Origin of the sequence: Cellulosimicrobium sp. E-16 (assembly GCF_049913115.1) — a bacterium.
Classification (GTDB): domain Bacteria; phylum Actinomycetota; class Actinomycetes; order Actinomycetales; family Cellulomonadaceae; genus Cellulosimicrobium.
Genome location: NZ_CP183974.1, coordinates 4167648 through 4224371 on the forward strand (window position 1 = coordinate 4167648; position 56724 = coordinate 4224371).

General features: G+C 74.5%; 48 protein-coding genes and 1 pseudogene (2 of these 49 running past the window's edge). 22 read left to right on the plus strand and 27 right to left on the minus strand.

Annotated elements, in window-relative coordinates:
* From ACN9MS_RS18350 to ACN9MS_RS18385, 8 genes and pseudogenes are all read left to right on the plus strand, one after another.
* Nucleotides 1-521: the 3' portion of a hypothetical protein gene (locus ACN9MS_RS18350; RefSeq protein WP_426309826.1), read on the plus strand. Its footprint begins 25 nt before the window's first position; 521 of the gene's 546 nt are visible here — the last part of the coding sequence; the start codon falls outside the window, past its left edge; its stop codon occupies nucleotides 519-521.
* A 3-nt stretch (nucleotides 522-524) separates the two neighbouring features.
* Nucleotides 525-812: a hypothetical protein gene (locus tag ACN9MS_RS18355; RefSeq protein WP_378229508.1), complete on the plus strand. Its 288-nt coding sequence runs from the start codon at nucleotides 525-527 to the stop codon at nucleotides 810-812.
* Nucleotides 813-915: 103 nt separating this feature from the next.
* Entirely contained in the window at nucleotides 916-2412 is a 1497-nt protein-coding gene (locus ACN9MS_RS18360; protein ID WP_426309827.1) for an amino acid permease, read from the plus strand.
* Between the two features lie 146 nt (nucleotides 2413-2558).
* A pseudogene (locus ACN9MS_RS18365) lies at nucleotides 2559-3331 on the plus strand (phosphotransferase).
* A 48-nt stretch (nucleotides 3332-3379) separates the two neighbouring features.
* A complete protein-coding gene (locus ACN9MS_RS18370) occupies nucleotides 3380-5176 on the plus strand; it encodes an AMP-binding protein (RefSeq protein ID WP_426309828.1) in 1797 nt (598 codons plus the stop codon).
* 118 nt (nucleotides 5177-5294) lie between these two features.
* Nucleotides 5295-6614: an NAD(P)/FAD-dependent oxidoreductase gene (locus ACN9MS_RS18375; RefSeq protein ID WP_426309829.1), complete on the plus strand. Its 1320-nt coding sequence runs from the start codon at nucleotides 5295-5297 to the stop codon at nucleotides 6612-6614.
* A gap of 113 nt (nucleotides 6615-6727) precedes the next feature.
* The gene (locus ACN9MS_RS18380) at nucleotides 6728-7312 is read left to right on the plus strand and encodes a PASTA domain-containing protein (protein ID WP_426309830.1); all 585 of its coding nucleotides are present in this window, start codon (nucleotides 6728-6730) and stop codon (nucleotides 7310-7312) included.
* A 147-nt stretch (nucleotides 7313-7459) separates the two neighbouring features.
* A complete protein-coding gene (locus tag ACN9MS_RS18385; protein WP_426309831.1) occupies nucleotides 7460-8143 on the plus strand; it encodes an SDR family oxidoreductase in 684 nt (227 codons plus the stop codon).
* A gap of 3 nt (nucleotides 8144-8146) precedes the next feature.
* On the opposite strand, the gene ACN9MS_RS18390 is transcribed toward ACN9MS_RS18385, so the two are convergent.
* The gene (locus tag ACN9MS_RS18390; RefSeq protein ID WP_426309832.1) at nucleotides 8147-9283 is read right to left on the minus strand and encodes a hypothetical protein; all 1137 of its coding nucleotides are present in this window, start codon (nucleotides 9281-9283) and stop codon (nucleotides 8147-8149) included.
* A 181-nt stretch (nucleotides 9284-9464) separates the two neighbouring features.
* Nucleotides 9465-11231, minus strand: coding sequence for a M28 family peptidase (locus ACN9MS_RS18395; RefSeq protein ID WP_426309833.1), 1767 nt, complete (start codon nucleotides 11229-11231; stop codon nucleotides 9465-9467).
* A gap of 209 nt (nucleotides 11232-11440) precedes the next feature.
* On the opposite strand from ACN9MS_RS18395, the gene ACN9MS_RS18400 reads away from it, so the two are divergent.
* Complete coding sequence (locus ACN9MS_RS18400) at nucleotides 11441-12778, plus strand: exonuclease domain-containing protein (protein WP_426309834.1); 1338 nt, start codon at nucleotides 11441-11443, stop codon at nucleotides 12776-12778.
* Nucleotides 12775-13776, plus strand: a complete 1002-nt coding sequence (locus tag ACN9MS_RS18405; RefSeq protein WP_426309835.1) for a hypothetical protein — start codon at nucleotides 12775-12777, stop codon at nucleotides 13774-13776. The genes ACN9MS_RS18400 and ACN9MS_RS18405 overlap by 4 nt, the downstream gene beginning before the upstream one ends.
* 18 nt (nucleotides 13777-13794) lie before the next feature.
* On the opposite strand, the gene ACN9MS_RS18410 is transcribed toward ACN9MS_RS18405, so the two are convergent.
* On the minus strand, nucleotides 13795-14529 hold the full coding sequence (locus tag ACN9MS_RS18410; protein WP_426309836.1) for a helix-turn-helix domain-containing protein: 735 nt from the start codon (nucleotides 14527-14529) through the stop codon (nucleotides 13795-13797).
* A 194-nt stretch (nucleotides 14530-14723) separates the two neighbouring features.
* Between ACN9MS_RS18410 and ACN9MS_RS18415 the strand changes: the two genes are divergently transcribed.
* Together ACN9MS_RS18415 and ACN9MS_RS18420 are read left to right on the plus strand one after the other, a co-directional pair.
* The gene (locus ACN9MS_RS18415; protein ID WP_426309837.1) at nucleotides 14724-15425 is read left to right on the plus strand and encodes a DUF4097 family beta strand repeat-containing protein; all 702 of its coding nucleotides are present in this window, start codon (nucleotides 14724-14726) and stop codon (nucleotides 15423-15425) included.
* Nucleotides 15426-15568: 143 nt separating this feature from the next.
* Nucleotides 15569-16096 carry an Hsp20/alpha crystallin family protein gene (locus ACN9MS_RS18420; protein WP_426309838.1) on the plus strand — a complete coding sequence of 176 codons (528 nt, stop codon included), beginning with the start codon at nucleotides 15569-15571 and terminating at the stop codon, nucleotides 16094-16096.
* Nucleotides 16097-16223: 127 nt separating this feature from the next.
* Here the strand turns inward: ACN9MS_RS18420 and ACN9MS_RS18425 are convergent, their stop codons facing one another.
* Entirely contained in the window at nucleotides 16224-16703 is a 480-nt protein-coding gene (locus ACN9MS_RS18425) for a heme-degrading domain-containing protein (RefSeq protein WP_426309839.1), read from the minus strand.
* A gap of 26 nt (nucleotides 16704-16729) precedes the next feature.
* Between ACN9MS_RS18425 and ACN9MS_RS18430 the strand changes: the two genes are divergently transcribed.
* Nucleotides 16730-18103, plus strand: a complete 1374-nt coding sequence (locus ACN9MS_RS18430; RefSeq protein WP_426309840.1) for an ADP-ribosylglycohydrolase family protein — start codon at nucleotides 16730-16732, stop codon at nucleotides 18101-18103.
* 69 nt (nucleotides 18104-18172) lie between these two features.
* Here the strand turns inward: ACN9MS_RS18430 and ACN9MS_RS18435 are convergent, their stop codons facing one another.
* The 7 genes from ACN9MS_RS18435 to ACN9MS_RS18465 all read right to left on the minus strand — a co-directional run bounded on the left by ACN9MS_RS18435 (nucleotide 18173) and on the right by ACN9MS_RS18465 (nucleotide 27240).
* Entirely contained in the window at nucleotides 18173-20323 is a 2151-nt protein-coding gene (locus tag ACN9MS_RS18435) for a fibronectin type III domain-containing protein (protein WP_426309841.1), read from the minus strand.
* Between the two features lie 230 nt (nucleotides 20324-20553).
* Complete coding sequence (locus tag ACN9MS_RS18440; protein WP_426309842.1) at nucleotides 20554-22239, minus strand: collagen-binding domain-containing protein; 1686 nt, start codon at nucleotides 22237-22239, stop codon at nucleotides 20554-20556.
* 217 nt (nucleotides 22240-22456) lie between these two features.
* The gene (locus tag ACN9MS_RS18445; protein WP_426309843.1) at nucleotides 22457-23317 is read right to left on the minus strand and encodes a PaaX family transcriptional regulator C-terminal domain-containing protein; all 861 of its coding nucleotides are present in this window, start codon (nucleotides 23315-23317) and stop codon (nucleotides 22457-22459) included.
* Nucleotides 23314-24591 carry a kynureninase gene (locus ACN9MS_RS18450; RefSeq protein ID WP_426309844.1) on the minus strand — a complete coding sequence of 426 codons (1278 nt, stop codon included), beginning with the start codon at nucleotides 24589-24591 and terminating at the stop codon, nucleotides 23314-23316. Before ACN9MS_RS18450 ends, ACN9MS_RS18445 begins: the two co-directional genes overlap by 4 nt.
* Nucleotides 24588-25616 carry an amidohydrolase family protein gene (locus ACN9MS_RS18455; RefSeq protein ID WP_426309845.1) on the minus strand — a complete coding sequence of 343 codons (1029 nt, stop codon included), beginning with the start codon at nucleotides 25614-25616 and terminating at the stop codon, nucleotides 24588-24590. The genes ACN9MS_RS18450 and ACN9MS_RS18455 overlap by 4 nt, the downstream gene beginning before the upstream one ends.
* Nucleotides 25613-26485, minus strand: coding sequence for a tryptophan 2,3-dioxygenase (locus tag ACN9MS_RS18460; RefSeq protein WP_426309846.1), 873 nt, complete (start codon nucleotides 26483-26485; stop codon nucleotides 25613-25615). The genes ACN9MS_RS18455 and ACN9MS_RS18460 overlap by 4 nt, the downstream gene beginning before the upstream one ends.
* A gap of 65 nt (nucleotides 26486-26550) precedes the next feature.
* Nucleotides 26551-27240 (minus strand): histidine phosphatase family protein, encoded by a 690-nt coding sequence (locus ACN9MS_RS18465; RefSeq protein WP_426309847.1) that lies wholly within the window; start codon nucleotides 27238-27240, stop codon nucleotides 26551-26553.
* 89 nt (nucleotides 27241-27329) lie between these two features.
* Here ACN9MS_RS18465 and ACN9MS_RS18470 point away from each other — a divergent pair, with 89 nt between their 5' ends.
* Complete coding sequence (locus ACN9MS_RS18470; protein ID WP_426309848.1) at nucleotides 27330-28271, plus strand: ribonuclease Z; 942 nt, start codon at nucleotides 27330-27332, stop codon at nucleotides 28269-28271.
* A gap of 61 nt (nucleotides 28272-28332) precedes the next feature.
* Here the strand turns inward: ACN9MS_RS18470 and ACN9MS_RS18475 are convergent, their stop codons facing one another.
* Nucleotides 28333-28758 (minus strand): ChaB family protein, encoded by a 426-nt coding sequence (locus tag ACN9MS_RS18475; RefSeq protein ID WP_426309849.1) that lies wholly within the window; start codon nucleotides 28756-28758, stop codon nucleotides 28333-28335.
* Between the two features lie 188 nt (nucleotides 28759-28946).
* Here ACN9MS_RS18475 and ACN9MS_RS18480 point away from each other — a divergent pair, with 188 nt between their 5' ends.
* A complete protein-coding gene (locus ACN9MS_RS18480) occupies nucleotides 28947-29546 on the plus strand; it encodes a hypothetical protein (RefSeq protein ID WP_426309850.1) in 600 nt (199 codons plus the stop codon).
* A gap of 92 nt (nucleotides 29547-29638) precedes the next feature.
* On the opposite strand, the gene ACN9MS_RS18485 is transcribed toward ACN9MS_RS18480, so the two are convergent.
* From ACN9MS_RS18485 to mug, 6 genes are all read right to left on the minus strand, one after another.
* Nucleotides 29639-30424, minus strand: a complete 786-nt coding sequence (locus ACN9MS_RS18485; RefSeq protein WP_426309851.1) for a glycerophosphodiester phosphodiesterase — start codon at nucleotides 30422-30424, stop codon at nucleotides 29639-29641.
* A complete protein-coding gene (locus ACN9MS_RS18490) occupies nucleotides 30421-31809 on the minus strand; it encodes an ABC transporter substrate-binding protein (RefSeq protein ID WP_426309852.1) in 1389 nt (462 codons plus the stop codon). Before ACN9MS_RS18490 ends, ACN9MS_RS18485 begins: the two co-directional genes overlap by 4 nt.
* A gap of 155 nt (nucleotides 31810-31964) precedes the next feature.
* The gene (locus ACN9MS_RS18495; protein ID WP_426309853.1) at nucleotides 31965-32873 is read right to left on the minus strand and encodes a carbohydrate ABC transporter permease; all 909 of its coding nucleotides are present in this window, start codon (nucleotides 32871-32873) and stop codon (nucleotides 31965-31967) included.
* Complete coding sequence (locus ACN9MS_RS18500; protein WP_426311933.1) at nucleotides 32870-33754, minus strand: carbohydrate ABC transporter permease; 885 nt, start codon at nucleotides 33752-33754, stop codon at nucleotides 32870-32872. The genes ACN9MS_RS18495 and ACN9MS_RS18500 overlap by 4 nt, the downstream gene beginning before the upstream one ends.
* A gap of 462 nt (nucleotides 33755-34216) precedes the next feature.
* Nucleotides 34217-36394: a family 43 glycosylhydrolase gene (locus ACN9MS_RS18505; protein WP_426309854.1), complete on the minus strand. Its 2178-nt coding sequence runs from the start codon at nucleotides 36392-36394 to the stop codon at nucleotides 34217-34219.
* 177 nt (nucleotides 36395-36571) lie between these two features.
* Complete coding sequence (gene mug / locus ACN9MS_RS18510) at nucleotides 36572-37177, minus strand: G/U mismatch-specific DNA glycosylase (protein ID WP_426309855.1); 606 nt, start codon at nucleotides 37175-37177, stop codon at nucleotides 36572-36574.
* A gap of 179 nt (nucleotides 37178-37356) precedes the next feature.
* Between mug and ACN9MS_RS18515 the strand changes: the two genes are divergently transcribed.
* Both ACN9MS_RS18515 and ACN9MS_RS18520 read left to right on the plus strand, forming a co-directional pair.
* Nucleotides 37357-38727, plus strand: coding sequence for an FAD-dependent monooxygenase (locus ACN9MS_RS18515; RefSeq protein WP_426309856.1), 1371 nt, complete (start codon nucleotides 37357-37359; stop codon nucleotides 38725-38727).
* Nucleotides 38728-38758: 31 nt separating this feature from the next.
* Nucleotides 38759-39646, plus strand: a complete 888-nt coding sequence (locus ACN9MS_RS18520; RefSeq protein ID WP_426309857.1) for an HNH endonuclease — start codon at nucleotides 38759-38761, stop codon at nucleotides 39644-39646.
* A gap of 31 nt (nucleotides 39647-39677) precedes the next feature.
* Here ACN9MS_RS18520 and ACN9MS_RS18525 read toward each other — a convergent pair whose 3' ends face one another.
* From ACN9MS_RS18525 to ACN9MS_RS18535, 3 genes are all read right to left on the minus strand, one after another.
* Entirely contained in the window at nucleotides 39678-40421 is a 744-nt protein-coding gene (locus ACN9MS_RS18525) for a VWA domain-containing protein (protein WP_426309858.1), read from the minus strand.
* Nucleotides 40422-40467: 46 nt separating this feature from the next.
* Entirely contained in the window at nucleotides 40468-40854 is a 387-nt protein-coding gene (locus ACN9MS_RS18530; RefSeq protein WP_426309859.1) for a hypothetical protein, read from the minus strand.
* Between the two features lie 79 nt (nucleotides 40855-40933).
* A complete protein-coding gene (locus ACN9MS_RS18535) occupies nucleotides 40934-41161 on the minus strand; it encodes a hypothetical protein (RefSeq protein WP_426309860.1) in 228 nt (75 codons plus the stop codon).
* A gap of 126 nt (nucleotides 41162-41287) precedes the next feature.
* Between ACN9MS_RS18535 and ACN9MS_RS18540 the strand changes: the two genes are divergently transcribed.
* Nucleotides 41288-42508 carry a saccharopine dehydrogenase family protein gene (locus ACN9MS_RS18540; RefSeq protein WP_426309861.1) on the plus strand — a complete coding sequence of 407 codons (1221 nt, stop codon included), beginning with the start codon at nucleotides 41288-41290 and terminating at the stop codon, nucleotides 42506-42508.
* A 59-nt stretch (nucleotides 42509-42567) separates the two neighbouring features.
* Here the strand turns inward: ACN9MS_RS18540 and ACN9MS_RS18545 are convergent, their stop codons facing one another.
* Entirely contained in the window at nucleotides 42568-43089 is a 522-nt protein-coding gene (locus ACN9MS_RS18545; protein ID WP_426309862.1) for an MmcQ/YjbR family DNA-binding protein, read from the minus strand.
* Between the two features lie 185 nt (nucleotides 43090-43274).
* Between ACN9MS_RS18545 and ACN9MS_RS18550 the strand changes: the two genes are divergently transcribed.
* Nucleotides 43275-43907: a glycosyltransferase gene (locus tag ACN9MS_RS18550; RefSeq protein ID WP_426309863.1), complete on the plus strand. Its 633-nt coding sequence runs from the start codon at nucleotides 43275-43277 to the stop codon at nucleotides 43905-43907.
* Nucleotides 43908-44015: 108 nt separating this feature from the next.
* Here the strand turns inward: ACN9MS_RS18550 and ACN9MS_RS18555 are convergent, their stop codons facing one another.
* The 4 genes from ACN9MS_RS18555 to ACN9MS_RS18570 form a co-directional block, all read right to left on the minus strand.
* Nucleotides 44016-46487: an OmpL47-type beta-barrel domain-containing protein gene (locus tag ACN9MS_RS18555; RefSeq protein WP_426309864.1), complete on the minus strand. Its 2472-nt coding sequence runs from the start codon at nucleotides 46485-46487 to the stop codon at nucleotides 44016-44018.
* Nucleotides 46488-46651: 164 nt separating this feature from the next.
* Complete coding sequence (locus tag ACN9MS_RS18560) at nucleotides 46652-50584, minus strand: ThuA domain-containing protein (RefSeq protein ID WP_426309865.1); 3933 nt, start codon at nucleotides 50582-50584, stop codon at nucleotides 46652-46654.
* Nucleotides 50585-50741: 157 nt separating this feature from the next.
* Nucleotides 50742-51899, minus strand: a complete 1158-nt coding sequence (locus ACN9MS_RS18565) for a multicopper oxidase domain-containing protein (protein WP_426309866.1) — start codon at nucleotides 51897-51899, stop codon at nucleotides 50742-50744.
* A 575-nt stretch (nucleotides 51900-52474) separates the two neighbouring features.
* The gene (locus ACN9MS_RS18570) at nucleotides 52475-53341 is read right to left on the minus strand and encodes an alpha/beta fold hydrolase (protein WP_426309867.1); all 867 of its coding nucleotides are present in this window, start codon (nucleotides 53339-53341) and stop codon (nucleotides 52475-52477) included.
* Nucleotides 53342-53466: 125 nt separating this feature from the next.
* Here ACN9MS_RS18570 and ACN9MS_RS18575 point away from each other — a divergent pair, with 125 nt between their 5' ends.
* Both ACN9MS_RS18575 and ACN9MS_RS18580 read left to right on the plus strand, forming a co-directional pair.
* Nucleotides 53467-54660 carry a hypothetical protein gene (locus ACN9MS_RS18575; RefSeq protein ID WP_426309868.1) on the plus strand — a complete coding sequence of 398 codons (1194 nt, stop codon included), beginning with the start codon at nucleotides 53467-53469 and terminating at the stop codon, nucleotides 54658-54660.
* Between the two features lie 142 nt (nucleotides 54661-54802).
* Nucleotides 54803-55489, plus strand: coding sequence for a histidine phosphatase family protein (locus ACN9MS_RS18580; RefSeq protein WP_426309869.1), 687 nt, complete (start codon nucleotides 54803-54805; stop codon nucleotides 55487-55489).
* A 14-nt stretch (nucleotides 55490-55503) separates the two neighbouring features.
* On the opposite strand, the gene ACN9MS_RS18585 is transcribed toward ACN9MS_RS18580, so the two are convergent.
* Nucleotides 55504-55962 carry a DUF6194 family protein gene (locus tag ACN9MS_RS18585; RefSeq protein WP_426309870.1) on the minus strand — a complete coding sequence of 153 codons (459 nt, stop codon included), beginning with the start codon at nucleotides 55960-55962 and terminating at the stop codon, nucleotides 55504-55506.
* Between the two features lie 39 nt (nucleotides 55963-56001).
* Here ACN9MS_RS18585 and ACN9MS_RS18590 point away from each other — a divergent pair, with 39 nt between their 5' ends.
* On the plus strand, nucleotides 56002-56724 hold the 5' portion of the coding sequence (locus ACN9MS_RS18590; protein WP_426309871.1) for a MerR family transcriptional regulator. The gene runs 87 nt beyond the window's last position; the window shows 723 of its 810 coding nt (coding positions 1-723); its start codon is at nucleotides 56002-56004; its stop codon lies off the right edge, out of view.

Genomic DNA, 56724 nt, shown 5'->3' on the forward strand with positions numbered 1-56724 from the left:
GCGAGGGCGCGACCACGCGGGCCGCGGGGGTGGCGCTCGCGCTGGCTGCCCTCGCCACGCTGGCCGCCTGCGGCGCCGACGAGCCGACGGAGCCGGCGCCCGCCGCGGACGCCGTCACGGAGTACGAGCAGACCCGGCAGGACGCCCTCGCGGCCGTCCAGGACGTCTATGGCTCCGACGGCTGGGCCGACGACGAGAGAGGCGCCAGGGCGACGGCGCAGGACGACGGTCGCTGCGTCGTCTTCCTTCCCGACGCCAGTGCCACGCCAGGGGGCGCGGACGCGTACGCCCTGCTCGCGGAGGTGCCCGCCGCGCTCGCCCCGGTGCTCGACGAGCACGGGTTCGGCGAGCCCTCCGACGTCATCGAGGCCGAGCACGGCGGGTCCGCCTCGGTCGAGGCCGAGGACCCGGCGGGGTGGTCGGTGCGCGTGACCGCCGACGGCGACCTGGTCCGCCTCGACGTGTCCGGCCCGGTCGACCTCGACCCGTGCGACGAGGCCGGCCTGCCGGAGCTCGGCTGAGCCGTGCCGTCGTACCGCGTGACCCTCGCCGTGGGCCTGCTGCGCCCGGGCGCCGACCCCGAGGCCGTGCTGCCCGCCGCCGCGGCGGCGGCGCGCGCCCTGACGACGGTCGAGGCGTACGACGTCGGCGTCGTGCGCGGCGAGGCCCGCGTCACCGTCCGCTTCCTCGCCGACACGGACGCGGCCGCGCACGGCGTGGCCGACGCGGTGGAGGCCGGAGTGCGCGCCCACGCCGCGACGTCGGGCGGTCGCCTGACCCGCCGCTGGGGAGCGCGCTGGCACCCGGCGTGACGCTCGCGGGCTAGGGACGGGAGGACGGGCCGCCCGCCGCGCGGGGTGCACGCGGGACCGGTTCAATGGACGGACCTGTCACCGACGCCGGGGAGGCGCACCCGTGGCCACGAGGACCGGCCTGTTCCGTCGCAAGTCCGTCGAGGACTCGCTCGCGGCGATCGACGACCCGGAACGTTCGCTCAAGCGCAGCCTGACGACCTGGGACCTCGCGGTCCTGGGGGTCGCGGTCGCGGTCGGAGCGGGGATCTTCTCCGTCGGCGCGACGGCCGCCGCGAACTACGCCGGGCCCAGCGTCATCGTCTCGTTCATCATCGCGTCGATCGTGTGCGCCCTGGCCGTCATGTGCTACGCCGAGTTCGCGTCCGCGATCCCCGTCGCCGGGTCGGCGTACACGTTCTCCTACGCGACCATGGGCGAGCTCGTCGCCTGGATCATCGGGTGGGACCTCATCCTCGAGATGCTGCTCGCGTCGGCGGTCATCGCGAAGTTCTGGGGCGTGTACCTGGGGGACGCGTTCGGGCTGTTCGGCATCGACCTGCCGCTGACGATCCCGATCGGTCCGGTCGACCTCGAATGGGGCCCGGTGTTCATCGTCGCGGTGTTCACCACGCTGCTCGCGATCGGCACCAAGCTCAGCACGCGCGTCAACAGCGTGTTCACGGTCATCAAGGTCGGCATCACGCTGTTCGTCATCGTCGTCGGGTTCTTCTTCGTCGACGCGTCGAACTACTCGCCGTTCGTGCCGCCCGCCCAGCCCGCGCCGGAGCAGTCGGCGCTCGAGCAGCCGCTCGTCGGCTTCCTCACGGGGCTCGAGCCCACGACGTACGGCGTCATGGGCCTGCTCGCGGGCGCCGCGCTCGTGTTCTTCGCGTTCATCGGGTTCGACGTCGTCGCGACCACGGCCGAGGAGGCCAAGGACCCGCAGCGCACGCTCCCGCGCGGCATCCTCGGCGGCCTCGCGATCGTCACGGTCCTGTACATCCTCGTCACGCTCGTCGTGACGGGCATGGTGTCGTACACCGAGCTCGCGGAGTCCGACGCGCCGTCGCTCACGACGGCGTTCATCCTCGTGGGCGCGGACTGGGCCGGGCGGGTGATCTCCGTGGGCATCCTCATCGGGCTGACGACGGTGATCATGGTGCTGCTCCTCGGCCTGACCCGCATCGTGTTCGCGATGAGCCGCGACGGCCTGCTCCCCCGCGGCATCTCCCGCACCTCGCACCGGTACCACACGCCGATCCGCCTCCAGGTGGGGGTGGGGATCGTCGTCGCGCTCATCGCCGGGCTGTCCCAGGTGGAGCTGCTCGAGGAGATGATCAACATCGGGACGCTCTCCGCGTTCGTCCTCGTGAGCTTCGGCATCCCGATCCTGCGCCGCTCGCGGCCCGACCTGCAGCGCTCGTTCAAGGTGCCGTGGTCGCCCGTGCTGCCGATCGTGTCCGGCGTCGCGTGCCTGTGGCTCATGGCCAACCTCACGACGCTCACGTGGCTCCGGTTCCTCGGGTGGGTCGCCGTGGGCCTGCTGATCTACGCGTTCTACGGCTACCGGCACTCGGTCGCAGGCCGCGACGCCCTGAAGGGTGACGTCGCCGCGTAGGCGCCGCCGCGTCGGTACCGTGGGCGCGCATGAGCGCCACGGAGACCGCGACCACCGCCGACCTCGTCCGCGAGGCTCTGGCGGAGCAACACCCCGACCTCGCCGGGCTGCCGCTCCGCGAGGTCGCGGGCGGGTGGGGCAACCAGATGTGGCGGCTCGGGGACGACCTGGCCGTGCGCGTGCAGCGCATGGACCCGACGCCAGAGCCTCAGCTCAAGGAGCGGCGGTGGCTGCCCGTGCTCGCGCCGCGCCTGCCGCTCCCGTGCCCACGCCCGTGCGGCACGGCGAGCCGTCCCCGCGCCTCCCGCGGCACTGGACGGTCATGACGTGGGTGCCCGGCGAGCCGCTGGACCGCGGCGCGATCACCCGGGGCGAGCACGCCGCCGACGCGCTGGCGGGCTTCCTCCGGGCCCTGCACGTCGCAGCGCCCGCCGACGCGCCGACGTCCACGGACCGGGGCGCCCACCCCCGCGACGCCACGGCCGGCTTCGAGGGGTTCCTGCACGCGGTCGCCCCGGACGACGCCGACGCCGTCCGGGCCGTCTGGGACGACGCCGTCGCGGCCCCCGCGTGGGAGGGGCCGCCCGTGTGGGTGCACGGGGACCTGCACCCCGCGAACGTCGTCGTCGCGGACGGGACGCTCGCGGGCGTCGTCGACTTCGGCGACCTGTTCGCGGGCGACCCGGCGTGGGACCTCGCCGCGGCGTGGGTGCTCCTGCCCGCGGACACCGCCGCGCGGTTCTTCGACGTCTACGCGCGCGCCGACGACGCGACGGTCCGGCGAGCGCGCGGGCTGGCGGCGCTCAAGGCCCTCTTCCTCCTGCTCATGGGGCAGAACGGGGACGAGGGCCTGCCCGGCGGCAAGCCCCACTGGGGACCCGCGGGCCGGGCGGCGCTCGATCGCGTCCTGGCGGGCTGAGCACGGCGGACGCACACAACCTACGCAACCGTAGGTTACGGTGGCGTAGTGAACACTCTGGCGACGAGGCCGTGGACCGACCGCTACGCACCCGGCGTCCCGACGGACGTCGAGGTCCCCGACGAGCCGGTCACGGCCGCCCTCTACCGCGCTGCCGAGCGCTGGCCCGACCGCGTCGCGGTCGACTTCTTCGGCGCGACCACGACCTACGCCCGGCTCGTCGCGCAGGTCGAGCGCGCCGCGAGCGCCCTGCACGACCTCGGCGTGCGCCACGGCGACCGCGTCGCGCTCGTGCTGCCGAACGGCACGTCGCACGTCGTCGCGTTCTACGCCGTCCAGCGCCTCGGTGCGGTCGTCGTCGAGCACAACCCGACGTACACCGCCGACGAGCTCGCCCACCAGCTCGCCGACTCCGGCGCGAGCGTCGCCGTCGTGTGGACCAAGACCGTCCCCGCCGTGCTCGAGGCCCGCGCGCACGCGCCCGGGCTGCGCACCGTCGTCGGCCTCGACATCGCGCGCGACCTGCCGCGCGGGAGCCGCCTCGCGCTCCGCCTGCCCGTCGCTCGCGCGCGGGCCCAGCGCGACGCGCTGCGCGGCCCCGTGCCCGCGGGCGTCCCCGACTGGCACGACCTCGTCCGGCGCGCGCGGGCGCTCCCGCCGGCGCTCCCCCACCCTGGCGCCGACGACGTCGCACTCCTCCAGTACACCGGCGGCACCACGGGCACGCCCAAGGGCGCGGTGCTGACGCACCGCAACCTCGTCGCGAACGTCGTGCAGGGTCAGGCGTGGGCGACGTTCGAGGAGGGCGCCGAGACCGTCTACGGCGTGCTGCCCTTCTTCCACGCGTTCGGGCTGACGTTCTGCCTCACCCTGCCCGCTCGCATCGGCGCGACGCTCGTCGCGTTCCCCAAGTTCGACCCGCAGGCGTTCGTCGCCGCGCAGGCGCGCCGCCCCGCGACGTTCCTACCCGGCGTCGCTCCCATGTTCGACCGCATCGTCACGGCGGCCGCCGACGCGACCGGGGCAGGCTCCGACCTCACCTCGATCCGCCTCGCGTTCGCGGGCGCGATGCCCATCACCGCCGAGACCGCACGGCGCTGGGAGGACGCGACGGGCGGGCTGCTCATCGAGGGCTACGGCATGACCGAGACGTCGCCGATCTCGCTCGGCAACCCGTGCTCGGACGACCGCCGCCCCGGCACGCTCGGCCTCCCCTTCCCCAGCACCGAGATCCGCGTCGTCGACGCCGACGCGCTCGACGCGGGCGACCTGCGCGACGCCGACCCCGAGCCCACGGACGACCCCGCCGCGCCCCGCACCGTGCGCGGCGAGCTCCTCGTGCGCGGCCCGCAGGTGTTCCAGGGGTACTGGAACCGCCCCGAGGAGACCGCGCACCAGCTCCTCGACGACGGCTGGCTGCGCACCGGCGACGTCGTCCGGGTCGCGCTCGACGGGCCCGACGCCGGCCTCGTCACGCTCGTCGACCGCATCAAGGAGATGATCGTCACCGGCGGGTTCAAGGTCTACCCCTCCCAGGTGGAGGAGCACCTGCGCGGGATGCCGGGCGTCCGCGACGTCGCCGTCGTCGGCGTGCCGGGCAGCGGCTCGGACGAGCACGTCGCCGCCGTCGTCGTGCTCGACGACGCCGACGACGCCGCCTCGCCCCCGCGCGTCGACCTCGCCGCCGTGCGCGAGTGGGGCGAGAAGCGCCTCGCCCGCTACGCCCTTCCCCGCACGCTCGCCGTCGTGCCGGAGCTGCCGCGCTCCCAGATCGGCAAGGTCCTGCGCCGCGTCGTCCGCGAGGACCTCCTGGGCCGCGACGACGTCGAGCACCACCGCGCCTGACCGCCTGTTCGGCGCGGGGGCGGGGTTCGCCGTAACCTGGCTGACGTCGTCGGCGACGTCCGCGACGCAGGCGGGCGGGCACCGGCGCTCTCCCACCCCGTCGCCCCGAGGAGGCCCCGTGCCCGAGCCCGTCACCGCTGCGCCTGGTGCGGCAGCAGCCCCCGACTCCCTGCCGCACGTCGTGGTGGTCGGCGCGGGGTTCGCCGGCCTCGCCGTCGTCAAGGGGCTCGCGGAGGCGCCCGTGCGCGTGACGCTCGTGGACCGCCGCGTCTACAACACGTTCCAGCCGCTGCTCTACCAGGTCGCGACGGGCGGGCTGAACCCGGGCGACGTCACGTACTTCCTGCGCGGGCTGCGGCTCAAGCAGAAGAACGTGCGGGTCGTGCACGAGCACCTCGTCGGCATCGACCACGAGGCGCGGCGCATCCGTCTCCTCAACGACGAGTGGGTCGACTACGACTACCTCGTCGTCGCGAACGGCGTCACGGCCAACTTCTTCGGCACCCCGGGCGCCAAGGAGAACTCGTTCCCCATGTACTCGCGGTCGCAGGCGATGAAGATCCGCGACACCCTGTTCATCCGGCTCGAGAAGGCGGCGGCGAACCCCGGGACCGACGAGGGGCTGCGCGTCGTGGTCGTGGGCGGCGGCGCGACGGGCGTCGAGGTCGCGGGGGCGCTCGCCGAGCTGCGTACCGCGGGGCTGCGCCCGGCCTACCCCGAGATCCACGGCGACGCGTTCGAGGTGAAGATCGTCCAGCGCGGCGGCGAGGTCCTCAAGTCGTTCCACCCCAGGCTGCGCCGGTACGCGGCCGAGGAGCTGCGCCGACGCGGCGTCGGCCTGCACCTGGGGGCCGGGGTCGCCGAGGTGCTGCCGGACGCCGTCGTGCTCACGGACGGCACGCGCATCCGCTCCGACCTCACGGTGTGGTCGGCAGGTGTGCACCCGCACGAGGAGGTCGACGACTGGGGTCTGCCGCGCGGCGACGGCGGGCGCGTCGTCGTGGGCGACGACCTCCAGGTCGAGGGCCTGCCCGGCGTCTTCGCGGCGGGCGACATCGCGATCTCCCCCGCCGGGCTGCCGCAGCTCGCGCAGCCGGCGATCCAGTCGGGCGAGCAGGTCGCGCGCAACGTCGAGGCGCTGCTCGCCGGGCGCCCGACGACGTCCCTGCGGTACTTCGACAAGGGCACCATGGCGGTCATCGGGCGGCGGGCGGCCATCGCGGAGGTCGTCGGCCGGCTCCGGCTGACGCGCGGCGTCGCGTGGCTCGCGTGGTTGTTCGTCCACATCATGGGGCTCATCGGGCCGCGCAACCGGCTCACGACGCTCGCCGGCCTGGTCACGCGCTACGGGTTCCCGTTCCACCGTCGCCCGATCCCCATCGTCGGCGACGTGCCGACCGTCCGGCCGCCCAAGCGCACCGCTCCGGGTCGCAGCTGAAGCCCGCTCCAGGATCACCCGCCCTCGTCGCCTCCCCCGGCCGCGGCCGGCGCGACCGTCACGTACCCTCGAAGGCGCAGGAAAGTTCGCAGGGGCAACCGGGGGCACGTGTGGTGGCAGGACGAACGACGGCACCGTCGACGACGACGGGCCGCACGAAGAAGGACATCTCGCAGCAGCACGGAGCGCATCGCGAGGCTCGCTCGGGCCCGACGACGGTGCCGCGGCGCGCGCGCGTCGTCGTGCTCGCCGCCGTGGCCGTGGCGGCGCTGGCCGGGTGCCGCGCCGAGGCCCTGCCCGGCGGTCCCGGGACGCCGACGCCGGCGCCCACCGCCGAGCCGACCGCGGTCCCCACCGCTGAACCCACCGACGACCCCACCGGCTCCCCGACCACCGGGCCAGGTGCCCCGGTCCCGCCCGGCGGGTCCGACGGCGTCGAGGTCTCGGTCGAGATCGAGCCCGCGTTCCCGATGCCGAACCTCGTGGAGACCAAGCTCAAGCAGGCGCGCGCCGAGCTGGAGAAGCGCGGCGCCGCGAGCGTCGTCGTGGTCGACGCGCGCGACCCGGGCGCGGGCACCCTGCCGGGCGCGTCGAACGGCTGGACGGTGTGCGCCCAGGACCCTGCGGGCGGCGACCTCCTCCGCGCGTCGGCGACCGTGACGCTCGCCGCGGCCCCGAACGCGCGACACTGCCCCTGACGCCGTCCCGGGTGGCGGCGGCGTCCGCGGGAGAGCACGGTGGGATCCTCACCGCGAGATCGGCCTGACCGTCTCGAGATCGGCCTCCTGAGGGTCGATCTCGCCCGCTCGGGTCGACCTCGACGTCAGCAGACAGGAGTCCGCCGCATGAAGATCGCCCTCGTCGGTGCCCACGGCAAGGTGGGCCGGCTGCTCGTCCCGATCCTCGTCGACCACGACGCCACCGTGACCGGGATCGTGCGCGCCGAGGAGCAGCTCCCGCTCGTCCGCCGCCTCGGGGGCGAGCCGCTCCTGCTCGACGTCGAGTCCTCCTCGACCGACGAGCTCGCCGCCGCGCTCGGCGGGTTCGACGCCGTCGTCTGGTCCGCCGGAGCGGGCGGCGGGAACCCGGATCGCACCTACGCCGTGGACCGCGACGCCGCGAGCCGCACGATGGACGCGGCCGCCGCTGCGGGCGTGGACCGCTACGTCATGGTGTCGTGGATCGGTTCTGTGCCCGACCACGGCGTCGACCCGGACTCGAGCTTCTTCGCCTACGCGGACGCCAAGCTCGCGGCCGACGACCACCTGCGCGGCACCGACCTCGACTGGACCATCCTCGGGCCGGGCACGCTGACCGACGACGACCCGACCGGTGCGATCCGCGTCGTCGGCGACGGCGCCGACGGGCTCGACGGCGCCGACGACGTCCCGGGCGGCGCGGCTTCGCAGGTCTCGCGCGCGGACGTCGCGATGGTCGTGGCGCAGGCCGTGCGCACCCCCGCGACGGTCGGCCGCTTCGTCCGGTTCACCGCCGGCGACACCCCCATCCTCGAGGCGCTCGACCGGTAGCCGTCAGCGCCCGAGGCGCCGGTCCACGCGCTCGCGGAGGTCGAGCGCCGTACGGCGCCACGTCGCCGCGCGCGCCACGACCGACCCGACGCTCGTGTCCTCCGCCCGCACGTGCACGACCTCGACCCCGCGCTCCGCGGCCGTGCGGACGATCGTGTCCGTCGCACCGCGCAGCGCGAGCTGGAGCAGGACGGACGTCGTGCTCGCCTGCGCCTCGCCCGTCCCGAACCGCCGCCGGTAGACGACCTGCGTGACCACCCGGTCGAACATCGGGTCCGGTCGCGCGTCTGCGTCGCCCGCGTCCGCGCCGACGTCGGGCTGGTCCGCCGCCCCGCCCTCGACGCCGGTCGCGCCGAGGAGCGCGTGCGCGTCGGCGACGACGTCGTCGCCGTCCGCGTCCGGCGGCAGCACGGCGAGGTAGAGCGAGAGCAGGAGCTCGCTGATCTTGCGCAGCACCCACGCGCGGCCGGGCAGCGGCGGCAGCGCCACGACGTACTGCGCGAGGTTCACCTCCAGCGCCTCAGCCGACAGGCACGTCCACGCGGGCGCCGTGCGGACCTCGACCACGCGGTCCCAGTCCACGTCCTTGCCGTCGAGGCCCACGCGTTCGGGGCCGATCGTCACGGCACCGAACCGGTCGAGCAGCGCGAGCGGCGCCGTCGCGAACCGCGGCACGTACGGGACGAGCCGCACGACCCCCTGGACCGACACGTCCCACTCCCGCTCGAGCGGGTACGCCGGCCGCGGGTAGGCGGCGATCGCGCGCCGCACCCACTCCGCGACGACCTCGTCGAACGCGCCGTCGTCCGCGGCGCCGTCGTCCGCGGCGCCGTCCTCCGCGAGAGCCTCGACGAGCGCGTCCTCCAGCGCGGTGTCGAGGGCAGGTTCGGGGTTCGCCCCGGGCGCCGGGTCGACGTCGTCGCGCGGCGCACGACGGCCGGGGAGCGCGACGGGCAGCGAGAACGAGGGCCGCGGGAGGGTGGGTCGCGGCAGCGCCGGGAGGGCGGGGACGCGCAAGAGGCGCTTCTCGCCGAGCAGCCGCGCGAGGGTGCTGCGCTCGTCGCCGGACGTCGTGCCGGGCAGGTCGGGGCCCTCGCCCGGCTCGTCGCCCGTCGTCGTGAGGAACGGTTCCTTCGCCATGTGACCCCCTGTCCGCCGCGCCACCCGACGGCGCACCGCGGGCCAGCGTAGACCCGGCCGGCCCCACCCCGCGGACCGGTCGTGACGCGCGGCGTCCTACCCACGACGCACCTCCTCGGACGCAGGCGGGGCCGCCCTCCCCGTGGAGGACGGCCCCGCCCGTCGTGCGACTCGCGTGGCGTCAGCCGCAGGCGATCGCGTCGTACGCGACGTCGTACGTCTGGGTGTGGTTCTCCCCGCCGCCCGCGAGGCGCGCGACGACGCTCACGGTGCCGGCGTCGACCGACGCCGACCGGGCGGAGAACGACTGGTACGCGTTCGCGTCCGGAGCCACCTGGCCGAACGCCCTCTGCCCGAACGGCGTCACGAGGCGCAGCGAGACGGGCTCGTCCTCACCGTTGGTCGCGCGGACGGCGACGTAGGCCTTGCCGTTGAGGCACCGTGCCTCCGCCTCGATCGCGTCGACGCGCGGGTTGCCCACGCCGTTGATCGCGAACGTGTCCTCGGACAGCGACGCGACCGCGTGGCCGATCGCGCGCGACATGATGTCGAGCGCGGTCGCGTCGACGTTGTCGATCGTGTCGCCCGGCGAGTGGTAGTTCGGGTCGTAGAAGATGCCCTCGGTGCCGCCGAACAGCGCGACCTCCTCGGCCGTCTTCGAGCCGTCCGCGCCGGTGAACAGGCCGGACGCCGGGACGCCGTTCTCGATGAACGCCTGGTAGTCGGAGCGCCCGGAGAACTCGGTGTCGACCCAAGGCTGGTCGATGCCGTCGAAATAGTCGGTGAACACCGCCTCGGTCTCGGCCGAGCCCGGCGGCACCTCGACGGGTGCGGGGTAGGTCGACTCGTTCGCGTCGTACACGCCGATGATGTAGTTCGGCGAGCCGACCATGTCGAAGTTGAGGTAGGTCGCGATGTCGTCGAGCGCCGCGGGGTCGTTCGCGGCGAGGTCGCTCACGTAGTGGGTCGAGCCGCGCAGCCCGACCTCCTCCGCGCCCCACCACGCGAACCGGACGGCGTTCTCGACGTCCTGGCCGCCGTCGGTCGCGGCGGCGAGCTGGACCGCGACCTCGAGGATCGCCGCGGACCCGGACCCGTTGTCGTTGATGCCCGGCCCGTCCTCGACGCCGTCGAGGTGGGCGCCGACCATGACGACGTTGTGGTCACGGCCGCCCGGAGTCTGGGCGAGCACGTTGAACGTCTCGAACTCCTCGACGTGCGTCTGGAGGTCGTAGGTCGCGACCGCCTCGGCGCCGCCAGCGATCGCGGCGAGGATCGCCTGGCCGTCCGCCTGCGTGATGCCCACGGTCGGGACCCAGACGTCGCTCGCCTCGCCGAGGGTCGGGTTCAGCGCGCCGTCGGTGTTGTTGTAGAGGATCACGGCGGCGGCGCCGGCCTCCGCGGCGAACCGGGCCTTGTCCGCGAACGGGCACGCGCCGCGGCTGACCAGCGCGACGGCCCCCTCCACGGCGACCCCGTCCCAGGTGTCGGCGGTGCAGCCCTGGACGAGCGCGTCGGCGGGCTGGACGATCGGGCCCGTGACGCCGTCGTCCGGGGTGTCGGGCGCGAACTCGGCCGGGTAGACGTCCGACGTCACCTCGACGCCGGCCGCGGTGAGGGACAGGTCGTCGATGACCAGGTCCTCGAACGTGAAGTACTGGCGCTCGGGCTCGTAGCCCGCGGCCCGCAGGGTGTCCTCGACGTAGACGGCGCTCGCCTCGTAGCCGGGCGTCTCCATCGCGCGGTTGCCGCCGTTGGCGTCCGCGATGTCCTGGAAGTCCTGGAGCCGCTGCATGACCGCGTCGCCGGTGACGAGGTCCTCGAGCGGGGGCGGCCCGTCGGCGGCTCGGAGGCCGCCTCCGGGGGCAGCGCCGACGGGCGCTGCGGTCAGAGCCGCGAGCACGAGGCTCGCGGCGGCGGCAGACGGGACGATCGTTCGTGGTCTCACGCATCCTCCTCGACAGTGGCCCCCGCCGACCGACCCCGGTCGTGTCGGGGTCCGGCCGAGTCGCACACGAGACGCGACGCTGCGGAGGCTCGTGTGCTCGCGAGCGTAGGCCCACGGGGCCCGGCGCGAAAGCCCTGCGCGTGCACGGGTCGCCGCGCGCACCGCCCGGGTGGTGACGAGGCGTGGGCGGCGTCGGGCAGACTGTGCCCGTGCCCGGATTCGCCGTCGTCGACCTCGAGACCACGGGGTTCTCCCCTCGCCTCGGCGACCGGGTCGCCGAGGTCGCGGTGGTCCTGGTCGACGCCGCGGGCCGCGTCGAGGACGAGTGGTCCACCCTCGTCAACCCCGGGCGCGACCTGGGTCCCCAGCACGTGCACGGCATCGCGGCGGCCGACGTCGCGCTCGCCCCGACGTTCGACCGCGTGGCCCCCGCGCTCCTGCGCCTGCTCTCCGGCCGCGTCCTCGTGGCGCACAACGCGGCGTTCGACACGCGGTTCCTGCGCGCGGAGATCGGGCGTGCGGGCATCGCGGCCGCGATCGACCCCGTCGCGTGCCTGTGCACGCAGCAGCTCGCGAGCCGCTACCTCACGGGCTCGCGCGCGCTGGCCGCGTGCTGCGCGGCGGTGGGCGTCGTGCACGACGGCGTCCACTCGGCCCTGGGCGACGCGCGCGCCACCGCGGGGCTGCTCGGGTACTACCTCGACGTGGCTGCCGACGACGAGTGCTGGGACGTGGCGCGCGCCGCGGCCGACGGGGTGCGGTGGTCGCTGCCCGCAGCGCTGCCCGGCGTGGAGCCGGTCCTGCGGGGGGCGAGCCGCGCTCACGGGCACTGGCTCGCCGGGCTCGACGAGGCGCCGGGCGCCCGCACGGGCGCCGCGCCCGCGCCGACCGAGCGCCCGGACGTCGACACCGGGACCTACCTGCGCCTGCTCGACTCCGCGCTCCTCGACCGCTACGTCTCGCACTCCGAGCGTGCGGCGCTCCTCGCCGAGGCGCGGCGGGCCGGGCTGGACCGGGCCGCGGTCGAGGGCGTGCACCGCGACTACCTCATCGCCCTCGCCCGGGCGGAGCTCGACGCCCTCGACGGCGCGACCGCCGCGGGCGACCGCGACGGCGGCGGCTCTGTCCGTGACGACCCCGCCCTGCACGAGGTCGCGGGCCAGCTCGGACTCGACGCCGACGACGTCGCGGGAGCCGTCGAGGCGGCGCTCGGAGCCCGGCTCGCCGCGGAGACGGCCGTCGCACCGCGTCCGGCGTTCGTGCTCGCGGACGGCGACGAGGTCGTGCTCACCGGGTCGATGTCGCGCACGCGCGAGGCCTGGGAGCGCGACGTGCGCGCCGCCGGCCTCTCCCCCTGGCCCTACGTGACGCGCCGGGCCCGCCTCCTCGTCGCCGCCGACCCGGACTCGCTCTCGACGAAGGCCCGTACGGCCCGCCGCTACGGCATCCCCGTCGTCACCGAGGCCGCCTTCGCGGCGCTGCTCGCCGCCCGGGACGGGGCGAGCGGGCGCACGTCCGGCACCGGGGTGCGACGCTGGGCGTCATGAGCCCGAAGGCCCCGCGCGGCTCCGACGCCCCGGTCGGGGACGGAACCGATGTCGACGCTCTCGTCGACGGGCTCTTCGCGCTGCCGCTCGAGCAGTTCGTCGTCGCCCGTACCGCGGCGGCGAAGGAGATCAAGGCGTCGGGGGACGCGGTCGGCGCGGAGCGCGTGGCGCGGCTCGCCAAGCCGACCGTGGCGGCGTGGGTCGTCAACCAGGTCGCGCGCGAGCGGCCCGACGACGTCGCCGCGCTCGTCGCCCTCGGGGACGAGCTGCGCGACGCGACGGCGGACCGCGACCGCACGCGGATCAGGACGCTCGACCGGCTGCGGCGCGAGCGCGTGGAGCGCGTCGTGGCCGAGCTGCGCGACGCGGGAGAGGTCGCCGGCCGGGCCGTGTCCACGACGGCGCTCGACCGGCTCGCCGAGACCCTCACCGCCGCCGTCATGGACCCGGACGCGGGGGCGCTCGTCCGTGCCGGTCGGCTGTCGCAGGCTCTCCAGCACGTCGGTTTCGGCATCGTCGACGAGGGCGGCGAGCCCGCCGACGTCGTCGAGCTCCGGGCGCGGACCGGCGGCACCGGGGGCGGGTCTGGTGACGCGGACCCGGGGACGAGCACGACGCGCGGCGCCCGGTCCGCGCGGGTCTCCGACCCGGCCGACGGCGAGCCTCCCGAGGAGGATGCCGTGGCGGCCGCCGAGCGCGAGGTCGAGGAGACGGCGGCCGAGGTCGACCGCCTCGAGGCCGAGCGGGACGAGGCGGACACGCGAGCGCGCGCGGCGAGCGACGCCGTCGGGCAGGTGGAGGACGAGCTCGGGCGCGTCGAGGACGAGCTGGCCCGGCTCGCCGACGAGCGCGAGGACCTGCGCGCGCGGCTCGCCGACGCCCGCGCGGCCGAGTCCGCGGCGCAGGAGGCGCTCACCGCCGCGGACGAGCTCCTCGACGCCGCCGAGGAGCGCGCCGCGGCCGCCCGCAAGGCCCGGCGCACCGCACGCCGCGGGTGAGCGCGGCGCGCAGACGGTTCAGTCCTTCGCGGTGGCGCGACCTTCCCCGGCGGCGTCGCCCGGCGTGGTGAGGAGGTCGCGCGCCTGCTCGGCCGCCCGGGCGATGCTCTCCCCCACGAAGTCGAGGAAGCGCGCCATGTTCTCGAGCCGCACCCCGGCAGGGCTGCTCCGACCGAGGACCGCGACCCCCTGACGAGCAGTCTCCGCGAGCTGCGCGTTGTTCCGTGCCGCGGCGATCATGGACTGGAACCAGACGTCGCCGTCGGCGACGTAGCGCTCGCGGCGGCCCTCGCCCCGCTCGCGCACGACGAGGCCGTGGCTCTCCAGGACGGGGATCGCCTTGGAGATCGACGCCGGGCTCACGCGCAGTCGCTCGACGAGCTCGGCGGCCGTGAGGCTGCCCGTGTCGGCGGTGTAGAGGCAGGTCAGCACGCCCGCCGCGATCCGCGGCAGGCCCTGCTGCATGAACAGGGTCGTGAACGTCTCCTCGTACGCGCGGACCGCGTCCGTGCCGCCGGGTGCCGACGACCCGGTGGCCGGACCCGGCTCCCGGCGGCGGCGCGCGCGGCGCTCGGTGGCGTGCTGCGCGAGGTCGGGCCGGTAGGCGCCGGGTCCGCCGTTGCGCATCACCTCGCGGGTGACGGTCGACGTCGGTCGGTCCAGCCGACGGGCGATCTCCGCGTACGCGAGGTCGTCGGCCAGCCCCAGGGCGATCTGCTGGCGCTCCTGCCTGGTGAGCCTTCCTCCGGGCATGGTGGTCCTCCTCCGCTCGTCCCGACCGCCCGAGGCTAGCGTTCACCTGTCGTCGATGCAACGCGGGAGATCGCCTCATGTTGCATTACGCGCACACTCATTGCACCAGTTTATGCACTACGGCCTGCGACGATGCACACTCACAGCAACATTGCTCTTGCTGTCTTAGTGAACGCTACGTAGCGTTCACGGTGTTGGAAATCACCAGGACCGCCTTCCAGGAGCTGATCACGATGCACACCTTCGACACCCCCGCCCCGATCACCACCGTCATCGACGCCCCCGCCGCCCGGGTCCAGCTCATCGCCTCGGGCCGGGCCGACACCGTCGTCGAGGTCCTCCCGCTCGACGCGTCCAAGAACCGCGACGTGACGGCGGCCGAGCGCACCACGGTCGAGCACCGCGACGGCGTCCTCCGCATCGCGACCGCGCCCGCGAAGCACGAGGCCTTCGGCCCGTCCGGCACCGTCGAGGTGACCGTCCAGCTCCCCGCCGGGTCGCGCGTCGAGGTCACGGGCAGCGGCGAGCTGCGCGGCGTCGGCCGACTCGGGGACGTCACCGCCACCGACGAGTACGGCGCGATCACGCTCGACGAGGCGGCATCCGTCCGCCTGGTCACCCAGGCCGGAGACGTCGCGGTCGGTCGCCTGACCGGTCCCGCCGAGATCACCACCGCCCAGGGAGACGTCCGGGTCGCCGAGGCGGAGCGCGGCACGGTCGTGCTCGGCACCCAGAAGGGCGACCTGACGATCGCCGCCGCGCCGGGCGTCTCCGCCTCGCTCGACGCCAGCACCGGGTACGGCCGGGTGAACAGCTCGCTCCGCAACGACGGCACCGCGGGCCTCCAGATCCGCGCGACCACCACGTACGGCGACATCACCGCACGCAGCCTCTGAGCGCGGCGCTCCGCCGCCCGTTCCCCGCCGGGGAGCGGGCGGCGTTCGTCGTCCGCGAAAGCGGGACTGAGCCGGTCCCGCTCACGGTTGGACAGGTCAGGACGCCACGGGCAGACCGTGGCACGACAGACCTGGAGGACCCCATGATCAGCACCTACACCGTGGCGCCGTTCCGCCCGCTCCCCACCGAGCGCGTCGTGCGCCAGCTCTGGACGCGACCCAGCGGCGCGCCCGTCGCGTCGACGGGGTACGCGCCCGCCGCCGACGTCTACCGCGAGGGCGACGACCTCGTCGCCCGCTTCGACCTGCCGGGTGTCGACCCCGAGCGCGACGTCACCGTCGAGCTCGAGGGCCGTCGGCTCGTCGTCCGCGGCGAGCGTCGCGACCAGCGCGTCGTCGAGGCGCCGGTGGCCGACGACGCGACCGATTCCGAGCAGGCCGAGGACCAGCAGCCCGAGGCGGGTACCGACGAGACGACCGAGGCCGCCCCGGCCGGGCGCCGCGTCCGCGAGGTACGTTTCGGCGAGTTCCGCCGCACCGTGACCCTGCCGAAGACCGCGGAGGCCGAGGCCGTCCGCGCGTCCTACGACGCGGGCGTGCTCACCGTGACCGTCGCCGGCGTGTTCGCCGGCCGCGCTCCGCAGCGCATCGAGGTCACGCGCGCGGCCTGACGCCGCACCGCCGGCGCGGCGTCCGACGTCGCGCCGGCGCTCTGACCCCGGTCGCGCCCGCCCCTGCGCGACCGGACCACGGACGGGGCCGGCACCTTCGGGTGCCGGCCCCGTCCGTCTGCCCGGCTCAGCCGAGGAACGACCGCAGGGCCTCGGTGACGAGCGCGTGGTCGTCGCCCTGGGCGAGCCCGGAGACCGTCACGACGCCGACGATCCCGACGCCCTCGACCCGGACGGGGAACGCGCCGCCGTGGGCGGCGTACTGCTGTAGGGGGAGCTCGTGCTGGTCGGCGAACGTCGTCCCCTTCGCGCGGGCGCGCAGCCCCACGAGGTACGACGACGCCCCGAACCGCTCGACGACCCGCACCTTGCGCTCGACCCAGGAGTCGTTGTCCGGGGTCGTGCCCTCGCGTGCCGCGTGGAACACCTGCTGCGGTCCCTTGCGGACGTCGATCGTCACGGGCAGGTCGCGCTCGTCGGCGAGCTCGACGAGCAGGCAGCCGAGCCGCCACGCGTCGTCGTGCGTGAAGGCGCGGAGCACGAGGTCGCGCTCGTCCGCCTCGACCGAGGCGATGAGGGCGGCGAGGTCGTCGGGCGTCGTCGTCATGCCGCTCATCGTGGCACGATCACGCCGTGACGACGACGCCGCCCTCGCCAGACCGCGAGCCCCTCGACCTGCTCGACGTCTCCCTCCTCGACCGCGCGTCCGGAGTGCTGCTCGCACAGGCGGCGGGCGACGCGCTCGGGGTGCCGTACGAGTTCGCGCAACCTCCCGGCCCGGGGCAGCCGGAGGCGGTGGCGGTCATGCGGGGCGGCGGCCTCGGCCCGTACGCGCCCGGCGAGTGGAGCGACGACACGCAGATGTCGGTGTGCGTCGCCCGGGTCACGGCCGCCCACGACGTGCTGTCCCCCGTCCCGGACGCGCTCGGCGCGACGCCGCTCGACGAGGTCGCCGCCGCGTTCGAGGCGTGGCGGACCGGGGGCGCGACCGACGTCGGGACGCAGACCGCTTCCGTGCTGCGCGACGCCGCCGCCCGCCGGGGACCTGCCGCGACGCGCCTGCGCGAGGCGTCGGCAGCGCTGCACGCCGCGACCGGACGCACGGCCGGGAACGGCGCGCTCATGCGCACGGGCGTCGTCGGGCTCGTCGCCCTGGACGATCGGCACGCGACCGCCCGCGCGGCACGGGCCGTCGCGGGGATCACGCACACCGACCCGCTCGCCGCCGAGTCGTGCGTGCTCTGGTCGGAGGCGGTGCGCGTCGCGGTGACCGAGCAGCGGCTCGACGTGCGCGCGGGCCTCGACCTCCTCGACCCGGACGCCGCGGCGCGCTGGTCCACGTGGATCGCGGACGCCGAGCTCGCGCGGCCCACGGCGGACCTGCGGCAGAACGGCTTCACCGTCACCGCCCTCCAGGCCGCGTGGCACGCGATCGCGACGACCTCCGCGCCGCAGGGCTCGACGTTCGCCCACCGCGACCACCTCGCGGCCGCGCTCCAGGCCGCCGTCTCGATCGGCGGCGACACGGACACCGTCGCGGCCATCGCGGGCGCCCTGCTCGGCGCGCGGTACGGAGCCCGCGCCGTGCCTCCCGAGTGGGCGACCGCCGTCCACGGCTGGCCCGGGATCTCCCGGCGCCAGCTCACGGCGCTCGCACGGCGCACCGCGCAGGGCGGCCTCGTCCGTTCCGGCGCGCTCGCGCCGTCGGGCGCCGAGCCGGTCCGCACCCAGTTCTGCCCGCTGTGCGGGACGCTCGCCCGGTGGAACCCCCGCTACCCACGGCACGTGTGCGCGTGGTGCTCGTCCGACGTCGCCGACGAGTCAGGCCGGGCGGTGTCCCTCACCAACGTCGACCTCGGGGGCGGCTACCAGGCGCACTACCTCGACGGCTCGCCCGCGTCCGACGCGGTGCTGGGCGGGCGCGTCTGGATCGGCGGCGTCGAGCACCAGGCACGCGACGCCCGCTTCGGCGGGATCGTCGTCGAGCCGCTCGGCGACGCGTCCTGACGCCGAACCCGTGGTCGTTCCCCAGCGCGAGCATGCGCTGGGGAACGACCCCGGGTTCGGCGGGGCGGCTCAGCCGCAGGCGACCGCCGGGTAGGCGGCGTCCTGCGCGGAGGAGGCTCCGCCGTCGGGCTGGGTGCCCGTCACCGTGACAGAGCCCGCCTCGGTGGCGACGGACCGCGTCGAGAACGACTGGTACGCGGCCTTGCCCGGCGCGACCGCCGCGAACGTGCGCGTGCCGAACGACGTCGCGAGCGTGACGTCGGCGGGCACGTCGCCGGTGTTCGTCGCGCGGACCGCGACGTAGGCCGTGCCCGAGAGGCAGCGCGCGCTGGTCTCGACCTCGAGCGCGGGTCCCGCCTCGTCCTCGCGCTGGAGCGTCACCTGGTCGACGACGCGCTGCGCCCCGGTCGCGTACGTGGTGACGGTCAGCGACGTGGGCGTGACGTCGAGGTCGGAGTAGCTCGCCTCGCGCGACTGCTCCCAGCGCGCGGTCCAGGGCTTGGCGCCGTCGAAGTCGTAGAACTTGGAGCCCGACGACGAGTTGCCCGTGAGGTAGAGGACCTGGTCCTCGTCGGGGGTGAGGACGTCGCCCTCGGCAGGCGCCGCGGCCGGGACGACGGGCGTCGTGCCCTCCATGAGGTACGAGCGCGTGTAGATGTGGTCGTGGCCCGCGAGCACGAGGTCGACGCCGAGGTCGCTGAAGACCGACGAGAGCGCGTCGCGCATCCGCACCACGTCGGTGTCGCGCGAGTGGAACGCCTGGCTGTAGAGCGAGTGGTGGAACGTCACGACGACCCAGTCGTACGCGTCGCCGTGGGTCCCGATCACGTCCCGCAGGAACGCCTCGTGGCCGGCGATCTCGGCCGGGTCGGAGTCGTTCGAGTCGATCGCGACGACGAGCACGTTGTTGTACGCGTACCAGTAGTCGCGGCGCTGCTCGGTCGAGAGGTTCGGCATCGCGTAGTGCTGGTCGTAGAGCGCGGACGCGGTGTCGTGGTTGCCGTCCTGGACGGCGAAGCGCAGCTCGCGCATCTGGCGCGGCGCGAGGAACCCGGTGTACTGCTGGGTGCTGCCCGCGTTCTCCACCTGGTCGCCCGCAGAGATGAGGAACGCCGTGTCGGGGTGCAGCGCCGTCATCGTGTCGAGGTTCGCGGCCCATCGCGTCGCGTCGTTCGCGGCGTTGCCGCTCGCCCCGATCTGCGCGTCGCCGATGAACAGCGCGCTGAACTCGTCGCCGAACGTGCCCGTGGTGAACGTCGTCGGCTCCGACCAGCCGGTCGCCGCGCTGCCGACGCGGTAGACGTAGGCCGAGTCCTCCTCGAGCCCGGCGATCGTCGCGTGGTGGTAGGTCGCGCCGTCCGCGGCCGTGCCGCTCCGGGACGACGACGTCGCGGCCGCCGGCCAGTCGACCTCGCCGCCCGCCTCGTCGGCGCGGGCCCACTGCACCTCGCCCGCACCCGGCAGCGTCGAGAACCAGGCGACGTTGGCCTGCGTCTCGTCCGCGCCGACGTTGAGGGCGACGTCGCGCACCTCACCGTGCGTCGGGACGAGCGAGCGGACGTCGAGGTAGATGTCCGAGCTCGTGGGCGCGTCCTGGTAGAGCGCGACGGAGATCGTGTTCTCACCCGGCTCGAACGCGTCGGACGGGACGACGAACGTGCCCGTCACCGGGTCCGTGCGCCCGTTGCCGTGGTACTGGAGGTTCTCCGTGATCTCGCGCCCGTCGTCGCCCAGGCGCACGACCTCCTCGCCGTTCACGTAGACGATCGCGGCGTCGTCGTAGACGATCTCGCCCTCGAACGCGGGGACGCCGTCGAGGTCCGCCGCGGTGAGCTCCACGTCGGTGCGGAAGAAGAACGTGGGGACGTCCGTCGTCGTGCCCTCGATGTACTGGGTGAGGAGCGTGGTGATCGGGAACGCGGCGCCGATCCCCGTCGCGGCGCCGCGCTTGGCGCCGAACGCGCCGGTCGCGGTCTTCCACGCGGAGTCGTCGAACGCGGTCGTCGTCCAGACGCGCTGGTCCGCCGAGGCGCCGGCCGGGTTCGTGTTGTCGTCGAGGTAGCGCCAGGTCGTGCCGGACGTCGAGAGCAGGGACTCGTCGGCGGCGGAGGTCGGGGTCGCGGTCGCGGCGACGAGCACCGTGCCGACGAGCGAGACGGCGAGCGCCGACGCCGCCGCGCGCGTCAGCGCGCCGGGCAGCCGGGAGGCGTGCAGGTTCATGGGTTCCTTCGCAGGTCAGGGGTCCGCGCGGCGACGACCGTCGGACCACCGTGGCGGCGTCGGACCCGTGGTGGGAAGCGCTGTCACCGTAGGGAGCCGGGATGGCGCGCACCCGTCCGCCCGGTGAACTCCCGACGGCGGTCAGGTGGCCGTCCCGGACGTGCCCGGAACACGACGACGCCGCGCTCCCGAAGGTCGGGGCGCGGCGTCGGGGAGTGCGAGGTCGCGGGTCAGGCGTCCTGGCGGCGGCGCAGGACGAGGAAGGTGGCCCCCAGCGCGACGAGCACGAGCGCCGCGAGCGCGACACCCCCGGCCTGCACGCCGGTCGTGGCCAGGCCGTCGGAACCGCCGTCGGCGGCGGGAGGCGTCGGAGCGTCCGGCGCGACGGGCGTGGTCGGGGTCGTGGGCTCGGTCGTGGTGGGTGTCGACGGCGTGGGCGCCGACTCGACCGGCGCGTCCGCCGTGTTGGTCAGCACCACCGCGACGTCCGCCGTCGTGCCGACCTCGACGCGCACGGTCCCGTCGCCACCCGGCTCGACGGCCGCGCCGTCCACCTGCCACGTCGGCTCGCCCCACTCGACGCCGTCCACGGCGGGGAAGCCCGGCTCGGACAGCACGACCTCGGTGCCGAGCGGGAGGTCGTCGACGGTCGCGGAACCGCCGACGGGCACGGTGAGCTCGCCCGTCGTCCCGTCGGCGTCGTACGCGACGGTGAAGGTCGTCCCGGCGGGCACGGTGGCGGCCGCGTCGCCCGCGACGCGCTTGGTGACCGTGAGGCTGCCGGTCTCCACGACGGGCTCGTTCACGCACGGGATCGAGCCGGCGAAGAGGTAGGCGTGCGCCTCGCCGCCGAGCAGCGTGAGGTTCCGCGCGACGACCTGGCCGTCGAGCGGGGCCGCCTCGACCGTGAGGTCCGCGTTCGGGGCGTACACCGACCCGTCCAGGCGCGTCCCGCCGGTGCCGAGCGTGACCCGGCCGTCGAGCCGCGACAGGTCCCACAGGACGTAGCGGGCCGCCGCGCCCTCGGCACCGAACACCGAGCCGCGCAGGTCGGTCGTCCCGGCGGGGACGGAGACGATCAGCGGGGCGTCGGCCGACGGGAGCACGCCGTCCGCGAACTGCACCGTGTAGGCGTTGGCGATCGTCGCGTAGTCGACGACGTTCGGCCGCCCGGGCTCGAGCGCCGAGAGGACGACGCGGTCGCCGGCGTCCTCGGCCACCGTGAGCACGTGGGCCGCCCCGCTCGGCACGAGGTCCGCGAGGCACTGGCGCACCTCGGCCGGCTCCGTGGCGCCCGCCTCGACGTACGCGGCGACGGAGTCGCGCTCGGTCGCCACGGTCGCGGCGCCGTCGGGCCACTTCTGGTTGGTCGCGTCGATCGACGGGGCCTCGTCGACCTCGGTGCGGTACCGCACCCAGTCGCCGCGCTGGTAGGTGTCGAACGCGGGGTCGTCACCGACCACCTTGAGGTAGCCCTCGAGCGCGGGCCCGCTCCCCGCCGGGACGCCCGCGTTGGTGATCTGCGCGAGACCCGAGGTGGGCGCGTACGACCCGACGAGCAGTCGGGTCGGGTCGCCGTCCACGGTCGGGATCGTGTAGTCCGCGGTCCCTGCCACCTGGTGGACGATCGCGTACGTGCCGCCCTCGGCGCGGACCGTCAGCTCGCCGCCGACGGCGACGGACCCCTCCGTCTCGTGGTTGTCGAGGCGGGCGTCCTCGCGGGCGTAGACGCTGAAGCCACCGGCCAGGTCGAACGGGTTGACCGCGTCGGCGGCTGCGGCGCTCGTCACGGGGACGACGAGGCCGGCACCCGCGAGGAGGCCGACGGCGAGGAGCGCGGCGGCCGGGCGTCGACGACGGACGCGGCGGGGGGTCGAGGGGAGCTGCTGTTCAGGTGTCAGGGTCGAGCGGGTCATCACTACCTGGATCTCGGTGTCGCGGGCGACGGGGTCAGACGACCCGTCCCGACCACCGTAGGCAGACCTGGACGGTCGTCCAGGTCTGAGTGCCGGGTGAAGTCACACCGGTGTGAGCAACCCCACCACCAGCGGTGGCCGATGCCTCCGCAAACGTCGGCGATGTCCGGATCGCGCAGCCGCGGTGGAGCACGGCACCCGGGCGTCCCTGCCCAGGTCAGCGTCCCGCGACGGCCCGGACGTGGTCCCGCGCGCCTGCCTCCAGGTCCGCCCGGAGCCCGTCGAACCGGGCGACGCTCGCCGTGCCGGGCCAGTCCGAGGGCAACGCCGACGGGGGCAGCCCCGGGTCCGCGTACGGGATCGGTCGCCAGTCGTCGACAGCGCGCACCCACCGGGCGAACGCGGCGCGCGGCGAGGCGTCCTCCGCGGCGGACGCGGCGCCGTCGGGCACCGTGCCCTGCCCGGCGCCGAAGGCCTCGTGCCGCGCGAGGAACGCGCGGTGCAGCGCCGCGATCCTGTCGAGGTCCCACCACCGCGCGGCGACGTCGGCGAACGCGCCCGCGACGCGCGGCCGCCCGGCGACGAACACCGTCGCCGCGCCGCGGACGTCGAGCGCGGCGAGGATCTCCTCGACCTCGTCCACCAGGTGCCCCGGCGCGATCCACAGGCCGTCCGCGACGGTCCCGGCACCGATCCAGGCGAGGTGCCGCCGGAGCTGGTGGCGCACGGCTCGCCGCTCCTCCGGCAGCGAGTACGACACGAGGCACCACGGGTCGTCCTCGCCCTGCTGCCGGTAGGCGAAGATCCGCCGGTCACCCTGCTCCAGCATCCGGCCCGCGCCGGGCGCGAGCCGGTAGCCGGCCCGGCCGTCGACGGTCTCCGGCGCGAGCAGCCTCTTGGCCTTCGCCCGCGAGACCGCGCCGCGCGCGCCGACGGGCGGGACGTCCAGCGCGCCCAGCAGCTCGACGAGGTCGGCCACGGCGACCGCGCCACCGAGGTCACGTACGTACAGCCCGACGACGGTGCGCAGCAGGGACGTCGTGCTCCCGGGCCGGGAGTCGAGGTCGTCGAGGATCACGCGGTGCCGCCCGCGCCCGTCGACGCGCCGGTGGTCGTCGGGGCGCCGGGCACCGCGAGCAGCGCGTCGCGCACCGCCTCGACGCCGACCCGCACCTCCTCGAAGCTCGTGGAGAGCGGGGACAGGCCGAGGCGCAGGCCGTCCGGGCGGCGGAAGTCGGGGATGACGCCGCGCTCCCACAGGAGCGGGAGCGTCGCCTCGAACGCGTCGTGGTCGACGGTGACGTGGCTCCCCCGCCGGTCCGGGTCGCGCGGCGACGCGTACCGCGCGCCGAGCGGGAGCAGGAGGTCGTCCACGAGCGCCGTCGCGTGCTCGGTGAGCGCAACAGACTTCGCGCGCACCGCCGCGATCCCCGCCTCGTCCACCAGGTCCAGCATGTCCTGCATCGCGAGCATCCCGACGATCGCGGGCGTGCCCGAGAGGAAGCGCCGGACGCCGTCGTGCGGCGCGTACGCCGGGCCCATCTCGAACGGCGCGGCGCTGCCCATCCACCCCTGGATCGGCTGGGTCAGCGCGCCCTGGAGGTCCGCGCGCACGTAGCCGAAGGCGGGCGCGCCCGGCCCGCCGTTGAGGTACTTGTACGTGCAGCCCGCCGCGAGGTCCACGCCCCACGCGTCCAGCTCGACCGGCAGCGCCCCGACGGAGTGGCACAGGTCCCACAGGACGAGCGCGCCCGCGTCGTGCGCGAGCGTCGTGATCGCGGCGGCGTCGCTCACGTACCCCGACCGGTACGCCACGTGGCTGAGCAGCACGAGCGCGGTGCGGTCGGAGAGGGCCTCCGCCACCTGCCCCGGGGTCACGCCGGCGTCGTGGTCGGGCGTGATCCACCGCAGCGTCGCGCCGTGCTCGCGCGCGACGCCCTCCAGCACGTAGCGGTCCGTCGGGAAGTTCCCGGCGTCGAGCACGATCTCGTCGCGACCCGCCACCTGCGGCGCCGAGAGCGCGGCGCGCACGAGCTTGTAGAGGATCACCGTCGTGGAGTCGCCGACGAACGTCTGCCCGGGCGCCGCGCCGAGCGTCACCGCGCCGATCCGGTCGCCGAGCGTCAGCGGGAGGTCGTACCACTCCTCGTCCCAGCCGCGGATGAGTCGCGCACCCCAGCGCTCGGTCGCGAACCGAGCCAGCCGCTCGGCCGACGCGCGCGTGGGCCGGCCGAGCGAGTTCCCGTCGAGGTACGCCGTCACCTCGTCCGACGAGACGAACGCGTCGCGGAACCGCGCGAGCGGGTCGGCGGCGTCGAGCGCGGCGGAACGGGCGGCGTGGTCCTCGGTCATGGTCGTCCTTCCGGCGGGGCGGGGTCGTGGGCAGTGTCGCGTGCGGTGTCGCGCTCGACGACGACGGCGCGCGCGAGCCACGTGGCGACGGCGTCGGGGTCGTCGAGGTCGGGCACCTCCCCGGGGACCCAGGTCGTGAGCGATGCGTCCGTGCTCGAGCGCTGCGTCCCGGGACGCAGCGCCCGGTCGGGAACGCCGCGCTCGGCCGCGGCGTCGCGCGTGAGGGCCGCGACCAGCGCGTGCGCGTCGAGACCCGCCGCCGCGAGCGCCCGCAGCTCGCGCGGGTTCACGCCGGGCGGCAGCGGCCCGTTGCCCAGGTCGGTGCCGTAGGCGACCGTCCCGCCGAGCGCGACGAAGCGCCGCACGTTGTCGATCGCGACGTCCTGCTCGGCCGTCGGGCTTCCCCACCCGTGGACGTCGAGGGTGCTCACCCAGCCCACACGACTCCGGTCCGTCCCGCCCGCTCCCGAGGGGCCGGCCATCGCGGCGAGGAGGTCGTCGGGCAGGCGCTCGGAGAACGGAGCGTGCGCGAGCCGGTCGACGCCCGCCTCGTACGCGCGGGCCGCCATGCCCCGCCCCTCGACGTGCGCGACGACGTCCCGGCCCCGCGCGTGGGCGTGGCCGACGAGCGCGGCGAGCGTGACGTCGTCGGGCACCGGACCGGCGCCGGAGTGCAGGGCGACCTTGACGAACGACGCCCCCGCGGCCACCTGGCGGTCGACGGCGGCGACAGCCGCCTCGGGCGAGCCGACCTCCTCGACCGATCCCGGCGGCGCCCACGACCGGTCCGACGGGTAGCCGCCCGGCGCGGTGAGGAACGCGCCCGCGAACGCGACCTCCGGGAAACCGGGGCGGCCGGGCCAGGTGCGCGCGACGTCGGGCACCCACCCGAGGTCGTGCACGACGGCGATCCCGCCGCGCCGCACCGCGACGGGGTCGACGAGCCCGAGGTGCACGTGCGCGTCGACGAACGGCGGGAGCCAGGTGCCGCCGTCGCCCGCGCGGCCGAGGTGCGGGATGCTCATGACCGCCCGATCTCGGTGCGCACGGCGAACAGCTCGGGGAAGAACGTGAGGTCGAGCGCCTTCTGGAGGAAGCCGACGCCGCTCGACCCGCCGGTCCCCCGCTTGGTGCCGATGATGCGCAGCACCGTCTTCATGTGGCGGAACCGCCAGAGCTGGAAGTTGTCCTCCAGGTCGACGAGCTCCTCGCACGTCTCGTACGCGGACCAGTACGTCCCCGGGTCGTCGTAGATGCGCCGGAAGACCTCGACGAGGTCGTCGTCGAGCGTGTGCGCGACGGTGACGTCGCGGTCGAGGACGCGCTGCGGGACGTCGTGCCCGTGCCGCGCGAGGTGGCGCAGGAACTCGTCGTAGACGCTCGGCTCGGCGAGCAGGCGCGCGAGCTCGGCGCGCGCGTCCGGCTCGGCGTCGAACACGTCGAGCATGCGCGCGTTCTTGTTGCCCAGCAGGAACTCGACCGCGCGGTACTGCCACGACTGGAAGCCCGACGCGTGCCCCAGGAAGCCGCGGAACTGCGCGTACTCGCTCGGCGTGAGCGTCGCGAGGACGGACCACTGCTCGGTGAGCGTGCGCTGCACGTGCTTGACGCGCGCGATGCGCTTGAGCGCGGCGCCCAGCTCGTCGGCGGCGAGGAGGTCGCGCGCGGAGAGCAGCTCGTGCAGCACGAGCTTGAGCCAGAGCTCCGTCGTCTGGTGCTGGACGATGAACAGCATCTCGTCGTGGTGCTCCGGGTCGCTCACGGGCTCCTGCGCCGCGAGCAGCGTGTCGAGGTGCAGGTACGACCCGTACGTCATCTGCTCGCGCAGGTCCGTGACGATGTCGGACTCGAGCGCGCGCTCGTTCGGCGCGGGCAGCGGTGCGTCGGCGGCCATCCCGCGAGCGTATGTCACGAACGTGACGACCGCCAGGTCCGTGTGATGCGCCCCAGCGGAAGCGGTCAGTCGTCCGCCGCGGCGCGGCGTCCCTCCTCGTCGACCGACTCGCCCGTCGGGTCCTCGGCGACGAGGTCGTCCAGCGCGGTCCCGCCCAGCGGCCCGTCGCTCAGGCCCACGAGCCGCCAGCCCGACGACGGGTCGCCCTCGACCTCGACGAGCCCGGTGTTCGCGAGCGGGGTCCGGGCGAGCAGGTCGAGGTCGACCCCCGCGGCGCGCGCGCACGCCCACGCGCGGATCGCCGCACCGTGCGACACGACGACGGCGGTCCGCCAGCCCGTGCGCGCGACGCTCGCGACGGCGTCGTCGTAGCGGGCGAGGAACTCGGTGCCGTCAGGACCGCCCGGCATCCGGCGGCCGGGCTCGCCACGGCCCCACGCGAAGACCGTCTCGAGGTAGGTCGCGTGGTCGTCGTGCTCGGCCGACATCTCCAGCGCGCCCGCGTCGACCTCCCGGAACCCGTCGAGCTCGACCGGGTCGTATCCGTGCCGCTCGGCCAGCGGCGAGGCCGTGAGGTGCGTGCGCACGAGCGTCGAGACCGCGACGCCGTCGACGACGCGGTCCGCGAGCGCGTCCGGGATCGCCGCGGCCTGCCGCGCGCCGAGCGCGGTGAGGCCCGGGCCGGGCAGGGCGGTGTCGAGCAGGCCGGCGACGTTGGACGGGGTCTGTCCGTGACGGACGAGGAGCAGGCGCATGGTTCTCCGGATCTCGGGGGGTCTCCTGCCACCCTACGAGCCACCCGACGAGCCGACCGACGAGCAGGGCGCCGTGGCAGGCTGGGGCCATGTCCCGCCGCGAGCTCGTCGTCCTCGGGACGGCCAGCATGGTCCCGACCCGGACGCGCAACCACAACGGCTACGTCCTGTTCTGGGACGACGAGGCGATCCTCTTCGACCCGGGCGAGGGCACGCAGCGGCAGATGACGTACGCGGGCGTGTCCGCGACCGACCTCACGCGCATCGCGATCACGCACCTGCACGGCGACCACAGCCTCGGCCTCGCGGGGGTCTCGCAGCGCATCAGCGGCGACGGGGTGCGGCACACGATCGGGGTGACGTACCCGGCGTCGGGCCAGCGGTGGGTCGAGCACCTGCTGGACGCGAGCGCCCACTTCCGACGCGGGCACCTGGAGCTCCAGCCGCTCACGACGGACGGCGTCGTCCCGCCCGTGGCCGGACGACCCGAGCCGGGTTTCACGCTGCGCGCCGAGCGGCTCGACCACACGCTCGAGGCCATGGGCTACCGCCTGGACGAGCCCGACGGCCGCTCGCTCGACCCCGCCCTGCTCGCGCGACACGGGCTGGCCGGGCCGGCGGTCGGCGAGCTGCAGCAGACCGGCGTCGTCACGGCTCCCGACGGCCGGACCGTCACCCTCGATGACGTGAGCAGGCCGCGCCCCGGGCAGTCGTTCGCGTTCGTCATGGACACGCGCCTCTGCGACGCCGTGCACCGGCTCGCGGACGGCGTCGACCTGCTCGTCATCGAGTCGACGTTCCTCGACCGTGACCGCGACCAGGCCGAGCGCTGGGGCCATCTCACGGCCCGGCAGGCCGCGAGCGTCGCCGCCGAGGCCGGCGTCCGGTCGCTCGTGCTCACGCACTTCTCGCAGCGGTACCCCGACGCGACGGAGTTCTGGCGCGAGGCGCGCGAGGTGTTCGACGGCGAGCTCACCGTCGCGCAGGACCTCGACCGCGTGCGCGTCCCCCACCGCCGTCGCCCCGTCTGATCCCCAGGCCGGACCACAGTTCTACCTCGCGAGATAGAACCGTGGTCGTGCACGACGGCGGTCAGTCGCCACGGGCGCGACGGGTCGCGCGGTCGTTGGCGCGCTGGATCGCCTCCACGAGCTCGTCCTTGGTCATGGTCGACCGGCCGTCGACGTCGAGGCGGCGCGCGACGTCGAGCAGGTGCTCCTTGGTCGCGTTCGCGTCGACGCCCCCGGCGGTGTCCGCGGTCGAGTCGAGCCCACCCTCTTCGGCCCGCTCGTCGGACGGGCCGGGCTCGTCCTTGGGCTCCCAGTGGTCGCCGATCTTCTCGTGCGTGTGCTTGAGCGCCGCGAACGCGACGCGACGCGCGCGCTCCTCGGAGCCGTACTGCTCCAATGCGGCGTCGTAGGCCTTGGCGAAGGTGCGCTGCGCCTTCTCGTCGGAGCGCTGCAGCGTGCTCGGGATCTCGGACTGCTTCGCGTCGCCGTCGCGCGTGATCTTCGGCACGGGTCACCTCCTGCTGCCGGACGGCGGTCGCCGCCTCCTCCGAGCGTCGCGCCGCGCGCGGGGGCTCGCGCGCCGAGCGGGGTCGCGTCGGTGACGGGCTGGAAGGCGGGACGGTGAGGAAGCCAGGCGTGCGCGGCCCCTGCGTCCGAGCGAGAGCGTGCCCGAGGCGCCGGACCTACGCTGCCGGGATGTCGAGCGTCCTGCGGTTCCGCGGCCGCATCGCGGGGTGGGGCACGGAGTCGGGGACGCGCGTCGTCGTCGGGTGCTGGGACGCGTCACCGTTCGGCGCGTTCGCCGACGTCATGGTCGAGCGCCCCGACGGCGAGCGGACCCTGCTCGCGCCGTCGCCGCTGGTCGCGGACCTCGTCGCGTCGACCTACCGCTTCGACCGGGTCGTCGTGACGCCGGTCGCCGTCTCGGCGTCGTCGTGGCACGTGGTCGCCGGACCGCTCGAGGCGCGGCTCGTCGTCGGGCCGCGGACGGTCCTGGGGCACGTGCTGCGCGCGGTGCCGCGCCGCGTCGCGACGTCGCGGCACCTGACCGCCCTCACCGACCCGGTCGCGCGCGTGCTGCTGCACGGTGTCCGGACGCGCGGCAGCGCCGGTCCGGGGCGTGTCGAGCACTACGGCGCGACCGACGTCCACGCGCTCGTCGCGACGGAGACGACCTGGGCGGGCGAGCCGCTCGGCGACCTGCGCGACGTCGACCCGCCCGTCCGCTTCGGTTTCGGGTCGACACCGCGCCGACCGAGCGTGACCGACGTCGTCACGACGATCGTCGCGCGCTGACGCGCCGTCGCACGACGACGAACCCGGGGTTCCTCCCCACCGAGCTTGTCGCGTGAGGAGGAACCCCGGGTTCGGCAGCGGGACGGATCCGCTCAGACCGGGCGGGCCGAGAGCCAGCCCGCGAGGCGGTCGGGGCGGTCGGTGATGATCGCGTCCACGCCGAGCTCGACGGCGGCGGCCCAGTGCTCCGGCTCGTTGAGCGTCCACACCGCGACCTCGAGGCCGGCCTCGTGCAGGCGCTCCACGAGCCCCGGGTCCTCGAGCAGGAGGAGGCCCATCGGGTTGCACGCCACGACGTCGAGCTCGGCGCACCTCTCGAGCACCTCGTCGTCGAGCGACGCGACGAGCAGCCCGCGGCGCAGGCCCGGGTCCGCCTCACGCAGCGCCGCGACGGTCTCGGGCCAGAAGCTATGCGCGACGACCCGGTCGGCGATGCCCGCGAACCGGATCGGCCCGGTGACGCGCCGCACCTGTTCGGGCGACCACGCGCCCTTGAGCTCGAGCAGCAGGTCCGTGCCCGGGCGTCGCACGAGGAGGTCGACCACCTCGGCGAACGTCGGCACGCGCTGGCCCCCGAACGCCGGGGAGAACCACGACCCGGCGTCGAGCGCCCGGATCGCCGCGCGGTCGAGCCGTGCGACCGTGCCGCTGCCGGACGTCGTCGCGTCCACGGTGTCGTCGTGGATGACCACGGGCTCGCCGTCGGCCGTGAGCTGCACGTCGATCTCGATGCTGTGCGCGCCGGCCCGCCACGCCGCCTCGAACGCGGCGAGCGTGTTCTGCGGCGCGACCGAGCTGTTGCCGCGGTGCGCGACGACGCGCGGGCGCGCGGACCGCCCCGACCCGGCGCCCGTGGGCGCGAGCGCGGTGGCCGTCACAGGTACGGCTCCACGTTCTCGGTGTACGCGGTCTCGATGCGCGGCGTGACGGACTCGAACGCGGTCGCCGGGTCGACGCCCTCGATGACGATCTGCTCGATCGCCTCGTTGAGCAGCGCGTCGGCGCCGGGGACGAACACGCGGACGTCGTCCTGGATGCGCGCCTTGTCGGCGAGCTGGTCGACGGCCGTGCGGAACTGCGGCGTCGTCTCGTAGATGGCCGTCATCGTGTCGGACTCGACGGCCGACGTGCGCACCGGCATGTAGCCCGTGTTCTGCGAGAAGTGCGCGGTGTTCTCGGTGTTCGTGAGGAACGCGAGGAACATCGCCGCGGCGAGCTGCTGCTCGGGCGACTTCGACGACGGGATCGCGAGGCCCGTGCCGCCGGTGGGGGTGCCGCCGCCGGCCGGGCCGTCGGGCAGGTAGGCCGTGCCGACCTCGAACGACGCCGCGTCGAGCGCGCCCTTGAGCGAGCCCGTCGAGCCGATGGTCGAGGCGACGAGGCCGGACGAGAAGTCGACCATCGCGTCGTCCGCGGAGAGCGTCGCGACGCCCTTCTCGTGGAACAGCTCGTGCAGGAACTGGCCGCCCGCGATCGACTCCTCGGAGTCGAGCGTGAGGTCGAACCCGTCGGAGTACGCGCCCCCCTGGCCCCAGATCATGTTCTCGAACCACCACGCGCCCCACGACGGCCCGGTGGACAGGCCGAACGTCGAGCCGCCGGCCGGGACGAGCGGCTTGAGGGACGCGTCCCAGGCCTCGAGCTCCTCCCACGTCTCGGGGCCGCGGTCGGGCAGGCCGGCCGCCGCCCACAGGTCCTTGTTGTAGTAGAACAGCGGCGTCGAGCGCGCGTAGGGCACGGCCCAGTGCTGGTCGTCGTACTCGTAGTCCGCGTAGAGCGCGGGCTGGAAGTCGGCGGCGTCGGCCTCGACGAACTCGAGCACGTCGTCGAGCGGCAGGATCTGGTCGTTGAGGTGGTAGCGGAACCACCACACGTCGGACGCGATGACGACGTCGGGCAGCTCGTCGGTCTGCGACGCGGCCTGGAAGCGCTGGGCCACCTCGTCGTAGTTGGCGCCGGCCGTGACGAGGTTGACCGTGATTCCGGACTCCTCCTCGAACCGGTCGATGAGCTCCTGCTCGATCTCCTGGGACGTGCCGGGGTGGTTGCTCCACCACGTGATCTCGGACGCGGGCTCGACGGCCGACCAGTCGACGGCCTCGGCCGCCGCGTCGTCGCCCGCGGTGCCGGCGCCGTCGGCCCCGGCCACGCTCGGGCCGGCGCACGCGGTGAGCGCGAGGGCGGTGACCGCCGTGACGGCGGTGGCGGCGGCGCGGGCCCGACGGCGGCGCGCGGGCCGGCCGGGTGCGGTGCGGTGGGACACAGGTGCTCCTTCAGGTCGTGCACCGGGTCTCGGTGCGCTTCGGGGAACCCGGACCGCTGCGGGCGGACCGGGGAGCTCGGCGGTGGGGGCAGGCACGCAGGTGCGCGGCCCGCCCGGGGTGGGCGCCGTCGTCGGGCACGACGGCGCGGGGCGGATTAGCCGGTGACGGCGCCGGCCGTGAGGCCCGCGACGAGACGGCGCTGGAGGACGAGGAAGACGACGAGGATCGGCAGGGTCACGACGACCGTCGCGGCGAGCAGCACGCCCCAGTTCGTCATGCCGTCGGTGTTCTGCAGCAGGGTGAGGCCGACGGGGAGGGTCATCTTGTCGGGGCGGTCGATGACGAGGAACGGCCACAGGTAGTCGTTCCACTCCGTCACGACGGACACGAGCGCGACGGCGGCGAGCGTCGGAGTGCTCATCGGCACGACGAACCGCCACAGCTTGCGCCAGTGCCCCGCGCCGTCGAGCTCGGCGGCCTCGAGGATCGAGCGCGGCAGCGTGAGGAAGTGCTGCCGGAACAGGAACGTCCCGAACGCGCTCGCCAGGCCCGGCACGAGGATGCCCTGGTAGGTGTTGAGCCAGCCGAGGCTCGCGACGAGCGTGTAGTTGGGGATGATCGTGATCTGCGGCGGGATCATGAGCGTCGCGATGACGAGGCCGAACACGACCTTCTTGAACGGGAAGTCGAGGAACACGAGCGCGTACGCGCACGTGAGGCCCAGCGCGACCTTGAGCCCCGCGCCCACGACCGTGATCCCGACGCTGTTCGCGAGCAGTCGCCCGAGCGGGATCGAGTCCGCCGCCTGCGCGTAGTTGTCGAGGTTGAGGCTGCCCGGGAGCCACTGGAGCGGGACGGTGTACAGCTCGGCGGGCGTCTTCATGCTCGCGAGCACCATCCACACCAGGGGCGCGCCGAGCACGACGGTCGCGAGGACCAGCGCGAGGTAGCCACCCGGCTGGAGGGCCCGGCGTCGGGCACGGGGAGCGCGCGGCGAGCGGGACGCGAGGGCGGCGGGCGTGGCGGGCGCCGTCTCGGGGCGGGCGGGCGCGACGGCGCTCATGCGTAGTGGACCTTCCGCTGGACGAACCGCATCTGCACCGCGGTCACCGCGAGCAGCACGAGGAAGAGGACCGTGGCGACCGCCGACGCGTACCCGGCGCGCCCGTTGACGAAGCTCTCCTCGTAGATCGAGTACATGAGCGTCGTCGTCGAGCCGAGCGGGCCGCCCTGCGTCATCGCCTTGATGATGTCGAAGGACTGGAGCGATGCGAGGAGCATCGTCACGACGAGGAAGAACGTCGTCGGGGTGAGCAGCGGCAGGATGATCGAGCGCAGCGTCCGCGCCGACGACGCGCCGTCGAGCGCGGCCGCGTCCCGGAGGTCCTGCGGCACCGACTGGAGGCCCGCCAGGTAGATGAGCGCGACGTACCCGAGGTTCTTCCACAGGTAGACCACGACGATCATCACGAGCGGCCACGGGCGCTGCGTGTACCACTGGGGCGACGCGACGCCGACCCACCCGAGCAGCTCCTGGACCAGCCCGTAGCGCGGGTCGAACATGAACAGCCACAGGATCCCGACCGCGAAGCCCGACAGCACGTAGGGCGCGAACGCGACGGTCCGTGCGACGCCGCGGCCGCGGAGCTTGCGGTTGAGCAGCAGCGCCAGACCCAGGCCGAGGACCATCGCGCCGCCGACCGTCGCGAGCGTGAACACGAGCGTCGTCGTGACGATGCGGCCCGTCGTCGGCGCGGTGAACCACTCGACGTAGTTGCCCAGCCCCACCTGGCGCGCGACCGGCGACCCGAGGTTCCACTGGAGCGTCGAGAGGTAGAAGCTCTGCACCAGCGGCCGGTAGACGAACACCAGCAGGAGCACGACGTTCGGCCCCGCGAGCAGCAGCGCCCACAGCAGGTTCCGCCGACGGCGTCGTGCGCCCAGGCGGCTGCGGTGCAGCGCCTGGACCTCACGGTCGGCGGGGCCCGACGGCGGACGGCCGGCAGGTGCGCCGGGGCCGTCGGGTCGTGCGGCAGCGGGGTCGGCCGCGGCGGCCGACGACGACGCGCGGGGCGCGCCGGAGGAACCCGGGGAGTCCGGGGTGAGGACGGTGGTCACAGCAAGGATCCGCTCGGACGAGGGACGTGGTCGTGGCCGGCGCTGCACCCGTCCCGCGGGTGGGCGGCCACGGCGAGCATAGGAACCTGGTGCGCCGGTTTGATCCGGGAATGTCCGAGTGCGGAGGGAGGCTTCGGGCAACGTTCACCACCCCGTGCCCGGCGTGCCATCTGACCCTGTGGAGCGGCCACGTCGTGGACACCCTGAGCCCTCGTCGACCTCGCCGCACGACGACGCCCACGGCGCCGCTCATCGGCCGAGCGGCGCCGCGGGCGTGGCTGGGGTGCGCTACGCGCAGGTGAGCGCGTCGTACGCGGCCGTCACCTCCGTCGTCGCGCCCGAGACGTCCGTGACGACGACGAGCGCCTCACCGGCGTCGAGGGCGCCACGGGCCTTGAACGACTGGTAGGCGTTCTTGCCCGGGTCGACCTGGGCGAACGACCGCTCGCCGTGCACGGTCCGCAGGGCGATCGCGACGGTCTCGTCGCCGTCGTTCGTCGCACGGACGGCGAGGTACGGGGTGCCGCCGAGGCAGCGGGGCTGCGCGGTGACGGTGACCTGCGGGTCGACGGGCGGTACCTCGGCCGGGAAGACGTCGAGCGCGTCGAGCTCGGTGTACCAGGTGAGCTTGGTCAGGGCGACGGTGTTCCAGCCCTGCTGGAGCTCGACCTCGTGCGTGACCGACTGCCAGTTGCCCCACGTGGTGTGCGGGAACGTGACGACGCCCGCGTCCGCGCCGTTCACCGTGACGGTGCTCGTCGAGGCGAGCGTGTAGCCGCCCCGCTCGGAGCCGTTCGCGAACCGGACCCCGAGCGTGTACGGGCCCGCCTCGTCGGCGTGGACCTGGAGCGCGACGGAGCTGTCGAGGAAGTCGAGCCCGCCGACCTTCTGGCCGCCCGACGCCCCCGCGGCATTCCCGACGGAACCGCGCGTGATGACGCCGTCCTCGAACTCGTACCGCGTCGCGTCGGACGGGATGACGGGCGGGGCCGACGGGCGCGGGTCGCGCGTCGCCGGGTAGACGTCGAACGCGTCGAGCTCGGTGAAGAACGTCGCGCGGGTCAGGGTGATCGTGTTCGTGCCCTCGACGAGATCCACGAGGTGCTCGGACGTCTGCCAGTTGCCCCACGTGGTGTGCGGGAAGACGACGGTCTTCGCGACCTCGCCGTTGACGGCCAGCGTCCCGGTCGACGGCACGCGCGTCGAGCCGTCGAACGACCCGTTGGCGAACCGGATGCCCAGCAGTGCCGGGCCGGCCTCGTCGGCGTGCACCTCGACCGTCACGGACGAGTCGGCGAAGTCCAGGCCGCCGACCTTCGCCCCGCCCGACGCCCCGCCGTCGGCCACGACGCGCGCGTTCGCGACGACGCCGTCCTCGGCCTGGTAGCGGTCGGACGCCTGCGGGACGAACGGGACGCCGTCGGCGGTCCACTCGAGGTCCGCGACGTACATCGCGCGGTACGTGAACGCCTCGTTCCAGCCGTGGAAGACGATCGCGTCGCTCCCGTCGGGGGCGGTGACGACGTCCTGCCCGCCCGGGCCGCGCACGTCGCCCTGGAAGCGGTCGCTCGTGAGCAGCTCGGTCGTCGCCTTGGTCCACGGGCCCGCAAGGCTCGACGCCGTCGCGTACGAGGTGCGGTAGCCGCCCCCACCGAAGTCGTTCGCCGAGTAGAAGAGGTAGTACGTGCCGTCGCGCTCGAGGAGCGTCGGGCCCTCGACGACGCGGCCCTCGTAGGGCTTGTCGACGCGGATGAGCTCGACGGGCGGACCGGTGAGCGTCGCGCCGTCGGGCGAGAGCGGCTGGGCGAAGATGATCGCCGTCTTGCCCGTGCAGCAGTTCCCGTCGGCCTTCCACAGCAGGTAGAGCTGGTCGCCGTCGACGAACGTCGCGGCGTCGATCGCACCGCCGAGGTCCTCCGTGCCGGCCTCGCCGTTGGGGCAGACGATCGGGTCGTCGCCGACGGGGACGAACGGGCCGTCCGGGGTGTCGGACAGCGCGACGCCGAGGCACTGGCGCGGCGACGTCGCGTCGCGCGCCGTGTAGTACAGGGCGTAGCCGCCCTCGACCGCAGAGACCTCCGGGGCCCACACGCAGCGGTCGGTCGCGCCGCCCGGCGCGAAGGTGCACGACTCGCTGACCCAGGCGCCCAGGTCGGGCGCGACGTCGGTCGGCGCGCTCCACGTGACGAGGTCCGTCGACGTGCGGTGCTGCACGTTCTGGCCCTGATGGTTTGTCGCGTAGGCGTGGTAGACGCCGTCGACGAGGAGGATGTCGGGGTCGGGGAAGTTGGCGTCGACGACCGGGGAGATCGTCGGCTCGGCCGCGGCGGTTGCCGCGGCCGGCACGCTCGCCGGGGCCGGCGCCGCCGTGGCGGTAGCCGCGCTCGACACCGCCAGCCCGAGCGCGACCAGCGCACTCGTGACAGCGGTAGCACGCGAGCGCGCGCGGGACAGGGGGAACTTCATGGGGTGTCCTCTCGACGGTGAGGGGGCAAGAACCCGGGACGGCGGCGACCTCGGGGCTTCGAGTGTCCCGGGTGATTTCACACAAGTCAACAACTTCTCGCAAGAGTCAACAATCGTGACGGCGCCGCCCTGCGCGCGCGAGCGTGACGAGGTGTCGGCCCGACGTCGTCGGCGGCGCTACGCCCGACGACGGTCGGGCAGCCCCGCGGCGACGCGCAGCCCCGCGTACGCGGCGCCGAGCGTCGCGACCGTGTGGTGCGCGTTGAGCCCGCTCGGGTTGGGCAGCAGCCAGGCGCGCGCCGGTCCGATGCGCCGCTCGAGCGAGCCTGCCCCGGCGCGACGGTCGGCGAACGCCGTGCGGTACGCGCCGAGACCGAGCACCGCGACCCAGCGCGGGCGGTACGCCTCCGCCGTCTCCACGAGGCGCCGTCCGCCGTCGGCGATCTCCTCCGGCGTCAGCTCGTCGGCCCGCGCGGTCGCACGTCGCACGACGTTCGTCGTGCCGAGCCCCGCGGCGAGGAACGCCTCGCGCTCCCACGGCCCGAGCACGCGGTCAGTGAAGCCCGCCTCGTGCATCGCCTTCCAGTACCGCGTGCCCGGGTTGGCGAACGGCAGCCCGACCGCCGCCGAGTACAGCCCGGGGTTGATCCCGCAGAACAGGACGTCGAGGTCCGGCCGCAGCCAGTCCTCGATCTCCCGATCGCGCGCGGCGGCGAGGTCGTCGGCGGTCGGACGCGGGTAGGGCGGGAGGCTCGGGCGGGCGGAGGGCGGGTCGGTCGGCACGCGACCATCGTCGCGGCCCGGGCGCGCCGTCCGCACGTCCGAGCTCCGGGGAGTCGGGCTCCGGGGCCCGCGTTCGGGAGCCGCCTCGGGGGTTCCGGTTTCCGGCGACTCCCCCCGCTCGGGGGAGGCCTCGCTGTCCGGCCAGCCGGTAGCGTCGGCGTCATGACCACAGGCGTGCGATGAGTGCGACGCGGGCCGTCGTCGTCGGCGGCGGGATCGGAGGGCTCGCGTCGGGCGTCGCGCTCGCGCGGGCCGGGTGGGACGTCACAGTGCTGGAGCGCGCGCCCTCGCTCGAACCCGTCGGCGCGGGGATCGCCGTCGCTCCCAACGCGGTGCGCGCGCTCGGCGCGCTCGGGCTCGGCGACCGGCTGCGCAACCTCTCGGCGCTCCAGGGCGAAGTCGGACTGCGCCGCCCCGACGGCCGCTGGCTCGTCCGCGGGAACGCGACCGCCGCGAGCGAGCGGTTCGGCGACCAGACCCTCGTGCTCCACCGTGCCCAGCTCGTCGACATGCTCGCCGAAGCCCTGCCCGACGGCGCGCTCCGACTGGGCGCCGACGCCACCGTCGTGGACCCCGGCGACGCGGGGCGGCCCGCTCGCGTGCGGGTGCGCACCGACGTCGGACCGGAGGCCGGAGGGTCACGGGCCGTGTCTCGCGTCGAAGCGTCGTCAGCCGACGGCGACCTGTCGCCGGTGGGGGAACCCTCGTTGGACGGCACGCCCGGAGGCTCCGAGGAGATCGAGGCAGCGCTCGTCGTCGCGGCGGACGGCATCGACTCGCCGACCCGGAGACGCTGGTGGCCGGACGCGCCCGCGCCCGTCTCGGGCGGTTCGACCGCGTGGCGGCTCGTCGCGGACGCGCCGCCCGGCGAGCTCGTCGGGGGCGAGACCTGGGGCCGGGGGATCGTCGTCGGGATCGTGCCGCTCGCCGACGGCCGCGTGTATTCCTACGTGTCCGTCGCCGACGCCGCAGGGGTACCCGCGTCGTTCGACGAGCTGCGCGAGCGGCTCGCCGACTGGCACGCGCCGATCCCTGACCTGCTCGCGTCCGTCGACGCCGACCACGTGCTGCGGCACGAGCTCCGGCAGCTCCCCGTTCCCCCGGCGTCGCTCGTGAGCGGTCGCGTCGCTCTCGTCGGCGACGCGGCCCACGCGATGCTGCCGAACGTCGGGCAGGGCGGGTGCCAGGCGCTCGAGGACGCCGTCGTGCTCGGGGTGCGCATGACTGACGTCGCCGACGCCCGGACAGCCGCGGCCTCCAGCGCGAGCGGCGCTTCGGACGGTGGTGCGAATCTCGCCACCGTGCCGGCACTCCTTCGCCGGTGGTCGGACGAGCGCCGGCCGCGCGTCGTGAAGGTGATGAGGATGTCGGCACAGATGGCCGGGATGTCGCGCGTCGTCTCGCCTGTCGTCACGACGGCCCGCGACCTCGGCGCTCGCATTGCCGGACCGTGGAGCGCGGCGTTGGGTGCGTGGGCACTTCGCGGCGTGCTCGGCTGGCGGCCACCGGAACCTGGCACGGTTGCCACCACGTTCGACGACGACGCTTGAACGCGAGCCCCAGATCTGGTGAGCTCCGCGCATGAACTCCGCCGTCGAAGCCGCGCTCCGCGTACGCATCATCCAGTGGGTGCAGGACCGGGCGGAGGCCAACGGTGGTTTCCTCCATCGAGACCAGCTGCTCGACTTCCACATCGACGGCCAGAAGCTCCCGGTCATCGACTACTCCCGCGGGATCCGCAACCCTCGACGTTTCTCGTCCACGCTCTCCATCGTGACCTCAGCGAGCGGACCCTACGACGACACCGAGTCCGAGGACGGGCTCCTGCACTACGCCTACCGCTCCGGCGACCCATGGAGCGGGGACAACCGGAAGCTGCGCGAGGCGATGACGAGCGGGATGCCGCTCATCCTCTTTCGCAAAGAGGTCCCGAACATCTACACACCCGTCGCCCCGGTGTTCGTCGTGGACGACGAGCCCGAGAACGGTCAGTTCCTCATCGCGCTCGACGAGGCGTTTCGGTTCATCCCCGACCCGGCTCATCTCACGACGCCGCAGCGCGAGTATGCGCGGCGGCTCGCGAAGCAACGACTGCACCAGCCGGCGTTCCGGACGCGCGTACTGGTGGCGTACGAGACACGCTGCGCGATCTGCGAGCTCAAGCACGGAGCCCTCCTCGATGCCGCGCACATCGTCCCGGACAGCGACGAGCGCGGGCTGCCGACCGTCACCAACGGTCTCGCGCTGTGCAAGATCCACCACGCCGCGTACGACCAGAACATGCTGGGCGTCACGCCGGACTACGAGGTCCGCATCGCGATGAAGCTCCTGGAGGAGATCGACGGCCCGATGCTCAAGCACGGCCTCCAGGAGATGCACGGCCGACAGCTCAGCGTGCCGCGTCGACGCTCGGACCGCCCCGACCGGGAGCTGCTCGCCTGGCGCTTCGAGCACTTCGGCCGCGCCTAGCGCGCCCGGCGCAGTCCGAGTAGTACTCGGCCTACGGCCGGGACTGCTGAGCGGCGGGCACCTCGACCTCTGGACCACCTGCACCGCGCGACGGCGTGCCGGGTCGAGGGTGCGGCTCCGAGCCGCCGGCCGCGGCTCGGTCCGCCTCCGTATAGACCGCGTGCTGGTCGCGCGCCGCGGCGGGCGGTGCGCCCGCGGCCATGGCCGTGCGCATGCCCGCCATGCTGCGCGAGGTCGCGGCGTACGCCTGGTCGACGTTCGCCGTGTCGTACGTGAGCGACCGCTCGCGCTTCACGCCGAGCGACGCACCCACCTCGATCGCGTCCTGGTTGGCGCCCATGTAGAGGAACGTCCAGCCGAACTGCTCCTCGCGCTCGGTGACGAGCGCCTTGATCGCGGCGTGCGTGTACTCCTTCGACGCGTTCTCGAGGCCGTCGGTCATGATCCCGACGATCACGGCGCCGGGTCGCTGGTCCTCGGGGAGCTGGGCGATGCGCAGCGCCGTCGTCTGGACGAGGCGTCCGATCGAGTCGAGCAGCGCCGTCATGCCGCGCGGTCGCAGATCGAGCGGCGGGACCTCGCGCACGTCGAGGTCGGTGTAGACCTCCTCGTACTCGTTGTCGAACTGCGCGAGCGTGACCGTGCAGCGGCCGGGCGCGTCGCGCTGCTCGGCGAGGAACAGGTCGAAGCCCTGCTCGGTGGCCTGCTTGATCGTCTGCATCGAGCCGGACCGGTCGAGCAGCATGGCGAGGTGGGTGAGGGTCTGGTCGGGCATGGCGGTTCCCTTCGTCGTGCTGCTGGACGGACGGTGCTGTGGACGGTCAGGTGCGGCGGCGGAACCTCAGGGGTTCGACGGCGGTCGTCGGCTCGGGCGGCGGGGTGCCCCGTTCGCGGTCGTAGCGGGCGCGCGTGACGCCCTCGGCGGAGACCCGGCCGTCGGGACTGGAGTAGCCCGCGAGCGCCGGGGTCCGCGCGATCCGCGGTGGAACCGTGTTCGGCGCGACGCCCGCGGCGTCCGCAACCGAGCGCATCGACGACCCGGCGAGCAGCGCCTCCGCCATCGCCTCGTCGAGCGCGACGTCGAGCAGGGCCCGGGCCCGGGCGAGCGGCTCGACGGCGGTCCCCGGCTCAGCGGCGGCCGCCTCGTCGAGCGCTGCGCGGGCCGCGTCGAGGCGAGGGCGCGAGGGTCGCTGCGGGTCGGAGGTCATGCGGCCAGACTATGTGCAATAACTGCACATGCGCAATACCATCACCCGCTCACTTCATGCACACACGACCCCGCCGCGGTCAGCGGGCGCCGAGCATGCCCATCGCGACACCGATCACGAGCACCGCCACGATCACGACGACGCACCACAGCACGCCCACAAGCCCGGGCCGGGGTCCGTCGGCCTGCTGCCCGCCCCCGTCGGACCGCCCCTCGCCCTCGGGCGACCCGTCTCCGTCGAAGCGGCCCTCACTCTGGGGCGACACGCCGCCCGCGGACAGCGGTTCGTCGTCGGGCTCTGCGTCCATACCGCCAGAACACCACGTCGACCGCCGGCGGGCATGGCCAGGATCGGGCGGCCCGCCGCCGACGCGCGAGCCGCGGCACCGCTCCGTAGTCTCGCGGGATCCTTGGTTCCGACGAGAGGCGACCCCATGACCGACGCCCCCGCCTCCCCACCCGCGACGGGCCGCATCGTGCTCCTCGGCGCGACGGGCTACACGGGCACGCTCGTCGCGCACGAGCTCGTGGCGCGCGGAGCGCGGCCGGTCCTCGCGGGGCGGTCCCAGGAGCGCCTGGACGCGCTCGCCGCCGACCTCGTCGCCGCCGCAACGTCGGCGGCACCCCGCCACCGCGCGGAGCCCACGGCCTCTCCCGGTGCGGGCCGTCCGTCATCAGACGCCCCCGCCCGACCGCCGCTCGAGACGGCGGTCGCGGACGTCGACGACCCGCGGACCGTGCGCGCGCTGATCGAACCGGGCGACGTGCTCGTCTCGACGGTAGGCCCGTTCATGCGGCACGGCGGCCCGGCGGTCGAGGCCGCGATCGACGCGCGCGCCGTCTATCTCGACTCGACGGGCGAGCCGGCGTTCATCCGGCGCGTGTTCGACGAGCTCGGCCCGCGGGCCGGGCGCACGGGCACGGCGCTGCTCACGGCGTTCGGCCACGACTGGGTGCCGGGCAATCTCGCCGGCGCGCTCGCGCTCCAGGACGAGGGCGCGGACGCCGCGCGCCTGGAGATCGGCTACTTCCCCACCGGTGGCGGCGTGAGCGGCGGGACCCGCGCGAGCGCGCTCGAGACGGTGCTGGAGCCCTCGTACGCCTGGCACGGCGGACGCCTGCGTGCCGAGCGCGTCGCGGCCCGCGTCGTCGCGTTCGACCTCGGCGCGGGGCGTCGGGTGCAGGGCATCACGGCGGGCGGCACCGAGCCGTTCACGCTGCCTCCCCTCGCACCGGGCCTGCGCGACGTCGAGGTCGCGCTGGGCGTATCCGACCCGGCGGTGCGTCTCGCGCCCGTGGCGACGGCGGTCGCGACCGGCGCTCTGCGCGTCCCCGGCCTGGGCAGCGCGCTGCGCCGCTTCGCGCGGTCGCGCGGCGGCTCGAGCGGCGGCCCGGACGCGGCGGCGCGCGCGGCGGCGCGCACCCACGTCCTGGCGGTCGCGCGCGATGCGTCCGGGGAGATCCTGCGCCGCGTCCGGCTCGACGGACCCGACGCCTACGACCTCACCGCGCATTTCCTCGCGTGGGGCGCCGCCCGCGCCGCCGCGGGAGAAACCCGAGGCACCGGAGCGCTCGGCCCGGTGCAGGCGTTCGGCGTCGACGCGCTGCTCGCGACGGCTCGCGAGGCAGGCATCACCGTGACGACCGGGCGCTGAGGCTCCCTCCCGAACAGCCGGGAGCGACGCACAGGTCCACTCGCATGCGCCGAGGCCGCTCAGCGCGCCGCGAGCGCCTCGCGCAGGATCCGGACGGCTCGGGGCCCTACCCCGTGCAGGGCGAGCAGCTCCCGATCACTGAGCGGCGCGACGTCGGACAGCGTGACGATGCCCGCGCCGGCGAGCGCGCGCGTCGCGGGGCGGCCGATGGTGGCGGGGAGGTCGCCGACCGACCCCGGCTCCGCGGCGTCGGCCGCAACGAGAGCAGCCCCGAGCCGGTGCGGCGCACGGGCGAACCACGCGCGTCGCACCCAGTGGTTGGCCTGCTGGCCGTCGAGGTCGGCGAGCGGCACGCTCACCCCGAGCAGGTGGTCGCCACGGGTCCACCCGCGCGCGGTCGGGTGCTCGGCGCGCACGCGCGCGACGTCGTCGTCCGTGAGGCGGAGCTGCACGACGTCGTCCCGCGTCACCGCCGCGAACCGTCGCCCGCGCACGGTGAACGTGACCGCCCCGGCGGGCGCGTCCTCCGCCGTCTCGGGCAGGGCGAGCGCGGCCGCACGGACCTGAGCGAGCGTCGTCATGCCGCCACCCTGCCACGCTCTCCCGACCCTCGGCCCTGGCGAGCATCGGGTCACGGACCCTCGACCATGAGGTTGTCGACCGGTTGCGCCACGGGACGGTCGCCATGCCCACGTTCGGCGGGAGCGTGGGGGGACGACGGCGGCGGTGTGTGCGGCGCCGGTCCAGGGCCCGGCAGACTGTCTCCGTGAGCAGCCGCCCCGCCCGTCCCCCGCACCGGCCGAGCATGGTGTGGACCGCGGTGCGCGGTGGAGTCCGGGGGCGCGAGCGCCTAACGCCGGTCGTCGACTACCTGGCCGTCCTGCTCATCCTGATCGTGCTGTTCGGCGGGTCGGTGTGGTTCGCCGTCTGGCTGCTGCTCCAGGAGGAAGGGGTCGCGGCGGCGGTCTCTTGCTTCATGGTCCTCGGTTTCGGCACCGGGCTGGTGATGTACGTGCGCGGGCCGTCGAAGCAGTCGGTCGTCCTGCGCCCGCACGAGGTCGAGCTGCCGGTCGGTCGCGCGGAGGTGGTGCGCGTGGTCGTGCGCTGGGACGACGTCGCACGGGTGCGGGTGCTGGAGGGCGAGCGGCGCCCGACGCTCCGGGTCGAGCTGCGCGACGGCGCACGGGCCCACCACGCGGACGGCGAGGACCTGCTGCAGGGCCGGCCCGCGCACGGTCCGGACCCGGAGACCGTCGACGTCGCGGACGCCGAGGCGGTCGCCCGGCTGCTGCAGCACCTGCTCGACCACCCCGAGGACCGTGCGCGCCTCGCGCAGCGCGGCGGGGTGGGGATCGTCCTCGCGTTCGCGCGCCCGGTCTACGGCGACGCGCCCGCCTGACCCGGGCGCCGACGTCAGGCCCGCACGACGACGGCCCGGCCCGCACCTGGAAGGTGCGGTCCGGGCCGTCGTCGATCGGACTGGTCAGGTCGGACCGTCAGGCGTCGGTCAGCGGCGACCGATGTCGGACAGCTCGGCCGCGGCGATGACGAGCTCGCGCTCGGCGTCGTCGAGGACGCCGTCGAGGACGAGGTCCTCGGTCACGAGGCTCACGTGCTCCACGAACTCGCGGTGCGTGGAGTACTCGTCGGTCTCGGCGACGTGGTCGTTGACCGTGCAGCCGGTGCCGTCGTCGTAGTTCTGCACCGTGCTGTCGTGGCCGTCGATGACCACGGTCGGACGGATGTCCGACCCGACGCAGCGGTCGCGGACGAGCTGGAGGACCGTGAAGGTCACCTCGCCGTTCGTGACGTTGCCGACGCCGTCGACCGCGCGGTAGCGGACCACGTGCTGGCCGTCGGCCGCGAACGCGACCGGGGCCGCGTAGCGCTGCCACGCGCCGTCGTTCGCCTGGAACTCGATGCGGTCGACTCCAGACTCCTCGTCGACCGCCGTGAGCGTGACGCGCGCGCTCGCGACGAAGTCGCCGTCGCGGGTGCGGCTGCCGCTGACGCCCGCCGTGACGACGGGGCCGTCGGTGTCGCCCGGCTCCTCGCCGCCCGCGATGACGAACGAGACCGTCTGCGGGGCGGACACGTTGCCCGCGACGTCGGTCGCGCGGTAGGTCACGGTGTGCGCGCCCGGGGTCCGCACCGAGATCTGCTTCGAGTAAGGAGTCCACTCGCCGCCGTCGACCTGGTACTCGACCGAGGCGACGCCCGAGTCGGCGTCCTTCGCGAGCAGGCGGACGAAGACGGTCGAGAGGTACTCGCCGGCCTCGTTCTTCTCGCCGCCCATCACGCGGTGGTCGACCGTGGGGGCGACGGTGTCGCTCCCGTCGCCCTCGACGACGGAGAACGTGACGCTCGCGGCCTCGGAGACGTTGCCCGCCTCGTCGGTCGCGCGGTACGCGAGGGTGTGCTGGCCCGGCTCGTCGACCACGACGGCCTCGGTGTACGGGGCCCAGCCCGCGCCGTCGAGGTCGTACTCGACGGACGCGACGCCCGAGCCGTCGTCGGTCGCCGTGACGAGCACGGACGCGGAGCCCACGTAGGCACCGGACTCGTCCTGGGTGCCGCTCACCTCGTGGGCGACGGTCGGGGCCGTCGTGTCCTCGCCGGCGTCGGCGACGACGACGAACTCCGTGACGGTCTCCTCGGAGACGTTGCCCGCGGCGTCGGTAGCCCGGTAGACGAGCGTGTGCTCGCCGGGCTCGTCGACCACGATGGGCTCGGTGTACGGGGCCCAGCCGGCGCCGTCGAGGTCGTACTCGACGCTCTCCACGCCGGACGCGTCGTCCGTCGCGGTGAGCGTCGCCGTGGCGGACCCGACGAACGCGCCGTTGTCGTCCTGCTCCCCCGTGACCTCGGCGGTCACGGTCGGGGCGGTCGTGTCCTCCTCGCCGCCCTCGACGACCGTGAAGGTCACCGAGCCGACCTCGGACACGTTGCCCGCGACGTCGGTCGCCCGGTAGGACACGGTGTGCTCGCCGAGGTCGGTGAACGGAACCGTCGTCGTGTAGGGCAGCCACGCGCCGCCGTCGACCTGGTACTCGACCGACGCGACGCCCGAGCCCTCGTCCGCAGCGTGGAGCATGAACGCGGCGGTGCCGACGTAGGCGCCGTTCTCGTCCTGCTGGCCCATGAGCATGGGCTCGACGGTCGGGGCGGTCGTGTCCTCCTCGACGTCGCCCTCGACGACGGTGAACTCCGCGGTCTGGGCCTCGGACGTGTTGCCCGCGGCGTCGGTCGCGCGGAACTGGAGGGTGTGCGCACCGACCGCGTCGACGACGAACGGCTCGGTGTACGCCTGCCAGCCCGCGCCGTCGAGGTCGTACTCGACCCCGGCCACGCCGGAGTCGTCGTCGGTCGCGTCGAGCGTCACGGTCGCGCCGCCCACGTAGGCGCCGTCGCCGTCCTGCTCGCCGGTGACCAGAGCGGTCACGGACGGCGCCGTGGTGTCCTCGCCCCCGCCGCCGTCGGTGACGACGAGCTCGCCCCACATCTCCCCGTGCCCGGGGATCGCGCAGAAGTAGCGGTACTTGCCGGGCGTGAGAGTCACCTGGGCCTCGTGCCGCCCGCCGTTCGCGTCGAACGGGCTCGCGAGGATGTTGAGGTTCACGTCGTGGTTGTAGCCCGGCGTCGACGTGTCGAACGTGAGCGTGTGGCTCATGCCGAACGTGCTGCCGGTCGCCATGCTGTTCTCGAAGACGATCGTCGCGGGGCCGGCCTCGGCCGTCGCGGGGAAGGCCTTGTAGTCGGTCACGCTGTTGTCCGCGGTCCAGGTGAGGACCTGCGCGGCGGCGACGGTGGCGTCGGCGGCGGACACGACGGCGGACGACGCCGTCGCCGGTGCTGTGGGGGTCGCCGTGGCCGGGGCGACGGTGAGGACCGTCGTCGCGGTGAGTCCGGCGACGGTGGCGGCGAGGAACCGCCGCGCGCCGCGGCGGCGGGAGCCGCCGGGACTGGTACGTCGTTCCATGAGGGTGCACTCCTCCGGGGGTGTCTGGGGTTCTGTCGGGCTGGTCGGGCTGGTCGGGCGCGGGTCGGGCGGGCCGTGCGGCCCGACCCGAGGGCCGCCGTCGTGCTGCACGACGGCGGCCCCGGGGTCGGCGGGGACGGCCGGGCCGCCCCCGCCCGGGGGTCCTACAGGTCCGCCACCCGGATGTCACGGAACTCGATGAGGTCCGAGTTGCCGTGGTTCTGGAGCCCGATGAACCCGCTGTCGAACTGGCGCAGGTCCGTGGGCGGGTCGCCGGCCCGGGACGACTGCTGTCCCGGCGAGTTCTCCCACTCGTTGATGACGACGCCGTTGCGGATGATCGTGTACTGCTGGCCGACCACCCGGATCTCGTACTCGTTCCACTCGCCCTTGGGCTTCTCGCCGCCGGTGTTCAGGCCGAGCGGGTCGAAGTTGTAGACCGAGCCGGTCTTCTGGGGCTCGCCCGTCGGACCGTCGTAGATCTGGATCTCGTGACCGCACGAGATCGCGACCCACGCCGGGGACTGACCCTCGGCGCACTCGACGTCGCCGGGCTCGTTCGGGTTCGGGAACCGGGTGAACACGCCCGCGTTCGCGTAGTGGTCACCCGCCGAGACGTCGCGGTAGAGGAGCTTGACGGAGAAGTCTCCGAGCTCCTCGCCCGCGTACCAGAGCATGCCCAGCCCGCCCTGCGAACGGATCGAGCCGCCCGGCTCGAGCGTGAACTTGCCGCCCGGTGCCTGGAACCAGTCGTACAGCGACGCCTCGGTGCCGTCGAAGATCGTGCGGTACCCACCCGGGTCCACACCGATCTGCGAGCGCGCCGCCGCGTCGACGAGGCGAGCACGCTCGCGGTCGCTGATGCGGCTGTCGTCGTACAGGCCCTTCGCCACCGACTCGACGTGCGCCAGGAACCGGGCGTGGGTGCGCCACTCCTTCTCGTCCTGGAACAGGTCGGCGATGTTGCAAGCGCCCAGGTCGCGGTTCTCGACCGTGGAGTCCACGTCGCCGAAGAACACGGTCTCGCGCTCGTCGGGCAGGGTGCACGACGGCGAGCCGTCGGTCGTGACGGTGGCCTTCGAGCCGTCGGCGTACGTGACGGTGAGCTTGGCCTCGTAGTTCTTGACGCGCGGGTACTTGTGCTTCGGGTTGGCCTGACGCGAGGTCGAGCCGTCGCCGAACTCCCAGAGGTAGGAGACGCCACCGGAACGCGCACCGGTGAACTGCACCGTCAGCGGGTCACCCTGGATGCTCGTCGCGGACGCCGCCGGAGCCGGGGTCGGAGCCCCGCCCTGGTACGTGATCCGCATGAGCTTCTGGTTCGGGTCGAGGCTGAAGAAGCCGCCCGCGTAGTCGACCATGTACAGCGCGCCGTCCGGACCGAACTTCGCGTCCATCCAGCTCTGGAGCAGCCCGTCACCGCGGCCGCCCGGGATGATCTGGCGGAGGTCCTCCATGAACACGGGCGCGTCCAGGTTCTCCGGGTCGACCGTCACCGCGACGCGGTTGTTCGAGTTCGACTGGTCGCCGATGAACCACTTGCCCTCCCAGTACGACGGCCACGCGACGTCGGACTCGGGGTCGACCTGCGACTGGCGGTAGGTCGGACCGGACATGACGGCCTGGCCGCCACCCCGCAGCCACGGGATGGTGTAGGTCGCCTCGTCGTCCTCGTACGTCGGGATGCCGTTGCCGCGGTCCGGGAACACCGGCCCGCCGCCCGAGGGCGAGTACCAGATCATGTTGTCGCGCACGGGCGGGAGGTCCACGAGGCCCGTGTTGCGCGGCGACGTGTTCTTCGGGTTGTCGCAGTCGTACCAGCCGGTGAGGACGCTCGCGTCCTCGTTGCTCCGGTCACGGTACGGCTGCTTGTTGCCCATGCAGTACGGCCAGCCCTGGTTGCCCGCGGACGTGATGATCGTCGCGGTCTCGTACTTGGCCGGGCCGAGCTCGGGGTTCGGGCTGCCGGCGTCCGGACCCACCCAGGCCGCGGTCAGCCAGTCCGTGTCGGGGTCGATCTGCAGGCGCGAGATGTTGCGCACGCCCATGACGTAGATCTCGGGACGCGTCTTGTCCGCGGGGTACTCGCCCACCGGGAACAGGTTGTCGTCAGGGATCGTGTACGTGCCGTCGTCCTCGGGGTGGATCCGCAGGATCTTGCCGTTGAGGTCGTTCGTGTTGCCCGACGTGCGGCGAGCGTCCTGGAAGCTGATCCCCGCGTACTCCTGCGTCCAGTTGTTGCCGGAGTACCCGCTCGAGCCGCCGGACGAGTTGTTGTCGCCCGAGCCGACGTAGAGGTTGCCCTCGCTGTCGAACGCCATGCCGCCGCCCGCGTGGCAGCAGCTGTGGATCTGCGTCTCCCACTCGAGCAGGTCGACCCGCGTGCTCTGGTCGATCGTCGGGGTCGCGGGGTCGTAGGTGAACCGCGAGACGGTCCGGTAGCCGACGCGACGCTCACGGTCGATGTTCTCGTGCGGCATCCAGTACACGTACAGCCAGTGGTTCGTCGCGAAGTCGGGGTCCGGCACGATGCCGAGCAGCCCCTCCTCGTTCTTCACGAGCTCGTCGCCGCTGCCGCGGTTGCCCATGACGTCGAGCGTCGTGAGCAGCTTCGCCTGGCCCGTCTCCGGGTCCCACTGGTGGATCGTGCCGCAGCCGAGGCCCACGTTCGGGTCGCTCCACGGGACGATCGGGCCCGTCGCGCAGGCGCCACGGCCGATGTAGAAGACCGTGCCGTCGGGCGCGATCGTCAGGCCGTGCTGCTCGCCGTTCTGGTCGAGCGTGCCGGCCGTGTTCACCTTGGACAGGCGCTCCGCCTTGTAGTTCGACGCGATGGTCGCCTGGCAGTCGCCGCGCACCACGCCCGTCGTCCACTGGAGCGCGCCGAGCAGGTGCTCGCGGAACGACTCGTCCTCCCAGCTCTCGGGCGTGCCGCCCATGCCGGTGAAGAACGAACGGCCGCCGTCGTAGTCACGGCACCAGGACAGGGGCTGGAACGGGTTGGTCGTCGGGCCGGCGTCGGGGCCGGGCTCGAGCGTCGCGACCGTGTGCACGTCGCCGGTCGGGTCGTCGGCCCACTCGAGCCACCGGTCCTCGCGGTCCCACGTGAGCGGGAGGTCCGCCGTCGCGGGGTGCTGGCGGTCGACCAGGTCGACCGTGCGCTCCTCGAGCGGGATCTCCGGGTCGGGCTGCTCGACGGAGTCGGGGCCGAAGATCGAGAGCTCCGCGAGCTGGATCTCGGCGTCGCCCGAGTTGGCGGTGACGTCGAGCCGGTACCAGCCGTACTCGGTCTCGTTCTCGACGTCGAACGTGCGCGGCTGGAAGCGCTGCGGGAAGTCCTCGTCGGTGCGCGTGTCGAGGTCGACCCACGTCTGGCCGTCGGTCGAGCCCTGGAGCTTCCAGTTCTTCGGGTCGCGGCCCGCGGAGTCGTTCGCCGACGTGATGCCGTACTTCACGACCGCGACGGGCTGCTCCATGCGCAGCGTGAGCTGGCCCGTACGGGCGAACGTCAGCCACTTGGTGTTGGGGTCGCCGTCGACGGCCTTGGCCGGGGTCTCGGCGGCCGGGCTCCGGCCGGTGCCGGTCGCCTCGGCGACCTTCTCCGCCGTCATCGTCGCGCCCTTGATCCGGGCGCCGACGAGGCCCTCGAACCACTTCGACGCCTCCTGGGCTCGCGCGGCGTCGCGCACGCCGAGGAAGCCGCCGCCCGTGTTGATGTACGCCTGGAGCGCGGCCTCCTGCTCGCCGCTCAGCTCGATGCCCTCCGAGGAGAGCATGACGACGCCGCGGTACTCGCCGAGCGTCGCCGCGCTGATCATCGCGGGGTCGGACGTCGCCTCGACGTCGAACCCGTTGGCGGCACCCAGCTCGGTCAGCGCCGCGGTCGCGGCGACGACCGGGTCGGTCTGCTCGTCGGGCGCGCCGTGGAACACGAGCACGCGCACGGGAGCTGTGGCCGCCGCGGCCGCGACGGACCCGGCCGTGGGGGCCCCGCTCGAGGCGACCGTGCTCGTCGGTGTCGTGGCGACGGGCTGGGCCGCCGCGGGGATCACGGCCGCGCTCGCGACGAGCGCGGCGCCCGTCAGGCCGACCGTCAAGGCCCGTAGTGCTCCCGGTCGGGAGCGTCCCCTCGTAGGGGGTGTCGATCGTCTGGACAGCACTCTCCAACTCCTTCGTCATCGGTGCGACGCTCCCGGGTGGGCCGGGAGCCGATCGTGCTGGTGCGGGTCGGGCGGGAAGCCCGTGAGTCCCGCGTCAGTGGCCGGCGTGTCCCGTGAGGTCGACGACGGCCGGCCCGGTCCCGCCGACGGCGGCGCCGCCGGTCGTGGCCGTGGCCCCGGACGGCGCGGCGCCCGACGGGGCCGACATCGTGTGGCTGCCATGGCCCTGGAACCGGTCGATGGAGTCCTGCGCACCCGGCGGCATGGAGCCGTCGGCGTTGCGCACGAGGAAGATGCCGGCCATCCCGCCGTCGGAGTGGAACTGGACGTGGCAGTGGTACATCCACGCCCCCGGCCCGACGCCGAGACCGGCGACGACCTGGAACCCGAACGCGTCGCCCGGGTTGAGGTCCCGGTTGTCCACGACCTGGCTCGGGTCGTACTGGTCCGCGAGCAGGCCGGTCCGGTTGTTCGCCCAGCGGTGCGCGTGCAGGTGGAAGGTGTGGAGCTGGTTCCCGTGGCCGATGCAGATGAACTCGACGCGCTCGCCGAGCTTCGCCTCGAACATCGGGGTGGCGGGGGCGACCTTGTTGTTGATCGTCATGTCGTTGAAGACCATCGTGAACTGCTTCTGCGGCAGCACGTCCCCGACCCGGCGCACGACGAGCGCGCCGTAGAGCCCGGCGGCGAGGCCCTGCGTGCCGTGGTCGCCCCACGCGTGGTCGTGGTAGTGCCAGTAGCCCGCGCTGCCCGGCATCCAGATGCCGCGGTCGCGCGCCATCTTCACGGTCGACCAGGTGTACGTGCGCGTCTCGCCCGGCTCGTTGAACGAGTTGTTGAACGTGCTGCCGTCGCTGTTGACGTCGTAGTTCACGCCGTGCGGGTGGATCGACAGGCGCTTGTCCGTCGTGTTGACGAGCGTGATCTCGAGGGTCTCGCCCTCCCACATCTCGAGGATCGGGCCGGGGACCGTGGCCTTGCCGCGCTCGAGGCCGTAGCCGACGAGCGTGTCCGAGATCCGCTCGGCGTACATCGTGATCTTGCGGACGTCGCCCGCTGCGGTGGCGAGCGCGCCGGTGGCCGCACCGGTCGTCGCCGCGGCGGCGGCCGGGGGCGCTGCGGCGACGCTGCCGCCGGCGCCCAGCAGCAGAGCGGCCGCAGGGCTCGCGGCGACGACGCCTGCCCCCGCGAGAAGCGCCCGTCGCGAGAGCGGCCTCGCGGGCGTCTTGGTCTCGGTCGTGGGGTCGGGCATGGGGGACTCCTTCCGGGCGTACGGGGTCGTCCGGGCAGCTCGCGGGCGCGCCGGACCGGCGTGCCGGCGCTCGCCGTCACGCTGACCGGCGCCACGTGGGCGCGCGGAGGTTCCCCGGGTGGTGCTGTGGGGGTGCACTGTGGGCAGGACTGGGTCGTGCGGGGGTGTCCCGCGTCGCAGAGGGTCGAGACGGGTGCTCGGTCGTGCGGGGCTCGACTCGCGACCGGTGGGAGACCGACCGTGGGGCGAGGTCCGGGACCGCCATGGTCCCGCCGGGGCACGCGTCGGTGCGCGCCGTCGGCTGTCGGTCCGGACGCAGAGCTCCCCTGCGCCGACGTCCGGTCCCCTGGTCGGTTCCAGGGGCAACGAGGTTTATGACACCGCAGTCAGGAGGCGATGTCAACAGGTAGGCGAAAGTTGTGTCGACAACAAGCAAAAGTCCCCGGTCAATCGACACTTCTCCCGCGACCTCGCCCGTGACGCACCACGAGCACGGGGCGGGCACCCAGGTCTCGGGACCTCGGCGCCCACCCCGTGCTCAGGTGTCGTCCGGCGCGTGCGCGACGCGCGGCGGGTCAGGCGTCGAGCACCTCGCGCAGCGCCGTCGCGAAGGCCGCCGGGTCGTTGTCCGGCGACCACTCGTTGACCATGAAGCCCCCGTGGTCGCCGGGGAAGGTCACCGCCTCGACACCCAGCAGCTCCGCGAGCGCCGCGCCGCCGCGCCAGGCCAGCGTGCCCTCGCCCTGCGTGCTCACCGCGGGCACGACCCGCGTCCCCGACGCACGCAGCACCGCGCCGTCCGGGGCCCAGGCGGGCATGGTCGCGAGGTTCTTGCCGAGCAGGAGGTCGTCGCGCGACCCGTCGTCCTCGGTCGGGAAGCCGAACATCGCCGGGTCCGGGGCCGGGCGGTCGAGGTAGTCCGCGGGCAGCGGGCCCACGTGGCTCACGAGCGCGACGAACTTCGCCATGGCCGGGCCGAACCCCTCGCGGCGGTACGTGTCGACGATGTCCGCCTGCACCGTCGTCGCGAGCCCGGCGTCCTCGAGCAGCGGCGTGATTGGCGGCTCGTGCGACACGAAGGTCCGCACGTCGCCCGGGTGGCGCTCGATCCACGACAACCCGACGACGCCGCCCCCGCTCGACCCGAACACGTCCACCGGGCCCAGACCGAGCGCGGTCACGACCGCGTGCAGGTCGTCGGCGTGCGCCTCGACCGAGACCTCGCCGTCCGGCGCGAGCGTGCTGCGCTCGGTGCCGCGCGGGTCGTACGTGACGACCACGCGGTCGTCGAGCAGCCCCGCGAGCTGCTCGAACCCGGACGCCGCCATGGGCGAGCCCATGACGACGACGGGCCGCCGGTCGCCCGCCACGTCCGGTGTCCAGACGTCGTAGGCGACGACCGCGCCCGGCACGTCCAGGGTGTAGGTCTTGCGCTCGCTCATGGCATCCTCCGTGTCGTCGTGCCCGCGGCCATCCACCGGGGCTCCCGAGCGTTCTGACGACGACCGCCCCGGGAACTCATCGCTCCTCGTCGCGACCGGCGCGGGGCTGCCACTACCCTCGCAGGATGCCGTCATCGAGGACCGTCCCCGCCGTCGTCGTCGCCGGAACGCTCACCGCGGTCCTCTGGGTGGTCACGGGCCGCCTCGGGGACTGGCTGTCCGGGATGTCGCACGCCGTACCGGGCACCGTGGTCCGCGCGCTGCTCCCCCACCCGGCCGCGCCCGTCGCGGCAGGTGCACCCGTCTCCGGCAGCACGCTCCTCACCGCCGCGCTCGCCGGGGCGCTGGTCGCGGCCGGCACGCAGCTCGCGGTGCGGCGACTGCCCGCGGGCACGGGCCGGTGGGCGACGTTCCTCGCCGTCTGGTTCTCGGCGGTCGCGGCGTCCGCGATCGCCGCGACCGCCGCGTGGTTCGCCGGGGTCACGCTCCCGTGGCGCGCGGACACGATCACCCAGCTCGTCGACACGGCGCTCGGCGGCTGGTGGGGGCTCGTGACCGGGCCGCTCGTCGGGCTCGCCGTCGTCGTGACGCGCGCGCTCACCGACCGCCGCGACGACCCGGCGGGCACGCGGCACACCCGCACGCCGACGACGGTCCGCGCCTGGCCCGCCGCCCTCGCGGCGGGCACCGCCACGGGCGTGCTCTGGGCGGCCGCGGGCGTCGGGCGCACCACGCTCCCCGGCGCGGCCGACCCCCAGTCGCCGTGGGGCGTGGCCCGCGACGTCGTGCTGCTGCCGTCCGCGCGCCTCTCCGTCGACCCGGACGCGTTCCTCGCCGACCCGGTGCACCTCGCCCTGCCGCTCGGGGTCGGGCTCGCCGTCGGCCTGCTCACCGCGCTCGCCGCGCGACGGCTGCCCCCGGCGGAGGGCCGCTGGGCCCTCCTGCTCGCCACGTGGTGCGCGGGCGTCGTGGGGGCGGCGCTCGCCGCGGCCGTGCCCGTCGTCGCCTCGACCGTCGCATCGGGTGGCCTGCTGCCCGACGCCGGGCGCACGCTCCCCGTGCTCCAGGCCGGCCTGGGGTGGGGCCTGGTGTGCGGGGTCCTCGTCGCACCGCTCGCCGTCGTCGTGCACCGGGCCGCCGGCGCCAGGCCGCACGACGGCGCGGAGGCCGTCGAGGAGCCGTGGCCCGCCCCCGCGACGCCGGAACCCGCCGACCGGCACGACGTCACCGACGACGCCGCGAGCTCGACCCCACGCTCCGGGGCCGACGACGCGACGACGGACGACCACGAGCGCGACGAGGTCCCCGCGCAGGTGTGACGGTCCGGGCGGCTGCCCCCGCCCTCGGCCGTTCCGGCCCCGGCCACGCGATCGTCACCGGGACGTCGTTGCCCCGACACCGCGACACCCTAGCGTCGACCGTGACCAGAAGACCGGGACGACCGGAGAGGGCACAGCGACGATGACCCTGACGATCACGCTCGTACGACACGGGCAGACCTACCTCAACGCACGACGGCACCTCCAGGGGTCGTGCGACTCCCCCCTGACCCGCACGGGGCGCGCGGGCGTGCGCGTCACCGCGCAGCACCTCGCGCGGCACGACTTCGCGGCCGCGTACTCCTCCCCGCAGGGCCGCGCGGTCCTCACGGCGATGGAGATCCTGCGCCACCACCCCGACCTCCCGCTGACGGTCGACCACGACCTGCGCGAGCTGTCGTTCGGCTCGTACGAGCGTCGACCGGAGTCGCACCTGGACGCGGTCGAGCCGTGGGCCGAGCTCGTGCCGCGCATGCTCGCCGGCACGCACCCCGGCGTGGGTGGCGGGGAGCCCGGCAAGGACTTCATGGGCCGGGTGCGCGACGTCTTCGCCCGCGTCGTCGCAGCGCACGACGACGCCTCCCGCCCCGGCGCGGTGCTCGACCGCCACGTGCTCGTCGTCGGGCACGGGCTCACGCTCGGCGCCTGGCTCGCGACGCTCGACCCGTCCGGGCTCGTCGCGCTCCCGAACGCCTCGGTCTCCACCGTCGAGGTGACCGACGGCGTCCCGCACGTCCTCGCGGTCGGAGTCGACGTCGCCGGGCACGGCCACGTCGCCGCGCGCCCCGCACCCGCTCCCGCACCCGCGAGCGCCGCCGTCCCGGTCTGAGCGGTCCCACCGACCTACCGCGCGGTGCGGCGGGCGGCGCGGGCGCGGGCGTCGTCGTGGGCGGCGCGCAGCAGGTCGAGGACGAGCCCGGCCGTGCGCTCGCCCGGGTTCACGACGCACACCCAGCCGAGCGCGCCGTACACCGGGTGCGGCACGACGACGTCGCTCGCCTGCGCCTCCGACGCCGCCCCGTCGCGGGGACCGGCGCCGACGAGGTCGCGGAACCGGTCGCGTCCCACATGGACGTTGACCCTCCAGCGACCCTCCTCGTCGAGGCGGGAGGCCGCGTCGTCGGGGTAGTCCTTGGTGACGACCGTGCCGTAGGGCTGCCCGTGCGGGATCTCGCCGTCGGGGGCGTAGTAGAAGAAGTGGTCGCCCCACGCCACCTCGGGGAACTCGCTGCCGGGGCCCGGTGAGAGCACGAGGACGCCGTCGAGCGACCGGACCGTGCCGAGGATCTGCTCCATACTCATGGTTCGAGTGTGCTCTTGAAGTGCTTCTGGAGGGTTGGCGTGACGATCTCGGGACGCCGGGCGGCGGTTGGCGAGGTGCCGCGGCCGCTGCGGACGGCCGACGTCGCGCGCGCGGCCGGGTGCTCGGTCCAGCAGGTGCGCGACCTGGAGGCCTTGGGCGTCCTGCCGCCCGCCGGCCGGTCCACGAACGGGTACCGCGCGTTCGGCGACGAGCACGTCCAGGCCCTGCGTGCATACCGCGGCCTCGCGTCCGCCGTCGGGCCGGTCGTCGCGCGGCGGGTGCTGCGCGACGCGCGCTCGCTCCCCCTCGACGAGGCGGCGGCGCTCGTCTCCGGGCTGCACGTGACGCTCGCGCGCGAGCGCGACGAGGCGCTCGTCGCGCGGCGTGCGCTCCTCGCGATCCGGTCGGAGGGCGACGGCGCCGCCGGCTCCACCGACGGCTCCGCCACGGGGGCGGCCGAGCGCGACGGGTCGGTGCTCACGATCACCGAGCTCGCCGCGGCGCTGGGCGTCCGGGCGTCGACGCTGCGGTTCTGGGAGCACGAGGGCCTCCTCGCGCCGGAGCGCGTCGCGTCGCGGACGGGCGCGGTGTCGGCCCGCCGCTATCCGCCCGCGGCCGTCCGCGAGGCCCGGGTCGTCGCGGCCTTGCGGGCAGCCGGGTACCGCGTCCCGGAGGTCCGGCACGCGGTCGACGCGCTCCGCGGGGCCACCGGTCCGGCCGCCGTCGCCGACCCGCTCGCCGCGCTCGACGCGCGGCTCGAC

Excerpts from the sequence above, each read along its gene's own strand:
- ACN9MS_RS18390 (WP_426309832.1), bottom strand. The coding sequence starts at position 9,283 with ATGGCGAAGGAACCGTTCCTCACGACGACGGGCGACGAGCCGGGCGAG.
- ACN9MS_RS18580 (WP_426309869.1), top strand. The coding sequence starts at position 54,803 with ATGACCCTGACGATCACGCTCGTACGACACGGGCAGACCTACCTCAAC.
- ACN9MS_RS18410 (WP_426309836.1), bottom strand. The coding sequence starts at position 14,529 with ATGCCCGGAGGAAGGCTCACCAGGCAGGAGCGCCAGCAGATCGCCCTG.
- ACN9MS_RS18385 (WP_426309831.1), top strand. The coding sequence starts at position 7,460 with ATGAAGATCGCCCTCGTCGGTGCCCACGGCAAGGTGGGCCGGCTGCTC.
- ACN9MS_RS18405 (WP_426309835.1), top strand. The coding sequence starts at position 12,775 with ATGAGCCCGAAGGCCCCGCGCGGCTCCGACGCCCCGGTCGGGGACGGA.
- ACN9MS_RS18450 (WP_426309844.1), bottom strand. The coding sequence starts at position 24,591 with ATGACCGAGGACCACGCCGCCCGTTCCGCCGCGCTCGACGCCGCCGAC.
- ACN9MS_RS18480 (WP_426309850.1), top strand. The coding sequence starts at position 28,947 with ATGTCGAGCGTCCTGCGGTTCCGCGGCCGCATCGCGGGGTGGGGCACG.
- ACN9MS_RS18440 (WP_426309842.1), bottom strand. The coding sequence starts at position 22,239 with ATGACCCGCTCGACCCTGACACCTGAACAGCAGCTCCCCTCGACCCCC.
- ACN9MS_RS18420 (WP_426309838.1), top strand. The coding sequence starts at position 15,569 with ATGATCAGCACCTACACCGTGGCGCCGTTCCGCCCGCTCCCCACCGAG.
- ACN9MS_RS18470 (WP_426309848.1), top strand. The coding sequence starts at position 27,330 with ATGTCCCGCCGCGAGCTCGTCGTCCTCGGGACGGCCAGCATGGTCCCG.
- ACN9MS_RS18570 (WP_426309867.1), bottom strand. The coding sequence starts at position 53,341 with ATGAGCGAGCGCAAGACCTACACCCTGGACGTGCCGGGCGCGGTCGTC.
- ACN9MS_RS18585 (WP_426309870.1), bottom strand. The coding sequence starts at position 55,962 with ATGAGTATGGAGCAGATCCTCGGCACGGTCCGGTCGCTCGACGGCGTC.
- ACN9MS_RS18565 (WP_426309866.1), bottom strand. The coding sequence starts at position 51,899 with ATGCCCGACCCCACGACCGAGACCAAGACGCCCGCGAGGCCGCTCTCG.
- ACN9MS_RS18525 (WP_426309858.1), bottom strand. The coding sequence starts at position 40,421 with ATGCCCGACCAGACCCTCACCCACCTCGCCATGCTGCTCGACCGGTCC.
- ACN9MS_RS18465 (WP_426309847.1), bottom strand. The coding sequence starts at position 27,240 with ATGCGCCTGCTCCTCGTCCGTCACGGACAGACCCCGTCCAACGTCGCC.
- ACN9MS_RS18515 (WP_426309856.1), top strand. The coding sequence starts at position 37,357 with ATGAGTGCGACGCGGGCCGTCGTCGTCGGCGGCGGGATCGGAGGGCTC.
- ACN9MS_RS18455 (WP_426309845.1), bottom strand. The coding sequence starts at position 25,616 with ATGAGCATCCCGCACCTCGGCCGCGCGGGCGACGGCGGCACCTGGCTC.
- ACN9MS_RS18495 (WP_426309853.1), bottom strand. The coding sequence starts at position 32,873 with ATGAGCGCCGTCGCGCCCGCCCGCCCCGAGACGGCGCCCGCCACGCCC.
- ACN9MS_RS18530 (WP_426309859.1), bottom strand. The coding sequence starts at position 40,854 with ATGACCTCCGACCCGCAGCGACCCTCGCGCCCTCGCCTCGACGCGGCC.
- ACN9MS_RS18520 (WP_426309857.1), top strand. The coding sequence starts at position 38,759 with ATGAACTCCGCCGTCGAAGCCGCGCTCCGCGTACGCATCATCCAGTGG.
- ACN9MS_RS18575 (WP_426309868.1), top strand. The coding sequence starts at position 53,467 with ATGCCGTCATCGAGGACCGTCCCCGCCGTCGTCGTCGCCGGAACGCTC.
- ACN9MS_RS18540 (WP_426309861.1), top strand. The coding sequence starts at position 41,288 with ATGACCGACGCCCCCGCCTCCCCACCCGCGACGGGCCGCATCGTGCTC.
- ACN9MS_RS18425 (WP_426309839.1), bottom strand. The coding sequence starts at position 16,703 with ATGACGACGACGCCCGACGACCTCGCCGCCCTCATCGCCTCGGTCGAG.
- ACN9MS_RS18435 (WP_426309841.1), bottom strand. The coding sequence starts at position 20,323 with ATGAACCTGCACGCCTCCCGGCTGCCCGGCGCGCTGACGCGCGCGGCG.
- ACN9MS_RS18460 (WP_426309846.1), bottom strand. The coding sequence starts at position 26,485 with ATGGCCGCCGACGCACCGCTGCCCGCGCCGAACGAGCGCGCGCTCGAG.
- ACN9MS_RS18545 (WP_426309862.1), bottom strand. The coding sequence starts at position 43,089 with ATGACGACGCTCGCTCAGGTCCGTGCGGCCGCGCTCGCCCTGCCCGAG.
- ACN9MS_RS18505 (WP_426309854.1), bottom strand. The coding sequence starts at position 36,394 with ATGAAGTTCCCCCTGTCCCGCGCGCGCTCGCGTGCTACCGCTGTCACG.
- ACN9MS_RS18535 (WP_426309860.1), bottom strand. The coding sequence starts at position 41,161 with ATGGACGCAGAGCCCGACGACGAACCGCTGTCCGCGGGCGGCGTGTCG.
- ACN9MS_RS18555 (WP_426309864.1), bottom strand. The coding sequence starts at position 46,487 with ATGGAACGACGTACCAGTCCCGGCGGCTCCCGCCGCCGCGGCGCGCGG.